Origin of the sequence: Hanstruepera neustonica, assembly GCF_002895005.1 — a bacterium.
Classification (GTDB): domain Bacteria; phylum Bacteroidota; class Bacteroidia; order Flavobacteriales; family Flavobacteriaceae; genus Hanstruepera; species Hanstruepera neustonica.
Genome location: NZ_POWF01000002.1, coordinates 230,687 through 288,357, shown reverse-complemented (window position 1 = coordinate 288,357; position 57,671 = coordinate 230,687). Strand labels below are relative to the sequence as shown.

Here is a 57,671-nt window from a genome sequence, read left to right as displayed (position 1 = left end):
CACCCGCAAACCAGTTGACACGATATTCAGAAAAATCTTCATAAGAATAGCCCAAAACAACAGTGTCAATTTGTTTATTTCTATTGGCAATTTCTCTGACTTTTAAATAACTGTAAAAATAACCAGAACCACTTTGGGCAATATTAAAAGCTTGAGGTATGATATCATCATCAATGGCATATTCTAAATGAGAATTTCCTACAACTAGGATGTTTTTGTTTTGATCAATGGTGTAATCAAAAAACTGTCGAGTAACGAAATGAGTAATTAGGACTAGGCTAACAACTAGCAGCATGACGATGCCAAATAAAATCACACTATTTTTAATGAATTTTTTCATTTAGAACTGAAAATAAATAAACTCCTGTTGCGAATTTCCAAATACAACTATTACCAAAATAATAACAATATATAAACTCCATCTTACTGGTTTAGAAATCCATGTCGTATTCAATTCCAGACCATGTTCTTTGTTGCGTTGTAACCACTCAACAACAACCAAAGCTATTATTAAACCTAAATAAATAAAATTGAGTCCTTGATAATTAGGTAATTCAAAAAAGGATCTTGAGAATAGACTTCCCAAATAGCTGAATGCATGACTGACATTTTCGGCTCTAAAGAAAATCCAAGCTATAACCGTTATAAAAAAGGTGATGCCAATTTGGGATATTTCTTTCATATTGGCAAATAGGTTTCCTTCTGCAACGGTATTCGTGTTAATTCTATTTTTGTTTAATAGCATCAGAGGTAAAAAATACAAAGCATTTAAAAATCCCCATACAATAAATGTCCAATTTGCTCCATGCCAAAAACCGCTGACTAAAAAAATGATAAATATATTTCTGATTTTTTTTGATGTAGAGCCTTTACTTCCTCCCAATGGAATATAAAGATAATCACGAAACCAAGTGGATAATGAAATGTGCCATCTTCTCCAAAATTCGGCTATATCTCTTGAAAAATAGGGGAATGCAAAGTTTTTCATGAGATTAAAACCAAATAACCGTGAAACACCTATGGCTATATCCGAGTATCCAGAAAAATCGCAATAAATCTGGAATGCAAACAAAATCCCTCCTAATAACAAAGTGCTTCCGTTATAGTCTTGGTAATTATCAAAAATCTCATTAACATACACGGCACAATTATCGGCAATCACAATTTTTTTGAATAATCCCCATAAAATTTGACGCATACCATCCGTTGCTATATGGTAATTGAAAACTCTTTTTTTACTGAATTGAGGTAACAAGTTGGAAGCCCTCTCAATCGGGCCAGCCACTAATTGTGGAAAAAAGCTGACAAACGCGAAAAAGGAAATGATGTTTTTTGTTGGTTCCAACTTGTTTCTGTAAACATCAATGGTGTAACTCAACGTTTGAAATGTATAGAAACTGATGCCGACTGGAAGAACAATGTTCAATCGATTCGCATGAAATGTTGATCCCATAAAGGTAAACGCTTGTTCAAAACTCTCGGCGAAAAAATTATAGTATTTAAATACGCCTAACAATCCCAAATTGACGCATAAGCTTAAAATGAGCAGTGATTTTCTTTTCAGACCTGATTTTGATTGACCCATTAAATTTCCAATGGTGTAATCTACAAGGGAGCTGAAAATAATTAATGATAAAAAACGCCAATCCCACCATCCGTAAAAAACGTAACTAGCTATGAGTAAAAATAAGTTCTGAAGTTTTAAGTTACGATTTGTAACAAACCAATAGAGTAGGAAAACAATAGGTAAGAATATTACAAAATCTATTGAATTGAATAGCATTATTCCATTGGGTTATTTTAGCAATATTATAAAAGTTTGCTTAAAATTCTAGCAGTAAATTCATTTAATTACCATTCGTTGATTCTGTTCGAATCAAGTTTTATGAAAATGAACAATAAGATTGTAAAGCCCCATAAACCTGAACCACCATAACTAAAAAAGGGAAGGGGAATACCAATAGTTGGTATTAAACCCATGACCATGCCAATGTTAATCATAAAATGAAAAAACAAAATGGAAGCAACGCTGTAGCCGTAAACACGACTAAATTGTGACTTTTGTAATTCAGCTAATCGCAATATTCTTAAAAGAAGTAATACAAATACAATAACTACCAAAGCACTGCCCAAAAAGCCCCATTCTTCACCTACAGTACTAAATATATAATCGGTGTGTTGTTCAGGTACAAATTTCCCAGTTGTTCGAGTGCCTTCTAAAAACCCTTTACCCTTAAAACCACCTGCGCTAATGGCTTTTTCCGATTCATAAAGATTGTACAAAATATCGCGACGCATTTGCTCTATTTTTTCAGGGTCTTTTTCAAGACGTAACCATAAACTTATACGATCCTGTTGATGAGGTTGCAGTATTTTTTGATAGAAAAAATTGACTCCGAATGTAATTATCATAGCCGCTAATAGCATGGCAATAGGTTGAATAATGGAAGGTCTTTTTTTTCGTAAAAAATGAAAAGTAAAAATCAAGACACTTGTTGAAGCAATGGTAATTAATGAGCCAAATTTAAGAGCTGCCATGGAAATAAGACCAAGGATAACGATAATTGATAAATAAATTCTGGGTAAACCTTCTCTGTAAAGAACAAAGAAGAAAGATCCGTAAACCAAGGTGCTTCCTGCGTCATTTTGAAGTAAAACCAAGATGGCAGGTAGCGCAATAATGATACAAAGTCTTATTTGATCTTTGAAGGATTTGATATCCGTATTCATATCACTAATGTATTTTGCAACTGCCAAGGCTGTTGCGGCCTTAGCAAACTCGCTAGGTTGTATGGTCATACCGCCTATACCATACCATGAGGTTGCACCATTGACATTCTTCCCAAAAAGAAACAGTCCAACCAAAGACAACAAGCCAATCAGGTAAATAATACTTGAAAATCGCTCATAAAACTTGGCTTCTATGGACAACAATAAAATTATTAGCAAAAAGGTGAGTAGTATAAAAATAAGTTGCTTACCGTAAGGTTGCGAAAAATCAAAGTAGTCTATACTTTCACCAATATGGGAAGCCGATAAAATGTTCATCCAGCCAAAACCAACTAGTAACAGGAAAAGAACAATCGTTATCCAATCAAATTTAAAATATCTATCGGTTTGTCTCATTTGGGGGGAATAGTTATTGACTGACTTTCTGTTTCTGAATTTTTGGGTAAGTCGATTATTTGGTACTGTGATTGCGCATTGATTTTAAATGGTTGACCGGAATAGGGTTTGGCATATTCATTTTCAAGACTATGTGTTAATATCCAATGTTCCAGATCTTTTCGACTAATTTCATCTTTTAAATATTTTTCAATCATTAAACTGGCAATTCTACCCGCGAACCTTGCTCCAAAATACCCATTTTCAACAAACACGGCCAATGCTATTTTAGGGTTGTCTTTTGGTGCAAAAGCGATAAATATAGAATGGTCAGTTAATTGGGTTCTAACACTATCAATAATGGTAAAGTTTTCGGCTGTTCCTGTTTTTCCACAAATTTCGATTCCTGGAACTTGTAAAAAATGGGCTGTTCCTTTATTGTAAACATCAAACAAACCTTGCACAACAGGTTCAAAATGAATTTGGTCAATGCTGGTTTCATGTTTAGTGGTGAATTTTTTATCAATTTCTTGACCTTCGATATTTTTTATAATATGTGGGGTGTAATAGTATCCTCTGTTAGCAATTGCGGCAGTCATATTAGCCAGATGCATTGGTGTTACTTGTACTTCACCTTGACCAATAGCATTGGAAATTATGGTAGTAGCACCCCAATTAAAATCGGGATACCACTTATCGTAATAAGCGCCATCAGGAATATTTCCTTTTTTACCAATAGGTAGATCGGTTCCCAGGTATTGACCAAGTCCAAAACTCTTTATATGGCCACTCCATATATCCATAGCATGGCTGGCATTATCATATTTATCTATAGTTTTTCTAAAGGCATTAGCAAAATAAGAGTTGCAAGATTTAGCAATACCTAAATTTAAACTTCGAGTGCCACCACCACAGTGACAACCCATGGTACCGCGTCGTCCATAACGATAAACACCTGAACAACTTATGGAAGTCTGGGTATTTAATACGCCTTCTTGTAATGCTGTTAATGCCACCAATGATTTAAACGGTGAACCTGGTTCATGAACCCGAAGTAAACTCTTATCAATTAAAGGTAGATTTATAGAATCATTGTACAATTTGGTGTAATTGCGCGAACGTTTTCTACCAACTAATAGATTGGGATTGTACGAAGGAGCAGAAACCAAGGCTAATATTTCACCTGAACTAGGCTCAATGGCAACAATTCCTCCACGTTTGTGCTGCATGAGTAATTCGCCATACTCTTGCAATTTGGAATCAATGGAAATGGTAATGTCTTTTCCTTGTTTCGGAAGAGTATCAAATTTACCCTCTTTGTAAGGCCCAATATCCCTATTAAAGCGGTCTTTTTGAATAAATTTTATGCCCTTTACACCTCTTAACTCTTCTTCATAAGACAATTCTACTCCTTGTTTTCCAATCAAATCGCCCATTTTGTAATAAGGAGATCTATCAATTTGACTCGGTGTAACTTCTGCAATAAAACCTAAAACATTGGCACCTACATCTGTTTGGTAATCTCTCAACAAACGTTTTTGAATATAAAAACCCTCATATTTTCGCATTTTTTCCTGCAAAACGGCATAATCTTCTTTAGAAAGATGTGGAATAAATACATAGGGTAATCTTGGTGAATAATGATAAGCTTTATTAAAGGTTTTAATGAATTGTTCTTTACTGATTTTTAATAATGAACAAAATTCAAGAGTGTCCAATGGTTTTACCTCTCTTGGAATGACCATGACATCATAGGAGGGCTGGTTTCCAACCAACAAGGTGCCATTTCTGTCGTAAACGAATCCACGCTTTGGGTAATCGTATACTTTTCTAATGGCGTTATCTTCATACAAACTTTGGGTATTGAAGGAGTAGATTTGAAGATAAAACAAACGCCCGAGGAATGTAAAGCCGACTATTATTATTAAGATAAACAGTAAAAATTGACGCATTATGTTTTTCTACTAAAAATTATAGATGTAACCAGACACAATAAAATAGTGAATATTCCTGAAAATAACGTTTTTTGAAGTATCAAAAGTATTTTCGATAAGTTAAATATCTCCAGAGAGAACAAGATAATATGGTGCGCCAAAACCAAAATGGTAAAATAAATAGTTTTAGCACCAAAGTCAACATTTTTAAACTTAATGGTTTGATGTTCATAAACCGATCCAAAACAGAATTTCAACACAACTGGTCTTATAAAAGCTATTGTGACAGAAGCGGCTGCATGGACACCACCCGAATCTGAAAACAAATCAACAGTCAATCCTAATAAGAAACTTAATAGTAAAAACAACAAACGGTTATTGCTTACTGGAAACAGGCAAATGAAAATTACGTAGAGGTATGGATTGATATTGCCTAAAAAATTAATATGGTTTAAAATCAATACCTGCACCAAAACGAGTACAATAAACCGAATGCTAAAAGAAAAAACTATATTATTCATTATTCAATAGCTCGTTTATTTCTTCTCTGTTGATATTTTCTATAACATAAACATATTCAATATCGGTCATGTCATTAAATAGTTTCACGTTTATGGTGTAAAAATTTTCGGCATCATCAAGCTTAAAACTTTCAATGGTACCAATTTGAATGCCCTTTGGAAAAATAATGGAACGTCCTGAAGTTATTATGGTGTCACCCTTTTTTAAAGGTGCTATTTTTTGAATTTCGGTCAATTGAACCATATTTGGAGACTTCGTATCCCAAACCAGCGAACCAAAATGATTAGTGTTTTTTAATTGGGCACTAATTTTAACATTGGTGTTTAGAATAGAAAGTACCGTTGCATATTTGTTGCTGGTGTTGTCAACAATTCCTAATATGCCCTTGGATGTAATAACTCCAAAATCTTGTTTTATGCTATCCTTTTCCCCTTTATTTAAGGTTAAGACATTGTTGTTTAATGCATAACTGTTTTTAATAATTCTAGCAGGGGTAAATTTATAATTGCCATAAAATCTCGTGCTATCAATAAAGGCACTTTTAAGATTACCATCAGCATTATATAAAATAGATTTCAGATAATTATTCTCTTCTTGAAGCAATTGGTTTTGCTCTCTTAAATTGAAAAAGGACTGAATATTGTTGACAGAATTATAAATTCCTCCAGTTAAAAAATTGGCAGAATTAATAAAGCGACTTCTATGATATGAATGGGATTGTATGGTAAAAACTATTGATAAAAAGAGCAAAAACAAATACAACAAAAACGTTTTGTTTCTTAAAAAGAAGTTGATTATTTGTTGCATGATTTAAAAGCTATTTAATCAATACGCTTTTGTATTTAGATAGATTTTTTAGTGTAATTCCCGTACCTCGAACAACAGCTCGTAAAGGGTCTTCAGCAATATAAACTGGTAAATCTGTTTTTTGAGATAATCGTTTATCCAATCCCCGTAACATGGAGCCTCCACCGGCTAAATAAATACCGGTATTATAAATGTCAGCCGCTAATTCGGGAGGCGTTTGCGATAAGGTTTCCATAACAGCATCTTCAATTCTAAGTATGGATTTATCAAGTGCCTTGGCAATTTCACGATAGGAAATGGAAACTTGTTTTGGTTTTCCAGTAAGTAAGTCACGCCCTTGAACGCTCATGTCTTCAGGAGGTAATTCCAAGTCTTCAGTTGCCGCCCCAATTTGGATTTTTATTTTTTCGGCAGTGCGTTCACCAACATATAAATTGTGCTGTGTTCGCATGTAGTAAATAATATCATTAGTAAACACATCACCGGCAATCTTAACGGATTTATCACAAACAATACCACCTAATGCAATTACGGCGATTTCTGTTGTACCACCACCAATATCAACAACCATGTTTCCCTTTGGTTGCATAATGTCAACACCAATACCAATAGCCGCCGCCATAGGTTCGTGAATCAAATAGACTTCCTTACCATTAACACGTTCAGCACTTTCCTTAACAGCACGCATTTCTACTTCAGTGATACCGGAAGGAATACAAATAACCATACGAAGTGATGGTGGAAATAATTTCTTCTTGAGAGCAGGAATATTTTTAATGAACATACTGATCATTTGCTCTGAAGCATCAAAATCGGCTATTACACCATCTTTCAATGGTCTAATGGTTTTGATGTTTTCGTGAGTTTTTCCCTGCATCATACTTGCTTCCTTACCAGCTGCAATAATTTTACCAGAAACTCTATCACGAGCAACAATAGAAGGGCTATCTACGACAACCTTATCATTATGAATTATCAATGTGTTGGCGGTTCCTAAATCTATTGCTATTTCCTCGGTTAGGAAGTCAAAAAATCCCATGTGCTATAAGTAAATTTTTGAGGTTAATTAAGTCTATCTCGTAAATGTAATAAAATTAATGTTTAAAATGACGTGTTCCAGTAAATACCATGGCAATATTATTATCGTTACAGTAATCAATACTTAATTGATCTTTAATAGAGCCTCCTGGTTGGATAACAGCCTTAATTCCTGCGTTATTGGCAATTTCTACACAATCTGGAAATGGAAAAAATGCATCACTAGCCATTACGGCTCCATTTAAATCAAAATTAAAGGATTGCGCTTTGTGAATAGCTTGGTTCAGTGCGTCAACACGACTAGTTTGTCCAGTTCCGCTGGCGCATAATTGTTTGTTTTTTGCCAAAACGATGGTATTAGATTTGGTGTGTTTGCAAATTTTAGATGCAAAAATCAAATCCTCTAACTCACTTTTTGTTGGTTTATTGTTTGTGGCATGAGATAAATTTTCAATACTGTCCGTAACGTTATCTCTATCTTGAACCAATATGCCGTTTAAACAACTTCTAACAGTGGTTTTTGGAAGTTCGATATCATTTAAAACTAAAATGATTCGGTTCTTTTTACCTTTTAAAATTTCTAGAGCATCATCCGAAAAAGAAGGCGCAATAACTACTTCGCAAAATAGAGAGTGAATTTCATTGGCTGTTGCTTCATCTATTTCGGTATTGGCAATTAAAATACCACCAAACGCCGAAACAGGATCGCCAGCTAAGGCATCAACATAAGCCTGGTGAATAGTTACGCGTTGAGCAAAACCACAGGCGTTGTTATGCTTTAATATAGCAAAGGCCGGTTCTTCACCTTTAAATTCATTCATGAGCGTGACGGCTGCATCGACATCCAGAAGATTGTTATAACTTAACTCTTTTCCATGCAGTTTGGTGAACATATCATCAAAGTTTCCAAAGAAAAATCCTCTTTGATGTGGGTTTTCACCATATCTCAATACTTGACCATTGGTTTCACTGATTTTTAAGCTGGCAATTTCGAGATTGGAGTTGAAATAATTGAAAATTGCAGAGTCGTAATGAGAGGAGACATTAAATGCTTTTGCTGCAAAACGTTTTCTATCGTCTTCTGAAGTTTCTCCTTTTTTAATTTGTAAAATCTCCAAAAATTCGGCATAATCTTCAACTGAAGAAACGCAAACAACATCAGCATAGTTTTTGGCTGCTGCTCTAATTAATGAAATACCACCAATATCTATTTTTTCGATTATATCTTGATTGCTGGCACCTGAAGCTACAGTTTTCTCAAATGGATAAAGGTCTACAATGACCAAGTCAATCTGCGGAATATCAAAATCAACCAATTCGGCTACATCGCTAACGTTATTTTGCCTATTTAAAATGCCACCAAATACTTTTGGGTGTAAGGTTTTAACACGGCCTCCCAAAATAGAAGGGTAGGAAGTGACCTCCTCAACAGGGACCACATTGATTCCTAAATCCTTGATAAATTTTTCAGTGCCACCAGTTGAATAAATAGTAACATTTAGATTGTTTAATTCACGAACGATAGGCTCTAGACCCTCTTTGCTAAATACAGAAATCAGTGCCGATTTAATGGTTTTGTTGTTGCTCATTATAGAAGTGTTGTTATATGACTGCAAAAGTAGTTAATTCAATCAAAAACCAATACCCAAAAAAGCTTCAAAAACGCATGTTTTTTTAACTAAAGAGCAAAGTTGTTAACAACTATAAAATAGACGCTACTTTTTTACAAACAAACTCTAAAAAACGCTCATCAGCTTCAGTGAATGGATCCGGTGTATTGGAGTCAATATCTATTTGACCAATGTTTTCACTATTTACAAAAATGGGAATTACAATTTCAGCTTTTACAGTAATGCTACATGCTATGTAATTGTCCTGTGCCGACACATCTGGCACTACAAAATTTTTATTACTGACAGCTACCTGACCGCAAATACCTTTCCCAAAAGGAATAATAGTATGGTCAGTCGGTGCACCAACGTATGGACCTAATTTTAATTCATTTTTATCGCCATTTTTAAAGTAGAATCCTACCCAATTATAATAAGCAACTTCTTTTTCCAAAAGTTGGCATATGGCGTATAACTTATCATTTACTGATGTTCCTTTGCTGGAAACTATTTGCGTTATTTTAGGTTTTAATTCTTGGAGCGTCATTGTTCAAAAGTTTTGGTAAAAGTATTTAAAATACTATGATATTGATATGCCATTTTATATAAATTTAACATCAAATAGTTTATTGCTCAATGAAGAAATTATTTGCGAAGTATCAGTCGGTTATAAAATTTATCCTAACATTTTTATTGGTTTATTTTGTACTGTCTTTTGCTTACAAATTTTATTTACAATGGTCTACCGGTGAAAGGTTTTATCCGGATTACTTCACTTATATAGTCGCACAACAAAGTGCAGACCTGCTTCATGATTTGGATTATAGGGTTCAAGTGATTCCGCATCCTGACGAGGCTTCATTGAAATTAATAATTAATGAAAAATACGTTGCTCGTATTATAGAAGGCTGTAATTCCGCGAGTGTTATTATTTTGTTCATTTCCTTTATCATCGCGTTTTCAGGAGATTTTAAAATAACGTTCTTATACATTCTTGCTGGAAGTGTGTTGATTTATATTGCCAATTTGTTTCGTGTGGTAATTTTGGCAGTAGGTCTTTATCACTACCCCTGGCGAAAGGATATTTTGCACACGGTTATTTTTCCGGGTATTATTTACGGGATGGTTTGTTTGCTTTGGGTGTTATGGGTCAATAGGTTTTCAAATATTAAGCGAGTCAAATGAGAACAAGCATAAAAATAGTGTGGTTGTTACTGCTGTTTGGATTATTAGTACTCATACGCGTTTTTGAAAACCATTTGTTCTACGATCCCTTTTTAATGTTTTTTAAAAATGATTACCTCTACATTGATTCGCCAAGGCGTGAAGTGTTTAAGCTAACGGCCTTCACAAGTTTACGCTATGTGATGAATACGGTTATTTCTTTGGGTATACTTTATGTGCTATTCAAGGATAAGAGTATTATTAGATTTTCAGCAATACTCTATGGTATAGCCTTTTTAATATTGATAATTCTATATCTCTACTTTGTTATTAATCCTAGGCAAGAAGATTATTATTTGTTTTTTAATATTCGTCGTTTTTTAATCCAACCCTTATTGTTGCTATTGCTGATTCCGGCATTTTATTATTATAAGCAACACGAGTAATGTTAAGCATTTTTTAAATGTAAGACCTGTTGCTGTTATTTTTTGTAAATTTGTATCGTGGTAAAGCAATACATACATAAAGTATTTTCTGTTTTAATGGCATTACTGGTGCTATTCTCTACAGTATCATTTACCGTAGAAAAACATTTTTGTGGTGATGTTTTGGTAGACATTTCAGTGTTTTCCGAGGTCCAAAAATGTGGTATGGAAATGGACGCTGCAGAACAGCCTTCGATGACTAAAAAAAGTTGTTGTAAAGACACCACTGATGTTATAAAAGGTCAGGACGAATTAACAGTCAAAACTTTTGATGATATTGAGTTTGAGCAACAGGTTTTTCTTGTAGCCTTTTCACATACATATTTTGATCTTTTTGAAGATTTAACTGAAAGAGAAATTCTTCATAAAGATTATTCTCCTCCCAACTTGGTTTATGACATTCAGGTGCGTGATCAAGTTTTCTTAATTTGATTTTTTTTGGACAGTCTCCGCTAAAACGGATAGGTAATTAATTGTTCAATCAATAAATCAAATAAAAATGACACATACATATACCGTTACAGGAATGACCTGTAATAATTGTAAGGCAAAAGTTGAAAGTGCTTTACAAAATTTATATTATGTTGATGAAGTTCATGTGGATTTAGAAGCTCAAGAAGCACGAATCATGATGTCACAACATATAGCAACTAAAACGTTGCAAGATGCTTTATCGGAAAAATATCAGATTTCAGAAAAAAAGGAGCGAAACGTCTTTGCATCAACCTCACAACAAATGGAGGAAAAATCAAACTTAAAACAATTGTTTCCTTTGTTTTTAATTTTTGGTTATATCATTATAACAGCCTTCTTGCTAAATAACAACCCAATGGATTGGAGTAATTTTATGCTTGATTTTATGGGCTTGTTTTATATAGTATTTAGCTTTTTTAAGCTATTGGATTTAAAAGGATTTCCAGAATCATTTAGAATGTATGACCCATTGGCTAAAGTCGTTCCTGCTTATGGTTGGGTTTATCCATTTATTGAAGTTGTTTTGGGACTCATGTTTCTGATGCGTTTTCAAATCACTTTGGCGCTTATTATCACTCTAGTAATTTTAGGGATTACCACGTTTGGAGTGACCAAAACGTTGTTGGACAAAAAGGTCATTCAGTGCGCCTGTTTAGGAACAGCATTAAAACTTCCAATGACCAAAGCCACCTTTATTGAGAATAGCATTATGATTGTCATGGCCATTATCATGCTTTTTAAAATCTACAGCGCATGAAAAGGATATTAATCATACTGTTATGGCTTCCTTTGTTCTCTTTTTCACAAACTGAAATCAGTGGTGAGATAGTGGAAGTTAATGCTGAAAATAAAGAAGTGCCCTTGCCAGGAGCCAATGTGTACTGGCTTAACTCAACGATAGGTGATGTAACCGATTTTGATGGAAAATTTACGATTCCATACCAAAGTGATTACAATAAACTGGTAATAAGTTATGTGGGTTATAAAACGGATACCTTGACTATAAGAGAACCAAAGCCAATTCGTCATATTTTACAAAGTACCAGCACCCTTGATGAGGTAACTGTTACCTCTAGAAAACAAGCTACTGCAAAATCCTATTTACAGGCTCAAAATATCATGACTGTTAGTAGTGATGAATTGTTAAAAGCAGCATGCTGCAACCTGTCAGAGAGTTTTGAAACCAATCCATCAATTGATGTAAATTTTGCCGATGCTGTTACAGGAACACGTCAAATAAAGATGTTGGGATTGACAAGTCCATATATCTTAATCGCTACCGAGAATATTCCAACGGTTCGAGGAGCGTCACAGGCTTATGGATTATCCTTTACACCAGGAACATGGGTGGAAAGTATTCAAATAACAAAAGGTATGGGAAGTGTGGTTAATGGTTATGAGAGCATTGCAGGGCAAATCAATGCTGAACTTCAAAAACCCACTAAAGATGATAGGCTTTTTGTAAACCTTTACGGAGCCAGTAATGAGCGCCTAGAGCTGAATACCCATTTAAATACTAAAATTAGTGATAGATGGAGTACAGGGCTATACTTGCATGGTAATACCCATCAAAAAAAACATGACGTCAATGATGATGGTTTCTTGGATATACCGCTTTATAATCAAATCAACGTCATGAATAGATGGCAATATACCGATGCAGAGAATGGGTTTGTAGGCTTTTTTAATGTCAGGTATTTGATTGATGAAAAGCAAACGGGTGAGTTAGATTTTAATCCAGAAACCGATAAGTTGACTGCCAATGCTTGGGGAAGCGAAATAGATACCAAGCGATTTGACTTTTCAGGCAAAATGGGTTATGTAAATCCGGAGTTACCATGGCAAAGTTTAGGCGTACAGTTTGCAGTAAGTAACCACCAACAGGATTCCTATTTTGGATTACGTGAATATAATATAGAGCACAACAGTATTTATTCCAACGTTATATACAACTCCATAATAAGCGATTCAAGACACAAGATTAAGACTGGTGTTAGTTTTACTTATGACTACTATGATGAGTTAGTGGTGTCCAATGACTTTGAACGTACAGAGAATTCAGTAGGTGCTTTTTTTGAGTATAATTTTGATAATTTAGAGAAATTAAATCTCACTGCAGGAATTCGGGTAGATAACCATAATAAACTCGGGTTTTTTATAACACCACGTTTTCACGTTCGCTATACACCTTGGGAAAAATCGGCATTTCGAGCGTCATTTGGCCGCGGAAAACGTTCTGCAAATATATTTGCAGAAAACCAAAGCCTATTTGCAACTTCAAGAAACATAAATATTTTTAATTCCAATGGCGGTGAAATTTATGGATTAGATCCAGAGATTGCCTGGAACTATGGAGTGTCCTATTTGCAAGGATTCAATCTTTTTGGAAGAAAGGCAGATGTAACGGTGGATTTTTATAGAACTGATTTCCAAAACCAAGTAGTGGTTGATTGGGAAAACCCTAGAGAAATTAATTTCTATAATTTGAAAAACGGAAGTTATGCCAATAGTTTTCAAACGGAATTAAACTACAATGCCTTTGAGCGTTTTGATTTGCGATTGGCGTATAAATTTTATGATGTCAAAACTAGATATCAATCGGGTGAAAACATCCGGCCTTTAACACCAAAGCATCGATTTTTTGCCAATGTGGGTTATGAAACCAATCTAAATGATAAAGGAGGTTTATGGAAGTTTGATGCAACTTTTAATTGGTTGGGTGAACAGCGTTTCGCTTCAACGTTGAGTAATCCAGTCGAATATCAATTACCTGAAAATTCTCCAACAGTAGGAACCCTTAATGTTCAAATAACCAAAGTGTTCTCTCCAAAATTTGAAGTATATTTAGGAGGAGAGAATATTACCAATGTTCGTCAGGATAATCCTATATTGGGTGCTGATGACCCTTTTGGAGCGAATTTTGATACCACGTTTGTATATGGTCCAATCTTTGGGAGTATGTATTATGCAGGATTACGATTTAGAATAAAATAACAATTTTTAAATAATTGAAAGATGAAAAAAATAGTAGTATTCGCCATGTTTTTAATGGCAACAATATCCTTCGCGCAGAACAAAAATGCTAAAGCTTCATTAGAAGTAGATGGCGTGTGTATGATGTGCAAAGACCGAATAGAGAAAGCTTGTATAAAGACCAAAGGGGTTAAAAGTGCCAATTGGAATGTAGAAACACACGAGCTCAAGTTAATTTATAATGAAGAAAAAACAACTTTGGACGATATTAAGAAGAATATCGTGGCAGTAGGACATGATCTAAAAGATATGAAAGCAACCGATGAGGCTTACAATAGTGTTCATGATTGCTGTAGATATCGTGATGACGATGTTAAGAAAGATCATGAATAAAATTTTTGTAGTTTTTAAGTTTGAAAGAAATTTTGACTTTTAGTTAAATTTTTCCCAACGGAATAATAATGAATTTAACTTATCACTACATTTAATATGTTCTTTTAAATTATAAAATTATGGGACAATTAAAGTCAAAAGGCAAGTCTGTTTTACCAAAACAAGCGGTAAAAAAGACTCCACAGGCTCCTGCTAAAAAGAAGTAGTCTGTTTTTGGGTTACAAAGGATAACCCTTTAGTTAAGGATAATAAAAGCAAATAGCCATCTTTTTGAGATGGCTATTATATTTTTCGGTAAGGTCTAAACTTAATCAATATTTATTGTGATTGTTTTGGAAATAAGACTGCCGTCAGATCCCATGCCCTCAATAAACAATAAGATATCTTCATATCTATAATTAGGTATTTTAAATTCAAATTCACCATTTTCATCATTAGATAAATTAGGAATCCAATTCAAAACACCATATTTGGAAAAAGATTCTTGTTGGCTGGCATTGTAAAAGGGTGATTGGTACTTTTCAGGTAATGAATAACCAAATTCAACAATTTTTGATGAAAATGAAGATTGTTTTTCTAAATATTTACCGGAGAAAGATTTTTTGGTGTATATATTAATATTTCCGCCTAATCCTCCCGCAACACCAACTGTACCTGGAGAAGGGGTTCGGGATATAAATATCTCATCGACGTCTTTCACCATCAAATTCATAAGAATGATCATTTGTGCCTCACCCATTAACTGATTATCAATGTAGATATTGGGCGACGCTGGTTTGCCACTAAAGCTATATCCAACACCTCTTCTGGCCGCAATTTCAATACCTCTAGGAGAATTATAAACATCAAAACCATTGGCGCTAATAATGTCTGTTACTAGGGTTACATCGTCATAAATGTTTTCAAGTTCAATTTTCTTGGTATTAAACCCACCATAAATAATTTGATTTTTTGATTGTCTTTTTTTTGACACTTCAAGCATTACCGTGTCTAAAGAAGTTGTATTCTCTAAAATAAAATTTTCATAGAATGCATTATTATCTAAAATATTTATTGGTTTTTTGGATTTTAAACCATGAGTATTAATACTGTCCTTTTGGTAAGCAGGATAAATATTCACATAAACATTTGCCTTTGATAAGTTCTCTTTTTTGTTCTTTAAGCTAAAATATATTTTAGTACTATCCAATAATAATAAATTTTCAAAACCGAAATAACCATCCTCTGAAATGCCCGAATTAAGCATCGTGTTGCTTTCTTTGTGCAAAAAGATTATTTCGGTATTCTTGTCTTTATCAGATACTTTTCCTTTGACTTGCATGCCACTTTCAAAATGAAAAAGTTCTTTTGGAGGTGAACTAAAAATCTTGTTCCATGAATATTTGCTCCATCCTTGAGTGAGTAATAACAAGTCTAAATCATAAGTGGTTTGTCTGTCGTTATTGCTAAAATAATAATCAGCGTTTTCAATATTTCCTTCAATGTAAGGCGAAAGAAGAAATTTGCTAATAATATTTTCGGAAGCTGTATATGCTTTGGTGGATGACGGAAGAACCGATATACTAATGTTTTTTTGAATGGTATCTTTAAGTTTTGTTCGTAATCTTATTTTGGTTGAATCACTGTTTGGATAGGTGTTGACAAGTTCCACATTTTCTATTGGGGTTTTAGAGCTGTTGAAAATAACTCTTTCAACCAAAGGTTTATTTTCATCGTTAAAAACGGTTATGATATTGATGCCAGATAATAAATCTTGTTTGGGAACATTAATAAGATAATCATATTTTCCATCCTGAAAATTCAAGTCGATTTTCTTCATTAAACCATCACGATGTATTGCTAGTGAATAGGTTTTGTCAAGTAATTCGGGTAATGTGCTCTTGTTTGTTTGAATACTGATAAATAAATTTGTAGCGTTCAGATTATTGATTTTAACCGCAATTCCTCTTGGTTGTGCTTTAGGAATTTCCGTGTTTATTTTTGTTCCATCTTCTAGTAAAGCCTCAACAAAATGGGTGTCATTATTTTTTAGCATTAGGCTAAATTTTCCCATGCCTAGTTCATTACTCTTAAACGTTGTAATTACTTGACCTTTAGAATCCAGTACTTTTCCACTTTCTATTATTGCACCTTCACCATTAGCATTAAGGATTTTAAATCCAATAGTATTATTTACATCGTTTAATAGATGTCCGCCTTCAGGCAAAAGCTGGAAGTCGTATTCATTTTCTAAAGACTCATTTTCTTGTTGAGCAAAATCATCTCCTAAAATTTCAATTTCCTGTAAGCTATGATAGCTTTCGCTGAAATTACGCATATAATTGGTGAAAACTTTCAAGAAATAGGTGCCAGGAGCATATTCAGATAGTTTGAATTCGCCATTTGTTATCCCATCAATAGCATACAGTAATTTTTTGTCAATCATCCTTCCGTCTACGTCATAAATAGCGGCGTAAACATTTGTAGTACTTAAATAAGGTAACTGGGTTTTAGTATTATATATATAAGACTTGAACCACAGTGTTTCATTGGCAAAATATTTTGATTTATTAGTTTGTGTATAAATGGTTTCAGGTTCTAACTCAAAATACTTTACATAGCGACCTTCTATTTGACTGTCGTTGGGTTTTTGCGCAAAACAAGTAGCATGAAATAAAATGAAGTAGGCCAGCAGGGCAAATGTCTTAAACATAATTAGATTGATTAATAGATAAAAAATAAAGATACTATTTTAGTCCATAAAAAAAAGTGCCCTAAGAAATTCTTCGAGCACTTTTTAAGTTTGCTATTAATGCGTTTATTACATCATGCCTGGCATACCGCCACCCATAGGAGGCATAGCAGGTGCATCTTCTTTAATATCAATTAAGGCACATTCTGTAGTTAGAATCATACCTGCAACCGAAGCGGCATTTTCCAATGCAATTCGTGTTACTTTTTTAGGATCGATAATACCAGCCTTCAGCATGTCTACATAGGTTTCAGATTTGGCATCAAAACCAAAGTCTTTTTTGCCCTCCATAACTTTAGAAATAACGACACTACCTTCACCGCCAGCATTAGAAACAATCGTTCTTAAAGGTGCCTCAATAGCACGAGCTACAATTTGAATACCTGTTACTTCGTCAAGGTTTTCTGTTGTTAATTTTTCAAGTACTTTTTTAGCTCTTACCAAAGCAACACCACCACCAGCAACAATACCTTCTTCTACGGCTGCTCTGGTAGCATGTAAGGCATCATCCACACGGTCTTTCTTTTCTTTCATTTCAACTTCAGAAGCGGCACCTACATATAATACTGCAACACCACCAGCCAATTTAGCCAGACGTTCTTGAAGTTTTTCTTTATCATAATCAGAAGTAGTTGTCTCAATTTGAGCCTTGATTTGGTTTACTCTGGCTTTAATATCAGAAGCTTTTCCCGAACCGTTAACTATGGTTGTATTATCTTTATCAATAGTAACCGTTTCAGCAGTTCCCAACATGCTTAAATCAGCATTTTCTAATGAGAAACCACGTTCTTCTGAAATAACTACACCACCAGTTAAAATAGCAATGTCTTCTAACATCGCTTTGCGTCTGTCACCAAAACCAGGTGCTTTTACAGCAGCTATTTTTAAACCACCACGTAGTTTGTTTACAACTAATGTAGCTAAAGCTTGACCTTCTACATCTTCGGCAATAATTAACAATGGACGACCAGATTGTGCTACTGGTTCTAGGATAGGAAGTATTTCCTGTAAGTTGGAAATCTTTTTGTCAAATAATAAAATGTACGGATTTTCTAAATCGGCAATCATTTTATCAGCGTCAGTCACAAAATAAGGAGATAAATATCCTCTGTCAAACTGCATACCCTCTACAACATCTACATAGGTATCTGTTCCTTTGGCTTCTTCAACAGTAATGACACCTTCTTTTCCAACTTTTCTAAAGGCTTTAGCGATTAAATCACCAATAGTGTCGTCATTGTTCGCTGAAATTGAAGCAACTTGTTTTATTTTTTCAGATGAATTGCCAACTTGTTTTGATTGCTTTTCAAGGTCTTTGGTAATGGCCTCAACCGCTTTGTCAATCCCGCGTTTTAAGTCCATTGGATTGGCGCCGGCAGCAACGTTACGTAAACCTTCTTTAACAATTGCTTGGGCTAAAACGGTGGCTGTTGTCGTACCGTCTCCCGCTAAATCATTCGTTTTTGAAGCTACTTCCTTTACCATTTGAGCGCCCATATTTTCAAGCTCATCTTCTAACTCTACTTCTTTGGCTACAGTAACACCATCTTTGGTTACTTGAGGAGCGCCAAAACTTTTACTGATAATAACATTTCTACCTTTTGGACCTAATGTTACTTTTACTGCATCGGCTAATGCATCTACACCACGTTTTAATCCGTCACGTGCGTCAATATCAAATTTTATATCTTTTGCCATTTTTCTAGTTTTTTAAATGATGATTAAACAATTGCAAGAATGTCACTCTCTCGCATAATTAAATAGTCTTTGCCTTCTAACTTTAACTCAGTTCCAGCATATTTTCCATAAAGCACATTATCACCAACTTTCACTGTCATTGGTTCGTCTTTGGTTCCTTTTCCAACGGCCATCACTTTACCTTGTTGCGGTTTTTCTTTGGCGTTGTCAGGAATGATAATTCCGGATGCTGTTTTAGTTTCAGCAGCAGCAGGCTCTATTAAAACGCGATCTGCTAATGGTTTAATGTTTAATGCCATTTTTTATATTGTTTTGATTAATTAAACTTGTTTTACGAATAGGTGTTAAGCTAAAAATGTGCCAATAGAAAGAGACTGACAAATTTTCACTTGCTTAAAAATGGGGTATAAAAAAAGCCAACAAAACTGTCGGCTTTTTAGTGTTTTCAATATAAAATTACTTCGCAGAATCATTAACTGCACCTGTATTTTCAGTTTGAGCTGGCGTTGTTGCAGGGACAACCGGTTGCTCTGTAGTATTGATATTGTCAATAGCTTTAGATTCGGCATTACCTGAACCTCTGTTAATTGCAACATTAGATAGTAAAATCAATACTAACATTAAGGTTGCTAATGTCCAAGTACTTTTGTCTAAAAAGTCTGTTGTTTTTTTAACACCACCTAGTTGCTGTGTGCCACCACCACCAAAAGATGACGATAAACCACCACCTTTAGGATTTTGTACCATGATTACTACCACTAATAAAAATGCTACAACAACTATTAAGGCTAAAAATATTGTAAACGTACTCATTGTTCTTTATTATTTTGTTCTTGTAATTGTTTTATTGCTTTAATTTGGTCTGCAAAGAAACCACTTTTTTCTGGATATTTCAAACTTAAAATTTTATAAGATTGAATAGCTTTTTTGTAGTTCTTTTGCTCAACATAAATACGCGCCAAAGTTTCTGTCATCAAAGCTTCGGGTTGTATCATTTGCTCCTCTGCTAAATTGACATTTTTGGTCTGTGTTTTTTCTGGTTTAAGCTTTGGGTTTTTACTTAAAAAATTGTCAATAAGATCAAACTTTTTGCTGCGCTCATCAGCTTGGATGGTATTTTCTTCTGTATTGGGAATGTTAGTTTTGTCTTGTTCTTCAGAACGATCAATAGGTTTAAATCGCGTTAGTTTAAGCCATTCGTTAAAGGAATGTCTTTCATTAATGTCGAATTGTAGGGGTGTGCCAATTTTTAGGATATCTTCAGGAGAATCTTCATTAATATTGGAAGTCTCAAAATTCTCTTCAATGGGTTCACTTTCATCCAATTGAAAATTGACAATTTTAGATTTTTTAACCTTTGGTTGAAATAATTCGGGATCCAAAATTTGCTCGGTATCCTTGATCTGTTGTTTTAAAGCAGCATCAATTACCACACTTTTATCAACTGAAACATCTTCTGCTGAAACTTCTAAATCCTTAATATGGTCTGTGTGTTTTTTGATGTATTCTGAAATTTCGTTTTGTACAAATTTATCGGATGTTATGTAATCAAATAAGATGCTTCTATCTGTTGTATAGGCTGCAGCTGTTTTTAAAGCATCATTATATTCAAAGCTTTCGGCATTTTTTAGAGCTTTTAAATAGATTGCTCGAGCTGATTGGAAATAAGGGTATTTTTCAATAATGGCCTCAAGTGTTCCGGTATGATTACTTGAAACAGCTTGTGGATTTTGAACAATATGTGAAAATTCAGCACGATTCATATTACCATTTGGCTAAAGAGGCATTAAAAATATCTTGGGTTATACGTGTAAAAAGCTCTTCATGTGCAGCGTCTTTGGTTGCTCCCGTCAATAAACTACTTCCAGTGTAGTCGTAGAAAAATGAAAAGTTTTGCTCAAAATCATCTTCTTCATTCTTTTTGTTGAAAAACCGTACTCTTACTGACATGGTCAATCGGTTTTGAGCAGCTGTATTGTTGGCTGTTGCCGTTGTTGGTGCGATTCTATATTCGGTTATTTCACCTTCATAAACTAAATCACCGTTGGATTTTACCAAATCTAAATTTGTTTGATTGAGCAGTAAATCTTGCAGAGCCAACGTGAAATCTCGGTCCAAACCTGGTTCTATCAACATAGAACTATTTTGGAAATAATTCACCTGAAAGGTTTTGACATCTGATGATATGGAAGCACCAGTAAATGAATAAATGCCACAACCAAAAAGTGTCAAACTGATGATGGGAATAAATATATATTTTAAGAATGTCTTCATGTATTACAAATCAAATTGTTTAATCTTTCTATACAGTGTACGTTCACTAATGCCCAATTCTTGAGCAGCCAATTTGCGCTTGCCATTGTGGCGTTCCAAAGATTTTTTAATGAGTTCTAATTCTTTGTCATGTAAAGATAAAGTTTCCTCTTCTTCTATTTCTTCAGCAAAATGGTATTTGTCTGGAATCTCTTCAGCTTCTTGATAATTGGGTTCGGAAGAGGACTTTTCAGGAATTGAAAGAACTTCAAGGTCTTCTACAGTAGCATCCTCTTCGTCGTCACCATAAATTTTTTGAATCAGTCCCTCATTTTGTTTTTGTACTTCGGAAACGTTACCACTTTTCATGAGTTCCATCGTGAGCTTTTTTAAATCATTTAAGTCACTTTTCATATCGAAAAGTACCTTGTACAAAATTTCTCGTTCACTACTGAAATCACTTTCTGATTTGGTCGTGCTAATGACAGCAGGTAGGTTGCTGGAACCACTTGGTAAATATTCCTGAAGCGTGGCAGCATTAATATTTCTATTTTGTTCCAAAACAGAAATTTGCTCGGCAACATTTCGTAATTGACGAATATTACCGCTCCAACGATGTTTTAATAATAGATGGACCGCATCATCCGTTAATTTGATGGTTGGCATTTTGTATTTAAGAGCGAAATCACTGGCAAATTTTCTAAAAAGTAAATGAATGTCTTCTTTACGGTCGCGTAATGGCGGCAAGTGAATTTCAACGGTACTTAAACGATAATATAAATCTTCACGGAACTTTTCCTTTTTTATGGCCTCAAACATATTGACGTTGGTTGCAGCCACAATGCGTACATTGGTTTTTTGAACTTTACTGGAGCCAACTTTTATAAACTCACCATTCTCGAGAACACGCAATAAACGTACTTGAGTTGTTAATGGTAATTCACCAACTTCATCCAGGAAAATGGTTCCGCCATCGGCTACTTCAAAATAGCCAGAACGCGTTTGCGTGGCTCCTGTAAAAGACCCCTTTTCGTGACCAAACAATTCACTATCAATGGTGCCTTCAGGAATCGCTCCACAGTTTACCGCAATGTATTTGCCATGCTTTCTATGCGAAAGCTGATGGATAATTTTTGGAATACTTTCTTTACCAACACCAGATTCACCGGTAACTAAAACCGAAATATCGGTTGGAGCTACCTGTATAGCTTTTTCAATGGCACGATTTAAACTTGGGTCGTTACCAATAATGCCAAAACGTTGTTTTATAGCTTGAACGGATTCCATAATTAATTGTTTTCAGAATAACCAACGGCTTCACCTAAAAGCGTGGCTGTGGTACAATCAGTTATTTGGACATTTACAAAATCGCCCACTTGATAATGTTCTTTTGGGAAAATCACCACCGTATTATAGGTATTTCTGCCAGACCAATGAGCGTCAGAACGCTTGGATTCTTTTTCAATCAAGACTTCTTCAATCTTGCCCAAGTGTTGCTGGGTTCTGTAATGTCCATGTTGGCGCTGCAATTCGATGATTTCCTGTAAACGACGTTTTTTTGTAGCTTCGGGAACATCATCTTCCATCTTGCGTTCGGCCAATGTGCCTGGTCTTTCGGAATAGGCAAACATAAATCCAAAATCATATTTTACATATTCCATAAGACTCAACGTATCCTGATGATCGGCTTCGGTTTCAGTGGGGAAACCTGCAATCATATCCTGACTAAAAGCAATATCAGGAATTAAGTTTTTAATATCGTCAATAAGTTTGAAGTATTCCTCACGCGTATGTTGACGATTCATTTCCTTTAAAATACGATTACTACCGCTTTGTACTGGTAAATGAATGTATTTACAGATGTTATTGTGTTTAGCCATAATTTCTATAACATCCATGGTCATATCTTGTGGGTTGGATGTAGAAAAACGTATACGCATTTTGGGTTGAGCCGTTGCGCACATATCTAATAGCTTGGCAAAATTAACAGCCGTCGCCTTTTGAAGATCGCTGGCTTTTTCAAAATCTTTTTTAAGTCCACCACCGTACCATAAATAACTATCTACATTTTGACCTAATAACGTGATTTCCTTGTAACCCTTATTCCATAAATCATTGACTTCCTCAATAATACTTTGAGGGTCTCTACTGCGTTCACGACCTCTAGTGAATGGTACCACACAAAAGGTACACATGTTATCACATCCTCTGGTAATGGAAACAAATGCCGTAACACCATTGGAATCTAATCTCACAGGTGAAATATCTCCGTAGGTTTCTTCTTTAGATAGAATGACATTTATTGCTTCACGGCCATCCTCAACTTCCGAAAGTAAATTGGGTAAATCCTTGTAGGCATCAGGTCCAACCACTAAATCAACAATTTTCTCTTCTTCTAAAAATTTGCTTTTTAAACGTTCAGCCATGCAGCCTAAAACCCCAACTTTCATTTTTGGGTTAATCTTTTTTACAGCATTGTATTTTTCCAAACGCTTGCGCACAGTTTGTTCGGCCTTATCTCGAATTGAACAGGTATTTACCAATACCAAATCGGCATCTTCAAGATTTTGGGTTGTATTAAACCCTTCATTTGAAAGAATAGAAGCTACTATTTCACTATCACTAAAATTCATTTGACAGCCATAACTTTCAATAAATAGCTTTCTGCTGTTTTCTTTTTTAGCTTCTAAATGTAGACTTTGTCCTTGTTTTGATTCGTCTATAACCTTCTCCATAGTCATTTTCAAAATTTACTGAAATCCATAATAATGATATATTGGATTGTCAATTTCTATGCCCAGAAATTACGGGCGGTTGCAAAGTTACGATTATTTTCAAAACAGTGACAAAGTGTCAGACAATAAAAATTAATTTATGAATGCTCCCAAATTATACTTACTTTGGTATGAAACACTAACAAACTTCAAAAAGTATGAACACAATTACTTCAATTTTAGAACGCGTCAAAACCGCTCCTTCTCTGGATTTTGGTGAAATTTTTAGCAATTCTATTGAGCTTTTCAAAAAAACTTGGGTACAAGGCTTTTTACTGCAATTATTCTCGGTACTAATTATGTTGCCATTTATAATATTAATTTATGTACCGTTTGTTATGGCTATGATTGCGCAAGTACAAACAGATGGTGGGAATCCAGATTCCATGGAAGCCTTTAATGCAGTTTTTGCTGGTTTCTCCTTGTTGTTTATTGTTTTGATTTTTGTTGGCATGTTGGTTTTGAGTGTTGTTACTCTCGCACTTCAATCCGGGTTTTATAGAATTATGAAAATGCTCGATCATGATGAGCAAGTTACAACTGCGGATTTTTTCCACTTTGTTAAGGGGAATCATTTGAGCAAGTTGTTTGTTTTGATGTTGGCCTCATTGGTTATTTCTACCATAGCAGCATTATTGTGTTTTATACCTATTATATATGTCATGGTTCCTATGTCGTTTTTCACCATGTTTTTTGCGTTCAATCCTGAACTTTCAGTTAGTGATATCATAAAAGGTAGTTTTGCGTTAGGGAATAAAAAGTGGTTATTGGTATTTGGATTAATAATAGTTTCTTCTTTATTGGCCGAAATAGTAGGTCTCTTACTTTGTGGAGTAGGTGTGTTCTTTACAGCTGCCTTTGTATATCACCCAACATACTTGGTTTACAAAAACGTCATAGGGTTTAATGATGACAAACCCGTGAATCATATTGTTGAATAATAATAAATATTATATTTTGAAACCTACATTTTATACATTTAAAATGTGGGTTTTTTATATATAACTGGTGTTAATTTTTAGGTTATGAAAACTGAAAATTAGGTACATAAACTTTTTTTCATATACATTTGTAGCCTTAAAAAATGATAAATGGCAAAGAATTTAGTAATTGTTGAGTCGCCAGCAAAAGCAAAAACAATCGAGAAATTTTTAGGGAAAGACTTTAAAGTGGAATCCAGTTTTGGTCACATTGCCGATTTGCCTTCAAAAGAATTGGGTGTAGATGTTGATGGTGATTTCAAACCGAAATATGAGGTTTCTAAAGACAAAAAAGCAGTAGTAAAAAAATTAAAAGAGCTTGCCAAAAAAGCTGAAATAGTCTGGTTAGCAAGTGATGAGGATCGTGAGGGAGAAGCTATTGCATGGCATTTGGCCGAATCTTTAAATTTGGACAAAGCGAAGACCAAACGTATTGTTTTTCATGAGATTACTAAAACAGCCATCCAAAAAGCCATTCAAAATCCCAGAGGGATAGATTATGATTTGGTCGATGCGCAGCAGGCAAGACGGGTTTTAGATAGAATAGTTGGATACGAGTTGTCTCCGGTACTTTGGAGAAAAGTAAAAGGCGGCCTATCTGCTGGACGCGTACAATCAGTATCCGTAAGATTAATTGTAGAGCGCGAACGCGAAATTCAGGATTTTGAGCCACAAGCCTCCTTTAGAATTGATGCTGAATTTTCAAATGAGGAAGGACAGACATTCAAGGCAAAACTTCCAAAGAACTTTAATACTAAAAAAGAAGCGGAAGATTTTCTAAAGGCTAATATTTCTGCAGATTTCAAAGTTGCGGAATTAGATAAAAAACCAGCTAAAAAATCACCAGCTGCACCGTTTACTACGTCAACATTACAACAAGAGGCTTCTCGTAAGTTGTATTTTTCCGTGAGTAAAACCATGACAATGGCGCAACGTCTTTACGAGGCTGGTTTGATTACTTACATGAGAACAGATAGTGTGAATTTATCTGACGAAGCCCGCAATGGCGCTAAAGCTGCTATAGAATCATCTTATGGTTCTGAATATAGTGAGCCTAGAAATTATAAAGGTAAGGCTAAAGGTGCTCAGGAAGCGCATGAGGCCATTAGACCTACGGATTTCTCAAGACAATCCGTAAATGTTGAAAGAGATCAAGCCCGACTATACGATTTAATATGGAAACGTGCTATTGCATCACAAATGACCGATGCTAAATTAGAGCGCACAAACGTCAAGATTTCGGCAAGTAAGCATGATGAGTTGTTTTCTGCAAATGGCGAGGTTATCACTTTTGATGGCTTTTTAAAAGTCTATCTGGAAGGAACAGATGATGAGGATGTTGAACAAGATGGTATGTTGCCTGCTATGCGAGTTAATGAAACCTTGTTGAACAATTATATTACGGCAACAGAGCGTTACACCAGACCACCAGCAAGATATACCGAAGCATCATTAGTTAAAAAATTGGAGGAATTGGGTATTGGTAGACCATCTACTTATGCGCCAACAATCTCAACTATTCAAAATAGGAACTATGTCGAGAAGGGTTCGGTTGATGGTGTAGAAAGAAATTATTCGCAAATAACGCTTGAAAATGGTCAGGTTCAGGAGAAACAATTGTCTGAAAAAGTTGGGTCCGATAAAGGTAAGCTGGTACCAACTGATATAGGCATGATTGTAACGGATTTCTTGGTCAATCATTTTGAACAAATATTAGATTACAATTTCACGGCCAAGGTCGAAGAAGATTTTGATGATATTGCTGATGGTAAAGTAGATTGGTCTAAAATGATGAAAGATTTTTACAAAGACTTTCATCCTCAAGTTGAAGATGTTCAGGAAAATGCGGATAGAGAATCTGGGGAACGCATTTTGGGAACAGATCCGAAAACTGGTCGCCAAGTCAGTGTTCGATTAGGTAAGTTTGGTCCCATGGTCCAAATTGGAACAGCCGACGAAGAAGAAAAACCCATGTTCGCTAGTTTGTCACCAGACCAACAATTGAACACCATAACCTACGAAGAGGCTATGGATTTATTCAAGCTGCCTAAAGCCTTAGGGACTTATGAAGGTGAGGAGGTTGAAGTCAATAATGGTCGTTTTGGACCTTATGTGAAGTTTGGGAAATCATTCGTGTCTTTACCTCAAGGTGTTGATCCATTAAGTGTTGAGTTGGATGATGCTATCATTTTGATTAAAGAAAAGCAAAAAGCTGATGCTCCTATATATATGTATCAAGGATTGCCTGTCCAAAAAGGTAAAGGGCGTTTTGGTCCATTCATTAAGTGGAATAACATGTTCATTAATGTGAACAAGCAATATGATTGGGATAATTTATCTGATAACGATATCATCACATTGATTGAGGATAAAATTCAAAAAGAAAAGGATAAATTAATCCATAATTGGGAAGATGCTGGAATTCGTGTTGAAAAAGCAAGATGGGGAAGGCATCATATTATAAAAGGTAAAACCAAAGTTGAATTGGCCAAGACAGTTGATGTTTCCGAAATGACTTTAGAGGAAGCTCAAGACATCTTGGATAAGAACGCACCCAAAAAGAAAAAAACTACTAAAAAGAAATAGCGGCACATGAATTTTAATTTTTTATCCCCAGTATCAGATTCGGTTGTAGCACATAACGAATTGTTGTCGTCGCAATCACTCGGTAAAAAAATTACTATTCACTCCAAACATAATGGCTTCCCAGATCTTGATGATGCGCAAATTGCAATCATAGGCGTTTTGGAAAACAGAAATGATGTCAATTATTTAGGTGAGGAATTTAGTCTTAATGAAATTCGCAAAGCACTTTATGAGCTTTACCCTGGGAACTGGCACACCCGAATAGTTGATTTGGGTGATATAAATAAAGGTGAAACAGTAGAGGATACCTATTTTGCCCTAAAGACTGCGGTTTCATTATTGGTTCAAAAAAATATTATACCTATAATATTAGGCGGTAGTCAAGATTTAACTTATCCAATATATAGGGCTTATGATTCCATACAGCCCATGGTCAATATTGTTAATGTTGATTCCAGGTTTGATTTAGGTGATTCCAACAAACCAATAAAAAACAACAGTTTTGTAGGTAAGATTATATTGGACCAGCCATACAATTTATTTAACTACGCTTCCATAGGCTATCAAACCTATTATAATTCGCAAGAGGAAATAGACCTCATGGATAAACTCTATTTTGAATCATATCGTTTGGGCGAGGTTTCCAAAAACATTACCATTGTTGAGCCGGTCATGAGAGATGCCAATATAGTGACCATAGATATGAATGCTATTAAAGCTTCGGAAGTCAGTTTAAAGCAAAAGTCATCTCCCAATGGATTAGATGGAAAGGAAATTTGTGCTATTGCCCGTTATGCAGGTATCAGTAATAAGGTATCTTCATTCGGCCTTTTTGAATACAAACCTTCTCAAGACGATGAAATTACAGCTGGATTAATTTCGCAAGCTTTGTGGTATTTTATTGAAGGTGTGAATTTTAGGGTTAAAGATGATGATTTTTTAAATGATGATAACTATCAAAAATTCACTACTTTAGCAGATTTACAAGAATTGGTGTTTTATAAGAGTAAGAAGACCGAGCGTTGGTGGATTGAAATACCTTTTTTAGAAGAAGTAAATAATAAATTAAAAAGGCATACGTTATTACCATGCATGCATCAAGATTATCTTGACGCCTGCAATAATAAGGTTCCAGAGCGCTGGTACAAAGCGTTTCAAAAGAATTGTGTGTAAATGCATTACCGTTCGTCGATGTTTTCATCGGTAAAATGCACTTTTTTTACGATGAAACGTAATTTTTTTTGATAAAAAGTTGTTTTTTACGAAATATATAAATATGTTTACGCTCTTAAATTTTTTAAGGCAATTATTAACCTCGAGTTTTCTATGGATATGAAGAAATTATTTTTATTAACCGCAGTTTTAGCTATACTGACAAGTTGTGGCTCTGGTGACAGGGGTCAGTTAGTAGGAGTTAAAGGAAAAAAATGGCATCCCGAGAAGCCATATGGTATGGAATTAGTACCAGGTGGGGCGTTTATTATGGGTAAGGCAGACGATGATCTGGCTGGTATTCATGATGCGCCTGCAAAGACCGTTACGGTGCGTTCATTTTATATGGATGCTACCGAAATTACCAATAGTGAATATAAACAGTTCGTCGAGTGGGTTCGTGACTCAACTATTAGAACACGTTTGGCTATTTTGGCTGATGAAGTTGGAATGACTCAAGCGGATGCAGGAACTATTGGTGATTACGCTTTTGTTGATCAAAACCCAGATGATATGTCTGTATATGAAAAATATATGTATGACAATTATGCTGGATTAGGACCTACAGGATACGAAGGCAGAAAATTAAATAAAGATATTGATATTGAGTTTGATACCGCAAATTATATTGATGAGTATTATGCTGAAGTTATGGACACCATGTACCTACCAATGGAAGAGTCTTATAACGGGCAACGTACTTGGGATGTAACCAAGTTCAAATTCCAATATAAATATATGGATATTGAAAAAGCTGCAAAAGCTAAAAACAAGGGTAAAAAGCGTTCAGAATTTATTATTACTGAAGAAGTTGAAGTTTATCCTGATACTACAGCTTGGATTCGTGACTTTGCTTATTCATATAATGAGCCAATGCACAATGACTATTTCTGGCATGCTGCTTATGATGAGTATCCAGTAGTTGGAGTGTCTTGGAAACAAGCTAAAGCATTTTGTGAGTGGAGATGGTTATACCATAATGCTTACAGAAAAGAAAAAAAGCAACACTTTGTACCTAAATACCGTTTGCCATCAGAGGCTGAATGGGAGTATGCGGCTAGAGGAGGTCTTCAGGCAGCAACCTATCCTTGGGGTGGTCCTTACACCAAAAATGACAGAGGGTGCTTTATGGCTAACTTTAAACCTTTAAGAGGTGATTATGCTGCAGATCAGGCACTATACACTGTAGAAGCCAAATCTTACGAGCCAAACGATTATAATCTATATAATATGGCTGGTAATGTTTCGGAGTGGGTGCATGCATCGTATGATCCGTCTTCTTATGAGTTTGTGTCATCTGTAAACCCAAGTGTGAACGATGTTAACAATGAGCGTAAAGTTGTTCGCGGAGGTTCATGGAAGGATGTGGCGTATTACATGCAGGTGAGTTCTAGAGACTACGAATATGCTGATTCGGCAAGAAGTTATATTGGCTTCAGAACTGTTCAGGATTATATGGGTACGGATGTAACCTTAAACGCAAAAAACTAAAAATTAAACTATAACTAAATTTTATTAAACTACCTAAGTATTATACTTAACTAAAAAACCAGAAATTATGGCAGGACAATCAAGAGCATTCAAGAAATTCATGGCAATGGCCTATGGATTAGGAGCATCAATCGTAATCGTTGGAGCACTTTTTAAAATCATTCACTTTGAAATAGGACCATTAACAGGTAATGTTATGTTGACAATAGGTCTTGTAACTGAAGCAATTATTTTTGCGCTTTCAGCTTTTGAACCTGTTGATGACGATTTAGATTGGTCATTAGTTTACCCTGAATTAGCAGGTGGAATGAGTACCAAAAAGAAAGAAGAGAAACCTAAAGATGCTGAAGGTTTATTATCTCAAAAATTAGATCAATTATTAAAAGACGCTAAAATTGACGCAGAATTAATGTCAAGTTTAGGAGAGAGCATCAAAAACTTTGAAGGTGCGGCTAAAGGTATCAGCCCAACAGTTGATTCAATCGCTGCTACTAAAAAGTACGGTGAAGAAATGTCATTAGCTGCTGCTCAAATGGAGTCTTTAAACAGTCTTTATAAAGTTCAAATGGAAGCTGCCAACAGACAAGCGGCCATTAACGAAGAAGCTGTAGAAAATGCTACAAAATTAAAAGAACAAATGCAATCATTGGCATCTAACTTATCATCATTAAATGGTGTGTATGGAGGAATGCTTTCTGCAATGAACAAGCGCTAATTAGTTTTTAAAAACTAAATATTTATTTAAACAATAATTATAACTTAAAAAACTAATTAGAAATGGCAGGAGGAAAATTATCTGCAAGACAGAAAATGATTAACTTGATGTATTTAGTGTTCATTGCGATGCTTGCATTAAATATGTCAAAAGAGGTGCTTTCTGCATTTGGTTTGATGAACGAAAAGTTAACAGAATCAAATGAAGCGGCAACTCAAAGAAATGAAGCATTTATGCAAGGATTGGCTGAAAAGGTTGAGGAACAACCAGCTAAATACCAACCTTTGAAAATGCAAGCGGATCAAATATCGACATTAGCTAACGATTTCAATTCTTACATTGTAGATTTGAAAGGTAAAATGACAGCTACTGTTGAAGATCCTAAAGATTATGAAATCATGGATAAAGGTGATTTCTTGGATGAATATTTTTTCATTGGTGAAAAATTAAAGCCAGAAGGTCAAAAATTTATTGATGAGATTTCAAAATTTAGAGATGGTGTAGTTGCTGTATTGGCTACTAATCCTGATATGGCAAGTATTGCCGAAGATGTTAAAAAGAAATTTGCTACCGATCCAGTAACCAATAGAGATGGTAACAAAATTGATTGGTTGGATTACCATTATAAAGGTTTCCCTTTGGTGGCTTCATTAACCAAAATGACACAATTGCAAGCTGATGTTAAAACTACGGAGTCGGAAGTATTGTCATCTATGCTAGCTGGTAAGTTAAAAGTGGAGGCATCGCTAACAAATTTTGACGCTATTGTGGTACCAGATAAAACAGCTTTCTTTTCTGGAGAAAACTTTACTGGTCGTATCATTTTAGGTAAGAATGATAAAACATTAAAGGCTAATAAAGTAATTATTAATGGTACAGAATTACCAGATTCATCTATGCAAGCAGGTCAGACTTTATTAAAGTTCCCTGCTGGAGCGGTTGGTGAACGTGAAATTGAAGGAGAATTCCAATTTAAGGAAGGTGACTCTATCATTTCTATACCAGTGAAGTCAACTTATGCCGTTGTACCAAAGCCAAATTCAGCAACAATTTCTGCTGACAAGATGAACGTAGTTTATCGTGGTGTAACAAACCCAATGACTATTTCTTTCGCAGGTATTTCAGATAACAATGTATCTGCTAGTGCACCTGGTTTAAGTAAAGGTTCTGGAGTTGGTAAATATAACATGAATCCTGGTTCTGGTAGAGAAGTTACAATTAATGTATCTGGTACATTGCCTGATGGACAAAAAGTTAGTGATAAGGCTACCTTTAGAATTAAAGATATTCCAAAACCAACAGGTACAGTAAGTGGTCAAGATGGAATCGTTAATTTACCAAGAAATAGTGTTGAGATTTCAACCATTGGTGCAAAATTAGAAGATTTTGATTTTGAATTACCAATACAAGTAACGTCTTTTAAAATTAAAGTACCTGGTCAACCATCAGTTTCAGTTAATGGAACCAAGCTAAACAGTCAAGCAAAAAATGCATTACGTAAGGCTAGACGTGGAGACCAAGTGTCGATATTTGATATTAAAGCTCAAATTCAAGGAAATTCATCTTATAAGTTAAAAGGTGTTTCTCCTGTAGTTGTTGAGATTACGAATTAAAACAAGGTTTAAGCATCTGAATGATAAGCCCTAATAACTAAAATTAAAACAGATGAGATTAAGAAGTTTATTATTAACCGTTATAAGTGTGTCCTTTGTGACTACTGCGTTCTCACAAGCCAATTTGTTGAGTGCGAAATCACCAGAAGAAATTGGTGTGCGAACTGAAGCACAAAAGGCATTAGACAATGACAAACCGTTAGAATATGGTTATGTTGATGATAGAGATATCATGTACTCTAAAATGACATGGGAACGTGTTGTTCTTGATGAGCGTGTTAATTTCCCATTATACTACCCTGTAGACACCAATAATATTGGTAAAAACAGACGTTCGTTGTTTGATGTACTTTGGAATAGTGTAAAAAAAGGTGATTTAGAGAACATTTATGATGATTCTTATTTTACTGCTAAACGTACTATAAAGGATTTACAAGCTAGTATGTCAAAAATAGATACGTTAGATATCGGTTATGAACAATATAATGCTGATGGTTATGTAGACCCAGAATATATTATTAAAACTGATATTACTTCTTATCACATTAGTGCTTATTTAATGAAAGGTTTATGGTATTTTGATAAGCGACAAGCAGAAATGAAGTATCGTTTAATCGGTATAGCACCTGCTGCTCCAGACGTAAACTTTTTAGATTCGGATGATGAAGCTAACAAAGAGCCAATTCCATTATTTTGGGTATTTTACCCAGATGCCAGAGATATCTTGCATGAAGCCAAAGCATTTAATAATGAAAATAGTGCCGTTCCATTCAGTTTTGATCATTTGTTAAATTCAAGACGCTTTAATGGCTACGTTTACAAAGAGGAAAATGTCTATGGAGACCGAAAGGTAACCGAATATATTTCTGAAAATGCTTTGATGCAATTGTTAGAGTCAGATAGAATTAAGGAGAAGATTAGAAACTTCGAATTAGATATGTGGGCTTATTAATTTAGGTCCTGCAATAAAAGGTTTAAACGCTCACTTTTCAGTGAGCGTTTTTTATTACGATATTTGCGAAAGATTTTAAAAAACTGAATATTGCAAAAAGTTGATTATATAGTTGTTGGTTGTGGTTTAGCAGGAATTGCATTTTGCGAACAATTACGAAAACATAATAAATCATTTTTAGTATTTGATGATCGTTCGCAACAGTCCTCTTTGGTTGCTGCTGGTATGTATAATCCAGTCATCCTAAAACGTTTTTCAGAAGTTTGGATGGCCGAGATGCAATTGCAACTCGCCAAACCATTTTACAAGGATTTAGAAAAACTACTTCACACTAAAATAGATTATGAGTTTGGGCTATTAAGACGGTTTTCTTCTATAGAAGAGCAAAATCTTTGGTTTTCGGCCATGGATAAGCCAAAATTAGAACCTTTTTTATCTGGAAATATTGTCAAAAATAGCAGTCCGGTCATAGACGCACCATTTGGTTTTGGAGAAGTTTTACAAGCTGGTAGAATTGATACCAATACATTAATCGATAATTATTTGAAGTATTTAGATGGCCAGAAACTTTTGAAATCACGACCATTCAATCATGACAGTCTAAAAATTCACGAAAGCTATGTTGAATATGAAAATATTCAAGCTTCTAATATGGTGTTTTGTGAAGGATTTGGAATGAAAAAAAATCCATATTTCAATCAACTACCCTTAAATGGGACCAAAGGAGAAGTGTTGACCATAGAAGCACCAGAATTAAAGATTAATTTTGCCATAAAGTCTTCGGTTTTTATAATTCCTGAAGGCAACAATCTCTATTCTGTTGGAGCCACTTATAATTGGGAAGATAAAACTAATTCAGTCACAGAAGAAGCAAAAATTGAGATGACTGATAAATTGAAGGTCTTTCTAAAGTGCGATTTTAAAGTCGTTGATCAAGTGGCTGGTATCAGACCGACTGTTAAGGATAGAAGACCTCTGGTCGGAACGCATTCAAATTACAGAAATATCCATGTCATGAATGGTTTGGGCACAAGAGGTGTGATGATTGCTCCTTATATATCAGAGGAATTATTTAATTATGTAGAGTTTGGAAAACCCCTAAATCCAGAAATTGATATTAATCGGTTTTCTTCTTAACCAAATTTTTATCGTAATTCATAAATAGGTTAATCCAAATATTTCGAGATAAGCGCATGATAATAGGCATGAAAACAATCAGCGTTCCAATAATTGAGATAAAAGCTATATTACGACTACTTCCCAAAAACACATAACTAATAACAAATGCTGCCACAGCAAAGGCTATACCCACAGCATAGCTTACGTACATAGAACCATAAAAGAACGAGGGTTCCATTCTATATTTGGTTCCACAATGTGAACATTTTTCGTTGATTTTTAGGACATCTGGAAGTACATACGGATTTTTATTCTCATACATGGATTCTTGGTGGCATTTAGGGCATGCTCCAGTTAAAATACTATATAGCTTGGTTCCTTTTTTAATCATCTTTAAAAGTTTACTTTTGCATTTTGGATTACACAAAATTAACCTTTTAAACAACATTAACTTGTAACTTTTGTAACATAATGCTTAACATCCACAATCTTTCAATATCATTTCAAGGTGAGTATTTGTTCGAAGAAATCACCTTTAAGCTAACTTCAGGAGATCGTATAGGGTTAATTGGAAAAAATGGCGCTGGGAAATCTACCATGCTTAAAATTCTATCAAAAGAATTGCAACCTGATTCCGGACAGATTGCTGCAGATAAAAATCTTAAGATTGGATTTCTAAAACAAGATATTGATTTTGAGTTTGGTCGAACAGTATTAGAAGAGTCCTACGAAGCCTTTACCGAAATAAAAGAACTGGAAGCTAAACTGGAAGATATCAATACGCAATTAGCGGAACGAACCGATTATGAAAGTGATGGATATCATCAGTTAATGGTTGATTTAAATGATTTACAGCATCAATATGAAATTTTAGGCGGTTATAATTATCAGGGCGAAACCGAAAAGATACTACAAGGATTGGGTTTTAAACGTGAGGATTTTAATAATCTAACTGATACTTTTTCTGGAGGTTGGCGCATGCGTATTGAGTTGGCAAAACTGTTACTTCAAAACAATGATTTATTGCTATTGGATGAGCCTACAAACCATTTGGATATCGAATCTATTATCTGGCTGGAGGGCTTCCTTAAAAATTATCCTGGTGCGGTTGTCATTGTATCTCACGATAAAATGTTCTTGGATAATGTTACTAATAGGACAATAGAAATTTCGTTGGGTCGTATTTATGATTACAATAAACCATATTCCAAATTTTTGGTATTGCGAAAAGAGATTAAAGAGCAGCAATTAGCAACTCAAAAAAATCAGGAGAAGCAAATCCAGCAAACAGAACGATTAATAGAAAAGTTCCGAGCAAAGGCATCCAAGGCCACTATGGCGCAGTCATTGATCAAAAAATTGGATCGAATGGAACGCGTGGAGGTTGATGAAGATGACAACAGTGTCATGTCATTAAATTTTCCTGTATCTGTTACGCCTGGAAAAGTTGTGGTTGAAGCTTTAAACGTGTCTAAAAATTATGATGATTTACAAGTCTTAAAAAATATCAATCTCACTATAGCTAGAGATACCAAGACGGCTTTTGTAGGGCAAAATGGTCAAGGTAAATCAACTTTAGCCAAAATTATTGTGGGTGAAATAAAACATCAAGGTGACTTAAATTTAGGACACAATGTACAAATTGCCTACTTCGCCCAAAATCAGGCAGAATATTTAGATGGTAGTAAAACAGTTTTAGATACCATGATTGATGCGGCCAATGAAAGCAATAGAAGCCGTGTCAGGGATATTTTGGGAGCCTTTTTATTTCGTGGTGATGAAGTTGAAAAATATGTTCGGGTGTTATCAGGTGGCGAGCGAAACAGATTAGCTTTGGCCAAATTACTGTTACAGCCATTTAACGTATTGGTCATGGATGAGCCCACAAACCATTTGGATATAAAGTCTAAAAATGTTTTGAAAGAAGCGCTGAAGAAATTTGAAGGAACTTTAATTTTAGTGTCTCACGATCGGGACTTCCTGCAAGGCTTAACCGATACGGTTTATGAGTTCAAAGACCAAAAAATAAAGGAGTATTTAGGAAATATAGATTTTTATTTGGAACAACGCAATGTCGAAAACCTTCGTGAGGTTGAAAAACGCGATATAGTCAAGCAGACCCCAAAATCGAGTAATAAGGATTCTTATGAATCTCAAAAGAAATTGAAGTCCCTTACCAATAAGTTAAGTAATATAGAAGCTAAAATAAATCAGCTGGAAAAAGATATTAAGTCCATTGATGTCGAATTGGCAACTAATTATGATCAGGTTGTTTCTGACCCAGCGTTCTTCGATAAATATCAGGCTAAAAAAGACCGTTTGGAGTCATTGATGGTAGATTGGGAATCCGTTCAGGATGCTATCGAATCGTACAATTAATAAGTAAATTCTTACATGAAATAGTATTTCAACGAATATTTTTGGTTTTAAGCGTTCTTTGTTCTAATATTGATTCAGATTAATCCCAAATCTATTGAATATGAAAACCTTAAAACTAACACTACTGTGTCTTTTCTTGACTGCATTTTCGTTTGCAGACGTTTCAAATAGCGAGAAAGAAGCTCTAATAGCATTATACAATTCAACCAATGGTGACGAATGGGTCAACACTTGGGATTTGAATGCATCAATCAACACTTGGTATGGTGTTACAACCGAAAATGATCAAGTTGTTGCATTGAATTTAGAATTTAATAATCTTCAAGGAAGTCTTCCTGAAGAGCTTGGAAATTTAGTTCATTTAAGATCTATGAATTTAGGTTTCAATAAAATTACAGGTAGTTTACCAAATTCCATTGGTGAATTAGAAAATCTGGTTTCGTTGGAATTATTTATGAATAGTATTGAAGGTGAGATTCCTGCTCAAATTGGAAACCTTCATAATCTTGAAGTATTAAAATTATACAGCAATAGTTTAACTGGTGATATTCCAGAGTCTATTGAAGGTTTAGCAAGTTTAAAGGAAATGTTACTTGGTAGCAATATGTTGTCCGGTACGATTCCAACTCAAATAAAATCCCTCACCAAATTAGAAAAATTAAGTTTAATCGATAATAAGATTTCTGGTGAGATTCCTGTTGAAATTGCTGCACTAACAGAACTGGAAGAATTGGTTTTAGCGAGTAATGAATTTACAGGCGATTTGCCCTTTGAGTTATCTTATTTTCCTAAATTATCTACATTTATGGTAAGTGATAACAAATTAAACCAAGAGTACATTAGCATGGTGAATGGTAACAATCCTAACTTTATGGATTTAAATAATGCAGATACCACAATCACCGACAATGATTGATTTTAAGTTTTTTAGTAATTGTTTAATAAAGAGGCCATATTTTATGGTCTCTTTTTTTTGTATTTTAAGTTCATGTTTGAACACTTTTATACCTGTCCATATTGTTGGGAAACGGTTTCCCTAATGTTGGATAGTTCGATTCCATCTCAACAATATATTGAAGATTGTGAGGTGTGCTGTAACCCTATTCAGTTTGCAATTGAATTTAGAGCAGGCGAACTCCATTCTTTTTCAGCAATTAGCATTGAACAATAAATTTCTTAAAAATACCCTTGTTTTATCTAAAAAGCATTGTATATTTGCAGTCCACATCGCGGGATAGAGCAGTAGGTAGCTCGTCGGGCTCATAACCCGAAGGTCACAGGTTCGAGTCCTGTTCCCGCTACTAAAGGCTCCTAGAATTTTCTAGGAGCTTTTTTGTTTTTAACATATGGTAGACAATTTTCATAACGAATTCTTTGGTATTGGTATTCAAAATGGTAAAACCCCAGAAAATTTAGGTGTGCTGTGGCGTTCAGCTCAAAACCTTGGAGCAAGTTTTATTTTTACTATTGGAAATCGCTATGCCAAACAAGCTTGTGATACCCACAATGCGGTTAAGGCCATGCCGTATTTTCATTATGAGACTTTTGATGATTTCTACAATCATTTACCCAAAGGGGCTATGCTGGTAGGTGTTGAGTTGAGTGATCATGCAGTGTCTTTAGAGACTTTTCATCATCCCAGACGTTGCGTGTATCTTCTCGGTGCTGAAGATCATGGTTTGTCGAAACAGGCCATAGAAAAATCCCACCATTTAGTAAAATTTAATTCGGAATTAAGTTTAAATGTATCGGTTGCTGGAAGTATTGTCATGTATGATAGAGGAATAAACAAACCAAGGTCGTAACTTTGTAAAAAATTTGACATGCACAAAGCTGGTTTTGTAAATATTATAGGGAATCCCAATGTGGGTAAGTCTACATTAATGAATGCTTTTGTTGGTGAAAAACTTTCCATTATTACATCAAAGGCACAAACTACAAGACACCGCATTCTCGGTATTGTCAATGGTGCCGATTTTCAGGTGATTTTTTCGGACACACCTGGTATCATTAAACCGGCTTATGAGTTACAAGAATCCATGATGGATTTTGTGAAATCGGCTTTTGACGATGCTGATGTATTAATCTATATGGTTGAAATCGGCGAAAAAGAATTAAAAGATGAAGCCTTTTTTAAAAAAATAACCAATTCCAAAATTCCTGTTTTACTATTACTCAATAAGATTGACACCTCCAATCAGGAACAATTAGAAACACAAGTAGCCTTATGGTCTGAAAAAGTACCCAATGCTGAAATATTTGCCATTTCTGCTTTAGAAGGATTTCAGGTTCAGGAAGTTTTCAATCGCATTATTGAATTGTTACCAGAGTCACCACCCTTTTATCCGAAAGATCAACTAACGGATAAGCCCGAACGCTTTTTTGTTAATGAAACCATTCGTGAGAAAATATTATTGCACTACAAGAAAGAAATTCCCTATGCTGTTGAAATAGACACCGAAGAATTTTTTGAAGAAGATGATATTATTAGAATGCGATCGGTTATCATGGTCGAAAGAGATACACAAAAAGGGATTATTATTGGACATAAGGGAAGTGCCTTAAAGCGTGTTGGGATAGAAGCTCGAAAAGATCTGGAAAAGTTCTTTGGAAAGCAGGTGCATTTGGAATTATATGTTAAGGTGAATAAAAATTGGCGCAGCAACCAACAGCAGCTGAAACGTTTTGGTTACAATCAGTAGCAATATCTAAACATTCCTTTATTTTTAAGTAACGCTAACTTTACAATTGGAGTTTACATTTGGATGAATTTAAATAATCATCCAATGAAAAAATTAATTAATCTATCCATTTTAACGTTTTTATTAACCATAGTTTCTTGTTCCAATGTAGAGGATAACGTGGTTGAAACCAATCAAGAAAATCAATTCCGATCGTCAACTGTCAATTTTCAACATAAGGCTACTGTTTATGTTGGCGGTGAGGGTGCTTCAGAGATTTCAGCATTTGATTCCAAAAACAACAAGCTTTTCGTAGTTAATGTAGCATCCACCCAAATTTCTGTTTACAACTTAACAGACCTTGATAATATTATAGAAGAGCCAGCCATTTCGTTGCCATCGGGAGCGCCAAATAGTGTGGCTGTTCATAACGGTAAATTGGCTGTTGCTGTTGAAGCAGACACCAAGCAAAATCCTGGTTCTGTATTGTTATTTGATACAGATTCTGGCGCTTTAATAGCGTCTTATACTGTGGGAGCCTTACCAGATATGGTTACCTTTTCACCAAACGGACAATTTATTGTATCGGCCAATGAAGGAGAACCAAATGATGAGTATACAGTGGATCCAGATGGTACAATAAGTATAATTGAAGTTGTTTCAGGTAATGTGACGACTTTAGGCTTTGATGCATTTGCAGCCCAACAAGAAAATTTAGAAGCTAACGGTTTCCGAGTATTTGGTCCGAATGCCTCTTTTACACAAGATATTGAGCCAGAATATGTGGCTATTTCAGATAATTCAAATTATGCTTGGGTGACTTTACAAGAGAATAATGGCGTGGCGAAAGTTAATTTACTTACCAAAACCATTGAAGCTATTTATCCACTTGGATTTAAAGATTTTAATATGCCAGGAAATGCTATAGATGTCAGCGACCGAGATGATGCCAAAGTATTAGCAAATTGGCCAGTTTTTGGTGTTTATATGCCTGATGCTATTGAATACATCAAAGTCAATGGAACAGATTACATTATCACTGCCAATGAAGGTGATTCGAGAGATTATGATGGTTTTAGTGAGGAAGCGCGTATTAAGGATGACAATATCATATTAGATCCAGTAGCATTTCCAGATGCTGAATTTTTGAAAGAAGATGAAAATTTAGGGCGTTTAAAGATTACTACCTCCTTGGGTGATACCGATAATGATGGCGATTATGATGAGCTATACAGCTATGGTGGACGGTCATTTACCGTTTGGAATGGCAATGGTCAAATGGTTTATGATAGTGCTAATGATATTTCGCAACAAACATTGAACTTGACACCAGATACGTTTAATGATGATGATGGAAGAAGTGATGATAAAGGTGCGGAACCAGAAGCTGTTGAGGTGTTAAAGGTCAAGGGTAATAAATATGTATTATTTGTTGGTTTAGAAAGAACCGATCAAGTTTTGGTTTATGATATCACGAATCCAATGGCTCCAGAGTTTATGACAATCTTATCGACACCTGGCGATGAAGCTCCGGAGGGATTGTTGGCTGTTCCGTCAAAAGATAGTCCAAATGGTAAAGATTTATTGATTGTTTCCAATGAAGATAGTGGTACAGTAACGATATACGAAAACAGAAATTAGTCTGATAAGTTTTTATTTTTAAGTTAGTTAGGAAGGAAAGTTCAACTGTATTTAGTTGGACTTTTCTTCTATAATGCTATTCATAAAATCATACAGGTCGTGCATTTCTTCCTTACTGGAATCTTTACCTATGCGCCCAGCAAAATAAAGCACAAACCATAACACAACTAATAAAAACATCACACCTAATTGAACACTATAGGAGTTGTCTAAAGACCAATTGGAGTAGGCCCAAATGGCAAAAGCAATAAACAAACCAGCTACCAAAAAGTGCAAAAACATGAACATGGTCCAAACGGTTGGATTTGGGCCGAAAACCCCATAAAGGATAGATGTTTTTTCGCCATCTTCATTAATTTCCAAATGCAATTGCGGAGACCAAAACTGTTGTTTGTCTTTGGGAAGTTTTAAAAAGACATGGTCGTCAATAACCGAGACAATAAATTTATTTTGGGTAGTTTTAGCCAGTTTAAACTGTTCTAAATAAAATATGTTTCTTTTATTTAATAACTTTTTAAATCGTGGTCTTAATACAATGTCTTGTTTGTTGATGGACATTTTTATTGGACTTAATTTTGATATCGACTAAAGTAACCTTTTTTGTTGTCACTAAAATATAACGAAATCATAAGGTTATCATTATATTTGCAGCAAATTTTACAAGCAATGGTCAATATTGTAGCCATAGTAGGAAGGCCAAATGTGGGCAAATCAACTTTTTTTAACCGCTTAATTCAACGACGCGAAGCTATTGTTGATGCTGTAAGTGGTGTGACAAGAGACCGTCATTATGGGAAAAGTGATTGGAATGGGAGAGAGTTTTCCTTAATAGACACAGGAGGTTATGTCAAGGGTAGTGATGATATTTTTGAGGCTGAAATTGATAAACAGGTTGAAATAGCCATTGAAGAAGCCGATGCTATAATATTTATGGTTGATGTTGAAACTGGCGTTACTGGAATGGATGAAGATGTGGCTAGACTATTACGAAAAGTCAAAAAACCTGTTTTTTTAGCTGTTAATAAAGTGGATAATGCCAAACGCGCTGAAGATGCTGTTGAATTTTATTCATTGGGATTAGGTGATTATTTTACAATTGCTAGTATAAATGGTAGTGGTACAGGTGATCTTTTGGATGCACTTGTTGCTGCTTTGCCGGAAAAAGAAGAAACGCAGGAAGAAGAATTACCGCGATTTGCAGTTGTTGGAAGACCCAATGCTGGAAAATCATCATTCATTAATGCGTTAATAGGTGAGGATAGATACATAGTTACTGATATTGCGGGAACCACTCGTGATGCCATAGATACCAAATACAATCGGTTTGGATTTGAATTTAATTTGGTTGATACAGCAGGAATCAGAAAAAAATCAAAAGTCAAGGAGGATTTAGAATTCTATTCCGTGATGCGCAGTGTTCGTGCCATTGAGCATTGTGATGTTTGTTTGTTGGTTTTGGATGCAACTAGAGGGTTTGATGGTCAAGTACAAAACATTTTTTGGTTGGCAGAACGTAACCGAAAAGGTATCGTGATTTTGGTGAATAAATGGGATTTGGTTGAGAAGGACAATAAAACTATTAAAGAGTTTGAAAAGTATATAAAATCCCAAATTGAACCATTTACCGATGTGCCAATTGTTTTCATTTCAGTTTTAAACAAGCAACGTATTTTTAAAGCTATTGAAACGGCTGTTGAGGTTTATAATAACCGAACCAAAAAGATTAAGACTAGTAAGCTTAATGAAATTTTGCTTCCCATCATTGAAAGCTATCCGCCACCAGCCTACAAAGGGAAGTTTGTAAAAATTAAATATATTATGCAACTGCCAACACCACAGCCGCAGTTTGCGTTTTTCTGTAATTTACCGCAATATGTTCGAGACCCGTATAAGAGATTCTTGGAAAACAAACTTCGGGAACATTTTGACTTTCATGGTGTTCCGGTAAGTGTCTACATGCGCAAAAAATAACAGAACTTTATCTTTTTTTTAAGAAAATTCATACGAAATTCGAATTACTTTCGTTTTTTGAAAAAAATCTAATCATCCATCAATCAAAAAACATGAAGTACCTATTTCTTGTAATTACTTTTTTTTGCCTTACTTTTTCATTTTCGCAATCTGAAGATTTTAGAATCATTGGAAGTATAAAATCAATTGACGAAAATGTGCCTTTGGAATCAGCAACGGTTCATGTAGAGCGAGTGAAGGATAGTACTGTAATCACTTACACTATTACGAATAAAGAAGGAAGATTTGAATTGGAGGATAAATCCAATGACGAATCTGTAAACCTATTTGTATCCTATGTAGGTTATAAGACCTATTTCAAAAAAGTTGATTTAAAAAGTGAGGTCATTGATTTGGGTGAAATTGAAATGGAAGTTTCCAATGCTTTGGATGAAGTAGTCATTAAATCGGCTGCACCAATAACCATTAAAAAAGACACATTGGAATTTAATGTGAAGTCATTTAAAACCAAGAAAGACGCAACCGTTGAAGATTTGCTCAAACAATTGCCTGGTGTAGAGGTGGATGATGAGGGTAAAATTCGGGTTAATGGTAAAGAAGTTAACAAGATATTGGTGAATGGGAAGCCCTTTTTTGGTGACGATCCAACAATCACTACTAAAAACCTTACCAAAGACATCATTGAAAAAATACAGGTAGTTGATACCAAAACTAAATCGGAAGCCTTTACGGGTGAAACGGTTGATGGTGAGAACAAAACAATAAACCTAACCATAAAAGAAGAAAACAATAAAGGTGTTTTTGGTCGGGTTGCTGCTGGAGGTGGAACGGATGAACGGTACGAAATGGCGGGAATGCTAAATTATTTTGACAACGACCAAAGAATTAGTGTTTTGGCAGGAGGGAATAATATTAATTCGCCTGGTTTTAGTTTTGGTGAGATCAGAAAAATGTTTGGTGGTGGATATAGTATGTCTATGTCCAGCAACGGATCGTTTACCATTGATGGACGTTCGTTTGGAGGCGGTGAAGGTATTGTGAAATCTCAAAATGTAGGTGCTAATTATGCTGATGAATTAAGCGAAACAACCGATATTTCGGCTGATTATTTTCACTCTGGTAGTAGTTCTGAAAATAAGACAGCTACTCAAAGAGAAAATATATTGCCTGACTCTAGATATTATACTAACTCCCTATCGAGTAGCTACAATGATAGTGATAGTCATAGTGCCAATATTGGATTTGATATTGAAGTAGATTCTACTTTTTTAATAAATATAGATCCGTCATTTAGATATTCCATTAGTAAGAATACCTATGACAGATATGAGGAATCCTTAAATGACGACAAAGTATTGACCAACGAATCGAATACCAATTCATTTGTAGAAAATTACGCTAAAAATTTTAGAAATCGAATCAGTACTACTAAACGTTTTGGAGATAAAGGTGCATTTGTTAGGGTCAATTTAACAAATGAGATAACAGCTAGGAATTCTGATGATTATTTAACCTCTCAAACGAATGTTTATGGAGAAGATCCTAATGATATAAATAACCCGGATTACGTACTTATTGACCAGGTTATTAGAGATCAATTTACGGAGGGAGAAGGAAAAGTCAATAATTTTAGTTCAGATATTAGATACCGATTGCCAATTATTAAAAAAGAGTTTTTTATAAACTTTGATTATGAATATAATCGTGATAAAAGCACCAATAGAAGAAGTACTTTCGATAACGATGGCACTGGTAATTTTAACGATTTTAATACAGATTTGAGTACTGATTTCGAGTACTTAAATGAGAGTATGGCTCCTGGAATTAGTTTGAGCTACCGAAAGGAAAAATGGTCAGCAAGAGCAGGTTTTGATTATATTTTTAGAACACTTGAAAATATTGATTTATTAAGGCCGGAATTAAATATTAAACGTCGTTTTGAGGCCATGGAGTCTTGGGCGAGTTTTAATTATCGATTTAATCCTAAAGCGTCTTTATGGACAAGTTATCGTTTAAATAATAATCCACCACAATTGGAGCAATTGCAGCCATTTGCCAACGTAACGGACCCTTTGAATACCGTAGTGGGTAATCCTAATCTGGAACCTACTAATAGTCATTGGATAAGTTTAGGAGTTAATGCCTTTGATTGGCAAAAACGCACAGGATTTTACAGTTATTTCAGTGCTAATTTTATTAATAATCAAGTCGTTTCTAAAACGACAATTGATGAAAATTTTGTAAGAGAAACTACCTATGCCAATGTTAATGGTAATTATAGGATCAACGGAAATTTAGACTATAGTAAAGATGTTAAAATAGATAGCTTAAGAACTATTAAGTTGGGTGTTGGAGCATTTGGTGAATTAAGTAAGAATATCAATTTTAATAATGATGTTCAATATGCCAGTAGAGTGCGATCTATATCACCTAGTGCCAGCTTAACTTTTACATGGAAAGACATACTAGAAATCAGACCTAGATACCGCATTTCATTTACAAAAAATCAATATGATATTGATGATTTTGAAGATAGGGAATTTGCTTTTCATGATTTGAACATCAAAACAGCTTTATTCCTACCTAAAAATTTTGAATGGCGTAATGACATACTCTACAATTATAACCCTAATATTGGTGCAGGTTTTCAGAAAAGTGCCTGGTTTTGGAATTCAACGTTGGCCTATTCCGTGTTGAAAGATAATGGCACAGTTACTTTAAAGGTGTATGATTTATTAAATCAAAACACCAATGCTCGAAGAACGGCTACACAAAATTATATCCAAGATTCTCAAAGTACGGTATTGGAACAATATTTTATGTTGAGTTTTAGCTGGAAATTTAACAGCCTTGGTAAAAAAGGAGAATCAGGTGGAGATGACGTGTTCTTTTTTGATTAAGAATTTAAGGTTACCAACCGCCTGAAGCGCCGCCTCCGCCGAAGCCACCTCCGCCGAAGCCGCCTCCAAAACCACCGCCTCCAAAACCACCGCTGGAACCACCACCAAATAAGCCGCCTCCAGAGCTGCGGCCATAACTGCCACGTCCCATATTGCTCAAAATTATGGCATCCAATATACTCATGCCTTCGTGTTTTTTACCACCAGAGCCACCATTGTTACCACCTCGTCGGTTTTTAGAAATGGCAATCAAAATGATGATAAAAACAATGAATAGAAAGAAGAATAAACCAATTGGGAAATCATTTGAGGAAGATTGCCTTGTGCCTTGATATTCACCAGTCATGACCTCAAAAATGGCATCTGCTCCACGATTTAATCCACCTGCATAGTCATTATTTTTAAAATAGGGTATAATATCTCGCTCAATAATCCGCTTTGACATAGCATCAGTTAATAGATGCTCAACACCATAACCCGTATTAATAGCAATTTTACGATCATCTTTAGCTAATAGAATTAAAATACCGTTGTCTTCCTTTTCTTGACCAATGCCCCACTTTTGGCCCCATTGTGCACCAAGATAATTGATGTTCTCACCATCGGTTGAAGAAATTATGGCTATCACTATTTGGGTAGAGGTGGTGTCCGAATATCTGATTAATTTTTCCTCAAGTCTATTTCTTTCTGATGATGGCAGTAAATTGATGTAATCATAGACACTGGTTTGCTCAGCTGGTTTTTCAGGTATTTTGAATTGAGCAAAAGAGTTTCTATTACTAATCAGTAAAATACTGATTAGGATGACAATTTTGAAAAATATATTACTTGTTTTTATCAACCTTTTGAAATAGTATTTGGAAGTTCGTTGGTATCTCCATGTTCCCAAGGGAAATAGGTTTCTAGTTCTTTACCAGCTTTTAAAACACCGTCAACAAGTCCTTGTTTAAAATGTCCTTTTTTAAAGTGGGAGAGCATGGCATCTCTTGTAGCATCCCAAAAATCACTGGCAACCATATCATTGATACCTTGGTCTCCATAAATAACAAATGTTTTGTCTTCCACAGCTACATAAATCAACACGCCATTTTGCTGTTTGGTATTGTCCATTTTAAGCATGTGGAACACCTCTTTGGCACGTTCAAAAACATCTAATGTTGTAGATGCTTCAATGTGAACGCGAATTTCACCAGATGTGTTTTTTTCGGCTATTCGTATAGCCTCAATGATTTCTTGTTCCTCTTGTGCAGTTAGAAAATCCTCAATTTTAGACATACCTGATTATTCAAAATCAAAATCTACGTCAGGTGCATTTTCGCTACCAGGATCGGCTTTATATCGTGGCATGTCATCAAAACCGAACAAACCAGCTAACAATTTCCCTGGGAATTTTGAAATATGTTTGTCGTAAATATTCACACTTTCATTATAACGATCTCTCGCCACATTTATACGATTTTCAGTACCTTCTAATTGGGTTTGAAGTTCCAGAAAGTTTTGATTGGCTTTGATGTCTGGATAGCGTTCAACAGATACTAATAATTTAGATAATGCTCCACTTAACCCTGTTTGTGCCTGTTGGAATTGGGCCATATTTTCAGCAGTTAAATTACTGGCATCAATGGTTGTAGAAGTCGCTTTGGCACGTGCTTCAATAACTTCTCGTAATGTGGTACGCTCGAAATCGGCAGCACCTTGTACCGTTTTGACTAAATTACCTATTAAATCGTTTCTACGCTGATAAGAACTTTCTACATCAGCCCATGCTGTTTCGGCATCAGCTTGATATTCTACTGCGGTATTGTTAAATCCTACTGCCCATGAATAAAGTGAAAAAGCAATAACGGCAATAATGATTACAGGAATAAGCCATTTTTTCATAATATCTAAAATTTTAATGTTAGTGTAAAATAGTGTTTTATCTATTTGTTGTAAAAACAAATATTTTGTTACAGTTGCTCCTTGATTTTAATAAGCTGGGCTTTGACATCTTCTAACTTAATAATAATATCGAACGTGCTTAATGTTTGTTGCTTTTCTTCTTTTAAATGGATTTTAGCTCCTTCCAAAGTAAAGCCACGCTCTTTAACTAAATGATAAATAAGCTTTAAGTTTTTAATATCATCTGGTGTGAATTTTCGATTGCCTTTGGCATTTTTTTTGGGTTTGAGAACATCAAATTCCTTTTCCCAAAATCGAATCAATGATGTATTAACGTCAAATGCCTTGGCAACTTCGCCAATTCCATAATAACGTTTTTCAGGTAATTCAATATGCATTAGTCTAAAGATTGGTTTTCTAAAGTTGCTTTTTCCAGTAGCTCATTAAATTCTTGAGGCGATAAACTACCATAGTAGAAATTAATCGGGTTAATGCGCTGCTCGTCCTTGAAAATTTCATAGTGTAAATGCGGTGCTTCAGAACGTCCAGAACTTCCGACGAAGCCAATGAGGTCACCACGTTTTACTTTTTGGTTTTTTCTTACGTTATATTTGTATAAATGTGCATAAAGGCTCACGTAACCATAACCATGATCAATTCTTATGTGCTTGCCATAACCTGAGGAGTTGCTATCAGCACGAGTAACAACACCATCTCCAGATGCATATACTGGTGTACCTCTAGGAGCTGTAAAGTCCATTCCCCAGTGCATTTTTCTTATTTTAGTAAAAGGATCATTACGCATTCCATAACCTGAAGCCATTCGCGTTAAATCTTCGTTTCTAACGGGTTGAATGGCAGGAATGGCAGCTAGTAATTTTTCCTTTTCTTCAGCAAGTTTAGCTATTTCATCAAGTGATTTTGATTGTACAACGATTTGTTTTTGAAGGATATCCAAGCGTTTACTACTCTCTATAATTAGCTTTGAATTGTCAAAGCCCTCAAGATATTTGTAGCGATTTACCCCTCCAAAACCTGCTTTGCGCTGCTCATCTGGTATGGGATTGGCTTCAAAATAAAGACGGTAGATATTATTATCTCTATTGGCGATATCTTCTAAAACCAATTGGGCCTCGTCCATCTTTCTGTTCAATAATTCATATTGCAACTGCATATTGGCTAATTCACGTTTTAACGCTTTTTCTTTAGGTGATTCCAAATATTGGCTCGTAATGAAAACAGTAAGAAAACCAAACAAAGCAGACCCTAATAGAAATACAGATATATATTTAAGAGTACGACCCTTTCTTTTCTCAATTTTTCGGTAAGAAAGCGTTTCGGAATCGTAATAATATTTTACCTTACTCATTGGCTAAATTTACTATTTTTGCAGTTAATTATAAGGAATAATTAGTTTTTATAGCACGTAAACTAACAAATATAAAAATAGTTTAGCACATTACTGAATTTTAACATAAGCCTGAAACACAAATTCATATATGAAATCCCAAGATATCCGCTCTAAATTTTTAAAGTTTTTTGAAGACAAGCAACATGCCATCGTACCTTCAGCACCTATGGTCTTAAAGGATGATCCAACGTTGATGTTTGTTAACTCAGGAATGGCACCTTTTAAAGAGTATTTTTTGGGAAATGCCGAGCCTAAAAGCAAGCGTATAGCTGATACGCAAAAATGTTTGCGTGTTTCTGGTAAGCATAATGATTTAGAAGAAGTTGGTTATGATACTTACCATCATACCTTGTTTGAGATGTTGGGTAACTGGAGTTTTGGTGATTACTTTAAAAAAGAGGCTATTGCCTGGGCTTGGGAGTTGTTGACAGAAGTATACAAGATTGATAAAAATATATTATATGTAACAGTTTTTGAGGGTGACAAAGGTGATGATTTACCTATGGACCAAGAGGCTTATGATTTTTGGAAAGAACACATTTCCGAAGATAGAATCCTGATGGGTAATAAAAAGGATAACTTCTGGGAAATGGGTGATCAAGGACCATGCGGACCCTGTAGTGAGATACATGTAGATATTCGCTCTGATGAAGAAAAATCGAAAGTTTCTGGAAAGGATTTAGTTAATATGGATCATCCACAAGTGGTTGAAATTTGGAATTTGGTTTTTATGCAATACAATCGAAAAGCCAATGGATCACTTGAAAGCTTGCCAAGTAAGCACATAGATACAGGTATGGGCTTTGAGCGTTTGTGTATGGTGCTTCAAGGTGTGAAAAGTAATTATGATACCGATGTTTTCACGCCTATCATTCGAGAAATTGAAACCATAGCAGGAAAGGATTATGGTAAAAACGAGAAGGTAGATGTGGCCATTCGAGTAATTTCTGACCACGTACGAGCCGTGGCATTCTCTATTGCTGATGGACAATTACCAAGTAATACTGGTGCTGGTTATGTCATTCGTAGAATTTTACGTCGTGCCATTCGTTATAGTTTTACTTTTTTAGATCAAAAAGACCCATTTATTTACAGATTAGTTGATGTATTGAGCAAGAAGATGGGAGAGGCCTTTCCAGAGTTAAAAAAGGAGAAACATTTGATTGAGAATGTGATTAAAGAAGAGGAAGCCTCATTTTTACGAACACTGGATCAGGGTCTGGTGTTGTTGGATGGTATTGTTTCTAATACAAAAGGGGATACTGTTTCCGGAGAGCGAGCTTTTGAATTATATGACACCTATGGCTTTCCAATAGACTTGACCGCTTTGATCCTTTCTGAAAAGGGATTGAAATTGGATGAACAAGGTTTTCAGGAACAATTGGAGAAACAGAAAAACCGTTCGCGAGCGGCAAGTGAAATGAGTACGGAGGACTGGACGGTTTTAATTGATGATGCCGAGCAGGAATTTATTGGGTACGATAATCTTGAAGCTAATGTAAAAATCACAAGATATCGTAAGGTGACATCAAAAAAAGATGGTGATATGTACCAGTTGGTGTTTAATTTAACGCCATTTTATGCCGAAGGTGGTGGGCAAGTTGGTGACAAAGGATATTTGGAAGATATCAATGGTGATGTGGTCTATGTTTTGGATACTAAAAAGGAAAATAATGTCATCATACATTTTGTCAAAAATCTACCCGAGCATTTATCTGAAACCCACAAAGCCGTTGTGGATGCCAATCAGCGTTATCGAACTGAATGTAACCATACAGCCACACATTTGTTACATCAAGCATTACGTGATATTTTAGGAACACATGTGGAACAAAAAGGAAGTGCGGTACATGCCAAACACTTACGATTTGATTTTTCTCACTTTTCTAAAGTAACTTCAGAGGAATTACAAGAAGTTGAAAACTTTGTCAATGCTAGAATAGCAGGAAAATTGCCTTTGAAGGAACAACGAAACGTACCCATGGAACAAGCCATTTCTGAAGGTGCTATGGCACTATTTGGTGAAAAATATGGCGATACGGTACGTACGGTAAGATTTGGGCAGTCAATAGAATTGTGTGGAGGTACCCATGTTAAAAATACAGGTGATATTTGGTATTTTAAAATAGTTTCAGAAAGTGCTGTGGCCGCTGGAATAAGAAGAATTGAGGCCATTACTAATGACGCCATGAAAGATTATTTTGAAGAAGGCTACCAAGTTTTATCAGAAATTAAAAGCCTATTGAATAATGCCAAGGAACCAGTTAAAGCAATTGAAAATTTACAAGAAGAGAACAGTAGTTTAAAAAAGCAGATTGAACAACTTCTTAAAGATAAGGCTAAAAACATAAAAGGCGAGTTGAAAAATGAAATTACCAATATAAATGGTATTCAGTTTTTGACCAAGCAAGTAGATTTAGATGCAGCAGGTATTAAGGATCTATGCTTTGAATTGGGAAGTCAGTATGATAATTTGTTCTTGCTTTTTGGTGCTGAAAATGATGGAAAAGCCTTATTGACCTGTTATATTTCAAAAGAATTGGTAGCTGAAAAAGGCTTGAATGCAGGGCAAATAGTTAGGGAGTTAGGAAAGTATATTCAAGGTGGAGGTGGTGGACAGCCATTTTTTGCGACTGCTGGTGGAAAAAATCCTAGCGGTATAAAAGAAGCTTTAGGGGCTGTAAAAAACTATATAGCATAAAACTATCTTTCTGAAGACTATTCAGAATCTCATGTTATGAAACTACAAACCCAAATACCGTTGCAATCAGAGCCCTATAATCAGATTGATTATCACTCCAAAATAGTATTATTGGGATCTTGTTTTGCTGAAAATATTGGGGAGAAGTTCAACTACTATAAATTTCAACATCTTCAAAACCCGTTTGGAATTTTATTCCATCCGTTGGCCATTGAACAATTAATTACCAATGCTATCAATGAAAACGAATATCAAGAGCAGGATATTTTTTTTCATAATGAACAATGGCATTGTTTTGATGCGCATTCTAAATTGAGTGATGCCTCAAAAGGAAGTTTTTTAAATACTCTAAATAATCAAATTTTACTTACTTCAAGTTTTATAAAATCGTGTTCACATGTCATAATTACATTGGGGACAGCTTGGGTTTATAGACATATTGAATCGGATTCTTTAGTGGCAAACTGTCATAAAGTGCCACAAAAACAGTTTGAAAAAGAACTATTGACGGTTGATCAGATAACAGAGTCGTTAGAGGCTATTAGGGTTATGTTAAAAAGTGTCAATCCGAAGGTTTCGATTATTTTTACGGTTTCGCCGGTGAGGCATTTAAAAGATGGTTTTATTGCTAATTCACAAAGTAAAGCACATTTAATATCTGCCATTCATAATGTGGTGGAACCCAGAAATCAGAGTTATTATTTTCCTTCCTATGAAATCATGTTGGATGAACTGCGCGATTATCGATTCTATAAGGATGATATGATACATCCCAATAACTTGGCCATAGAATATATATGGAAGAAGTTTCAAGATGTTTGGATTTCAAAAGAAGCTAATAGTACACTTAAAGAGATTGAGGCTATTCAAAAAGGATTAGACCATAAGCCATTTAATCCGAATTCTGAATCCTACCAAGAGTTTCTTGAAGAATTAAAAACAAAGCAACAAAAGGTACAAGAGGTATATTCTCATATCATATTTTAGAAAAATACGTAATTCATCGTATTGTTTTCACTTTCATTTTATCTCATTTTTGAACCATTATTAACAATAAATATTATCAACAATGAGAACTTTAAAACAAATTATGTTACTGGTTATAGTAACGTCTATGGTAACATTAACATCGTGTAAGAGTGATGATGATGGAGGAAACCCATTCAATGTTGGCGCTAGTTCAGGAACTATTGAGGCCAAAATAGACGGAAACCAATTCACTTCGTTAGCAATAACGTCATTTGCAAATATGGCTTCAGGAGGAGGTCAGACAACTCTGGTAATTCAGGGAAATACCCAGTCCCAGGCAATTAACATTGTTATCAATGGCTATGAAGGTGTCGGTAGTTATGAAATTTCGGATAATAATGTATTTATCACAGCTTCATACATAGAGCCTAACATCAGTAATCCTTCAGAAACTCAAACATGGACTGCACCATATCAAGATTCAGGAGTAATCGGAGAAATAAGTATTTCTGAAGAGACTGATACTAAAGTAAAAGGAACGTTTAGTTTTGATTGTAAGAATAGTAATGATGATACCATAAAAAGTGTTACTGAAGGGTCATTTGACTTAACACTTCAATCATCATAGTATTTGATTTTTAAGTCAATGTCCGAAAATCTTAACAAGTAAATTGATAAATCTTGTTGTTGAGATTTGTTGATTAGGCGTGATGACAAGAGTGTTATTACGCTTAATCTTTTTTAAAAGCCGTTTATCGAAAATTTAATTTGGAAACCACTTTTAGTTGTAAATTTATTATGCTATTAATCAATATATAAAGAAACATCAATTTATTAGATCGGGTAAAAGCGATTTAAGATTGGTGTTTTTTTTGTTTAATACCTTTCCTGAAAATGTATTTTACTGTTATACTTTTTATATTTATAGTTCTCCTTACCATTGTGTCTATTTTTAAAACATTGGAAGTTTTTCAAGAGTCCATAAAAATGAACAAAGAAATCAAAATTATAAGGAGCAAATTATATACGGAACTAGAAATTCAAAGGTCTCTTAAACCTAGAATAAAGTTGTTGGATGGACTTAATGCAATCATGCTCAAACGTGTAACAGTTATAATTAAGGAGCTGATAGATTTGCAAAACAGCATTATATCCTATAGAATGATGGATAATTAATTTTTATTTATTATTGAGATGTTAAAAAACACCTATATGAAGCAAGTAATTTATTGTCTGTTAGTTTTCTTTACATCACTTTCTTTTTCACAAAACCAAGCGCAAGTTTTGAATGATTCAGCCTTAAAGGTTTACAAAAAAGACCACCAAAAGGCTATGTTGATATTGGAAGAAGGATTGACTTTTGCCGAGAGAAATAATGATAACAAAGAAAAAGGGCGGTTAAAGAATAGTATGGGAATTGTTTATAGGGATTTAGGTGAGTTTGAGAAATCAAAATCACTTTCTCTGGAATCCTTGAAATATACCAATGATTCCATCATTAATGCCTCTGCATATAACAATATTGGTGTTGTTAACAGGAGTTTGGGGCTTTACGATGAAGCTGTAGAATATCTTATAAAGGCTTTAGAAATCTATGATGTTAAGAACATGCTGAAAGAATCGGCGACAACCAATAATAATATTGGAATTGTTTACAGTTTCAATAATCTGTATGAGAAAGCAATTGAATATCATTTAAAGGCCAAATTAGATTTTGAAAAACTAGATGATAAAAAAGGTATTTCAGAAGTATATAATAATATTGCCATCATTTATGCCAATGAAGGAGATTTAAAAAAGGCATTGGAATACTTTCAATACTCTTTGGAAATAGAAGAAAATTTAGAAGATAAGAAAGGCATAGCTGAATCGGCTAATAATGTGGGGGCTGTGTATTATTATATGTCACAAATAGACTCGGCACTGGTCTATTTTGAGAAGTCTGCTCAACTGGAAAAAGAAATAGGGAATTATGCAGGTTTAGGTGCTAGTTACAATAATATGGCCCAGGTTTTACTAGAAAACAATAGGCTGTCACAAGCAAAAATGTATATTGATAGTGCTTATGCTACAGCAAAAGAATACAAGGTTGCTACGGATATTGAAATGGCTCTTGAGAATTATTCTACGTATTATCAGGCGAATAATGAGCCACAAAAAGCATTGGAATACTATAAAAATTTTACAGCATTTAAAGATAGTATTCATAATCAATCAACAAAAAGCAAGATAGCCGAATTGGAGATTGAATACCAAACGGAAAAAAAAGAGAAGGAAATTCTTGCTCAAAGAGCTGATTTGGCTGAAAAAGAACTGAATTTAAATAGAAAAAACACACAAGTCATAGGTCTGATCATATTGACTGTGCTCTTGACGATATTGGGTTATTTATTTTACAGCCAGCAAAAACTCAAAAACAAACAACTACAACGAGAAGGTGAACTAAAAGAGGCTTTGGTAAAAATTGAAACCCAAAACAGGCTTCAAGAGCAGAGATTGAGAATATCAAGGGATTTACATGATAATATTGGAGCTCAATTGACTTTTATTATATCGTCTCTGGATAATCTTAAATACGGTTTTGATTTACCTAAAAAATTAAATGATAAGTTAAACGCTATTGGCAATTTTACAACATCGACCATTTACGAATTACGCGATACTATTTGGGCCATGAATAAAAGTGAAATCACTTTGGAAGATCTACAAACCAGAATTTCAAACTTTATTGACAAAGCCCATTTAGCATCTGAAGGCATTTCGTTCCAATTCATAAAAAATGAAAATGTAGACAGTAATCTGAAGTTCAGTTCGGTTAAGGGTATGAATATTTACCGAATTATTCAAGAAGCTGTCAATAATGCTTTAAAATATGCTTCAGCGAATAAAATTGAAGTAAAAGTTGAAAATGAAGATGATGAATTACAAGTTGAAATAACCGATAATGGCAAGGGTTTTAATGAACAGGAGGTAGAATTAGGTAACGGATTGAGCAATATGAAAAAGCGTGCGCTTGAAATAGGCGCAAGGTTTCATTTAAGTTCCAAAAAAGGTGAAGGTACTACCATAACAATTGATCATATTGCCAATTCGTAATTGATTTTATGACAAAAGGATACTGAAACACCAGATTAATTTCTTTTTATGAATGTTAAAATAGCTATAGTTGATGACAATTCTTTTCTGATAAACACAGTGAAGGAAAAGCTGTCTTTTTTTGAAGATTTAAATTTCAAATTTTCTGCAAAAGATGGTTCAGATTTATTGAGCAAGCTTGAAGAAAACCACAATTTAGATTTAATCCTCATGGATATCGAAATGCCAGTTTTAAATGGCATAGAAAGTACGCAAATTGTCAAGCAAAAATATCCGCACATAAAAATCATCATGCTAACAGTTTTTGACAATGATGAAAATATTTTTAATGCTATCAAAGCAGGAGCCGATGGTTATTTACTTAAGGAAATTAACGCTAAGGACTTACACGATGGTATTTTAGAAACCTTAAACGGTGGAGCCGCTATGAATCCTTCTATTGCGATGAAAACTTTAAAGCTGCTGCGAAATCCCATAGATATTGAAAGTAAAAAAGATCAAGACGACATCAAACTAACTCCACGGGAGGTGGAAGTCTTGGAACAATTGAGTAAAGGTTTGAGTTATAACTTAATTGCTGAAAACTTAATTTTGTCTTCAGGGACTGTGAGAAAACACATCGAAAACATCTACAAAAAGTTACAGGTTCACAATAAACTGGAAGCCGTTCAAAAAGCCAAAAAGAATAATCTGATTTAATGGTTAATTAACTTTTAAATAACATCGTTATTATGGTTATGGTATACTTTTGAAGTGCTATTAATCAAGGAGGACTTAAGCATTGGTAAGACTTCAACGTCGAAGTTTCCAATGCTTTGTTTTTTTTATGTATTTTAGGGTATGAGAAAAATATTGTTGGGTGTTATCATAACACTTATTACCCTATTGATAGTCAAGAACTGTAACGATAAAGTAAGTGATCAAGTCATATTGAAAGAAAGCTCGTCATTGATTCAGGAACAGATTAATAATGTCAGTAAGCTAATAGTTACCGAAGGCCATTTTAGTGAGGTGTTTAATTATAAAAACTCCAAAGAGATTTTTGGGGAATATATTACTTCAGAAAAAAAAGCATTGGTTGTTGTTAATGCTGATGTTTATGTGGCTTATGATTTGAGTAAGATTGCTTTTAAAATTGATGAAGCTACTAAAACATTAACCATAATCGATATCCCAAAAGAAGAAATTAAAATAAGTCCAGACTTGGAGTATTATGATATTCAGGCCGATTTTTTTAACCCCTTTGAGGCTAATGATTACAATAGCATCAAAGAAACTGTCAAGGCATCTTTATTAAAAAAACTAGAAAAATCAGAATTAAAGCAAAATGCTAAAAATAGATTGATTAGTGAATTGTCCAAGTTCTATATTCTGACAAATTCATTGGGTTGGACATTAAAGTATCATGAAAC

52 protein-coding genes and 1 tRNA gene (2 of these 53 running past the window's edge) are annotated in these 57,671 nt (G+C 34.8%); 29 read left to right on the top strand and 24 right to left on the bottom strand.

Annotated elements, in window-relative coordinates:
• The 9 genes from C1T31_RS06070 to C1T31_RS06030 form a co-directional block, all read right to left on the bottom strand.
• Positions 1-340, bottom strand: the start of a protein-coding gene (locus C1T31_RS06070) for a hypothetical protein (RefSeq protein WP_103051586.1). Its footprint begins 557 nt before the window's first position; the window shows 340 of its 897 coding nt (coding positions 1-340); its start codon is at positions 338-340; the stop codon falls past the left edge of the window.
• On the bottom strand, positions 341-1,783 hold the full coding sequence (locus C1T31_RS06065) for an MBOAT family O-acyltransferase (protein WP_103051585.1): 1,443 nt from the start codon (positions 1,781-1,783) through the stop codon (positions 341-343).
• A gap of 68 nt (positions 1,784-1,851) precedes the next feature.
• Complete coding sequence (gene rodA, locus C1T31_RS06060; RefSeq protein WP_103051584.1) at positions 1,852-3,126, bottom strand: rod shape-determining protein RodA; 1,275 nt, start codon at positions 3,124-3,126, stop codon at positions 1,852-1,854.
• The gene (locus C1T31_RS06055) at positions 3,123-5,057 is read right to left on the bottom strand and encodes a peptidoglycan D,D-transpeptidase FtsI family protein (RefSeq protein ID WP_103051583.1); all 1,935 of its coding nucleotides are present in this window, start codon (positions 5,055-5,057) and stop codon (positions 3,123-3,125) included. Before C1T31_RS06055 ends, rodA begins: the two co-directional genes overlap by 4 nt.
• On the bottom strand, positions 5,057-5,560 hold the full coding sequence (locus C1T31_RS06050; protein WP_103051582.1) for a rod shape-determining protein MreD: 504 nt from the start codon (positions 5,558-5,560) through the stop codon (positions 5,057-5,059). The genes C1T31_RS06055 and C1T31_RS06050 overlap by 1 nt, the downstream gene beginning before the upstream one ends.
• Positions 5,553-6,368 (bottom strand): rod shape-determining protein MreC, encoded by an 816-nt coding sequence (gene mreC, locus C1T31_RS06045; RefSeq protein WP_103051581.1) that lies wholly within the window; start codon positions 6,366-6,368, stop codon positions 5,553-5,555. The genes C1T31_RS06050 and mreC overlap by 8 nt, the downstream gene beginning before the upstream one ends.
• 10 nt (positions 6,369-6,378) lie before the next feature.
• Positions 6,379-7,407 (bottom strand): rod shape-determining protein, encoded by a 1,029-nt coding sequence (locus C1T31_RS06040; protein ID WP_103051580.1) that lies wholly within the window; start codon positions 7,405-7,407, stop codon positions 6,379-6,381.
• A gap of 55 nt (positions 7,408-7,462) precedes the next feature.
• A complete protein-coding gene (gene purH, locus C1T31_RS06035; RefSeq protein ID WP_103051579.1) occupies positions 7,463-8,995 on the bottom strand; it encodes a bifunctional phosphoribosylaminoimidazolecarboxamide formyltransferase/IMP cyclohydrolase in 1,533 nt (510 codons plus the stop codon).
• Between the two features lie 112 nt (positions 8,996-9,107).
• On the bottom strand, positions 9,108-9,563 hold the full coding sequence (locus C1T31_RS06030) for a GAF domain-containing protein (protein ID WP_103051578.1): 456 nt from the start codon (positions 9,561-9,563) through the stop codon (positions 9,108-9,110).
• A gap of 89 nt (positions 9,564-9,652) precedes the next feature.
• Between C1T31_RS06030 and xrtF the strand changes: the two genes are divergently transcribed.
• The 6 genes from xrtF (at position 9,653) to C1T31_RS06000 (ending at position 14,505) form a co-directional block, all read left to right on the top strand.
• Positions 9,653-10,201 (top strand): exosortase family protein XrtF, encoded by a 549-nt coding sequence (gene xrtF / locus C1T31_RS06025; RefSeq protein ID WP_103051577.1) that lies wholly within the window; start codon positions 9,653-9,655, stop codon positions 10,199-10,201.
• Positions 10,198-10,626 carry an exosortase F system-associated membrane protein gene (locus C1T31_RS06020; RefSeq protein ID WP_103051576.1) on the top strand — a complete coding sequence of 143 codons (429 nt, stop codon included), beginning with the start codon at positions 10,198-10,200 and terminating at the stop codon, positions 10,624-10,626. Before xrtF ends, C1T31_RS06020 begins: the two co-directional genes overlap by 4 nt.
• Positions 10,627-10,683: 57 nt before the next feature.
• Positions 10,684-11,097: an HYC_CC_PP family protein gene (locus tag C1T31_RS06015; RefSeq protein ID WP_243398899.1), complete on the top strand. Its 414-nt coding sequence runs from the start codon at positions 10,684-10,686 to the stop codon at positions 11,095-11,097.
• A gap of 67 nt (positions 11,098-11,164) precedes the next feature.
• Positions 11,165-11,896: a heavy metal translocating P-type ATPase gene (locus C1T31_RS06010; RefSeq protein WP_103051574.1), complete on the top strand. Its 732-nt coding sequence runs from the start codon at positions 11,165-11,167 to the stop codon at positions 11,894-11,896.
• Positions 11,893-14,133, top strand: coding sequence for a TonB-dependent receptor plug domain-containing protein (locus C1T31_RS06005; RefSeq protein ID WP_103051573.1), 2,241 nt, complete (start codon positions 11,893-11,895; stop codon positions 14,131-14,133). The genes C1T31_RS06010 and C1T31_RS06005 overlap by 4 nt, the downstream gene beginning before the upstream one ends.
• 21 nt (positions 14,134-14,154) lie before the next feature.
• A complete protein-coding gene (locus tag C1T31_RS06000; protein WP_103051572.1) occupies positions 14,155-14,505 on the top strand; it encodes a heavy-metal-associated domain-containing protein in 351 nt (116 codons plus the stop codon).
• Positions 14,506-14,812: 307 nt separating this feature from the next.
• On the opposite strand, the gene C1T31_RS05995 is transcribed toward C1T31_RS06000, so the two are convergent.
• The 8 genes from C1T31_RS05995 to miaB form a co-directional block, all read right to left on the bottom strand.
• Positions 14,813-17,197 carry a hypothetical protein gene (locus C1T31_RS05995; protein WP_103051571.1) on the bottom strand — a complete coding sequence of 795 codons (2,385 nt, stop codon included), beginning with the start codon at positions 17,195-17,197 and terminating at the stop codon, positions 14,813-14,815.
• 108 nt (positions 17,198-17,305) lie between these two features.
• Complete coding sequence (gene groL / locus C1T31_RS05990; RefSeq protein ID WP_103051570.1) at positions 17,306-18,934, bottom strand: chaperonin GroEL; 1,629 nt, start codon at positions 18,932-18,934, stop codon at positions 17,306-17,308.
• A 23-nt stretch (positions 18,935-18,957) separates the two neighbouring features.
• Positions 18,958-19,233: a co-chaperone GroES gene (locus C1T31_RS05985; RefSeq protein WP_103051569.1), complete on the bottom strand. Its 276-nt coding sequence runs from the start codon at positions 19,231-19,233 to the stop codon at positions 18,958-18,960.
• 157 nt (positions 19,234-19,390) lie between these two features.
• Positions 19,391-19,747, bottom strand: coding sequence for a preprotein translocase subunit SecG (gene secG, locus C1T31_RS05980; protein WP_103051568.1), 357 nt, complete (start codon positions 19,745-19,747; stop codon positions 19,391-19,393).
• Positions 19,744-20,697 (bottom strand): hypothetical protein, encoded by a 954-nt coding sequence (locus C1T31_RS05975; protein WP_103051567.1) that lies wholly within the window; start codon positions 20,695-20,697, stop codon positions 19,744-19,746. The genes secG and C1T31_RS05975 overlap by 4 nt, the downstream gene beginning before the upstream one ends.
• Position 20,698: 1 nt before the next feature.
• Positions 20,699-21,208 (bottom strand): LptE family protein, encoded by a 510-nt coding sequence (locus tag C1T31_RS05970; RefSeq protein WP_103051566.1) that lies wholly within the window; start codon positions 21,206-21,208, stop codon positions 20,699-20,701.
• Between the two features lie 3 nt (positions 21,209-21,211).
• Positions 21,212-22,474: a sigma-54 interaction domain-containing protein gene (locus C1T31_RS05965; RefSeq protein ID WP_103051565.1), complete on the bottom strand. Its 1,263-nt coding sequence runs from the start codon at positions 22,472-22,474 to the stop codon at positions 21,212-21,214.
• A 2-nt stretch (positions 22,475-22,476) separates the two neighbouring features.
• Complete coding sequence (gene miaB, locus C1T31_RS05960; protein WP_103051763.1) at positions 22,477-23,922, bottom strand: tRNA (N6-isopentenyl adenosine(37)-C2)-methylthiotransferase MiaB; 1,446 nt, start codon at positions 23,920-23,922, stop codon at positions 22,477-22,479.
• A 197-nt stretch (positions 23,923-24,119) separates the two neighbouring features.
• On the opposite strand from miaB, the gene C1T31_RS05955 reads away from it, so the two are divergent.
• From C1T31_RS05955 to C1T31_RS05920, 8 genes are all read left to right on the top strand, one after another.
• The gene (locus C1T31_RS05955; protein ID WP_103051564.1) at positions 24,120-24,902 is read left to right on the top strand and encodes a hypothetical protein; all 783 of its coding nucleotides are present in this window, start codon (positions 24,120-24,122) and stop codon (positions 24,900-24,902) included.
• A 150-nt stretch (positions 24,903-25,052) separates the two neighbouring features.
• Positions 25,053-27,527, top strand: coding sequence for a type I DNA topoisomerase (topA, locus tag C1T31_RS05950; RefSeq protein WP_103051563.1), 2,475 nt, complete (start codon positions 25,053-25,055; stop codon positions 27,525-27,527).
• A gap of 6 nt (positions 27,528-27,533) precedes the next feature.
• Positions 27,534-28,700: a formimidoylglutamase gene (locus tag C1T31_RS05945; protein WP_103051562.1), complete on the top strand. Its 1,167-nt coding sequence runs from the start codon at positions 27,534-27,536 to the stop codon at positions 28,698-28,700.
• A gap of 159 nt (positions 28,701-28,859) precedes the next feature.
• A complete protein-coding gene (gene porK, locus C1T31_RS05940; RefSeq protein ID WP_103051762.1) occupies positions 28,860-30,230 on the top strand; it encodes a T9SS ring complex lipoprotein PorK/GldK in 1,371 nt (456 codons plus the stop codon).
• A 67-nt stretch (positions 30,231-30,297) separates the two neighbouring features.
• Positions 30,298-30,945, top strand: a complete 648-nt coding sequence (porL, locus tag C1T31_RS05935) for a type IX secretion system motor protein PorL/GldL (protein WP_243398898.1) — start codon at positions 30,298-30,300, stop codon at positions 30,943-30,945.
• 62 nt (positions 30,946-31,007) lie between these two features.
• Entirely contained in the window at positions 31,008-32,558 is a 1,551-nt protein-coding gene (porM, locus tag C1T31_RS05930; protein ID WP_103051561.1) for a type IX secretion system motor protein PorM/GldM, read from the top strand.
• 52 nt (positions 32,559-32,610) lie between these two features.
• Entirely contained in the window at positions 32,611-33,510 is a 900-nt protein-coding gene (gene porN / locus C1T31_RS05925; RefSeq protein ID WP_103051560.1) for a type IX secretion system ring subunit PorN/GldN, read from the top strand.
• A gap of 90 nt (positions 33,511-33,600) precedes the next feature.
• Positions 33,601-34,647: an NAD(P)/FAD-dependent oxidoreductase gene (locus C1T31_RS05920; protein ID WP_103051559.1), complete on the top strand. Its 1,047-nt coding sequence runs from the start codon at positions 33,601-33,603 to the stop codon at positions 34,645-34,647.
• Here C1T31_RS05920 and C1T31_RS05915 read toward each other — a convergent pair.
• On the bottom strand, positions 34,628-35,020 hold the full coding sequence (locus C1T31_RS05915; protein ID WP_103051558.1) for a DUF983 domain-containing protein: 393 nt from the start codon (positions 35,018-35,020) through the stop codon (positions 34,628-34,630). The genes C1T31_RS05920 and C1T31_RS05915 overlap by 20 nt on opposite strands.
• An 80-nt stretch (positions 35,021-35,100) precedes the next feature.
• On the opposite strand from C1T31_RS05915, the gene C1T31_RS05910 reads away from it, so the two are divergent.
• The 7 genes from C1T31_RS05910 to C1T31_RS05880 all read left to right on the top strand — a co-directional run bounded on the left by C1T31_RS05910 (position 35,101) and on the right by C1T31_RS05880 (position 41,330).
• Positions 35,101-37,008: an ABC-F family ATP-binding cassette domain-containing protein gene (locus tag C1T31_RS05910; protein ID WP_103051557.1), complete on the top strand. Its 1,908-nt coding sequence runs from the start codon at positions 35,101-35,103 to the stop codon at positions 37,006-37,008.
• Positions 37,009-37,108: 100 nt separating this feature from the next.
• The gene (locus C1T31_RS05905; RefSeq protein ID WP_103051760.1) at positions 37,109-37,924 is read left to right on the top strand and encodes a leucine-rich repeat domain-containing protein; all 816 of its coding nucleotides are present in this window, start codon (positions 37,109-37,111) and stop codon (positions 37,922-37,924) included.
• A gap of 72 nt (positions 37,925-37,996) precedes the next feature.
• On the top strand, positions 37,997-38,179 hold the full coding sequence (locus C1T31_RS05900; protein WP_103051556.1) for a CPXCG motif-containing cysteine-rich protein: 183 nt from the start codon (positions 37,997-37,999) through the stop codon (positions 38,177-38,179).
• A gap of 57 nt (positions 38,180-38,236) precedes the next feature.
• Positions 38,237-38,309: transfer RNA gene (locus C1T31_RS05895), tRNA-Met, on the top strand.
• Positions 38,310-38,354: 45 nt separating this feature from the next.
• Positions 38,355-38,813, top strand: a complete 459-nt coding sequence (locus tag C1T31_RS05890; protein ID WP_103051555.1) for an RNA methyltransferase — start codon at positions 38,355-38,357, stop codon at positions 38,811-38,813.
• A gap of 18 nt (positions 38,814-38,831) precedes the next feature.
• On the top strand, positions 38,832-39,710 hold the full coding sequence (era, locus tag C1T31_RS05885; protein ID WP_103051554.1) for a GTPase Era: 879 nt from the start codon (positions 38,832-38,834) through the stop codon (positions 39,708-39,710).
• A gap of 84 nt (positions 39,711-39,794) precedes the next feature.
• Positions 39,795-41,330 carry a choice-of-anchor I family protein gene (locus C1T31_RS05880; protein WP_103051759.1) on the top strand — a complete coding sequence of 512 codons (1,536 nt, stop codon included), beginning with the start codon at positions 39,795-39,797 and terminating at the stop codon, positions 41,328-41,330.
• A gap of 51 nt (positions 41,331-41,381) precedes the next feature.
• Here the strand turns inward: C1T31_RS05880 and C1T31_RS05875 are convergent, their stop codons facing one another.
• The gene (locus C1T31_RS05875; RefSeq protein ID WP_103051553.1) at positions 41,382-41,888 is read right to left on the bottom strand and encodes a GTP-binding protein; all 507 of its coding nucleotides are present in this window, start codon (positions 41,886-41,888) and stop codon (positions 41,382-41,384) included.
• A gap of 108 nt (positions 41,889-41,996) precedes the next feature.
• Here C1T31_RS05875 and der point away from each other — a divergent pair, with 108 nt between their 5' ends.
• Complete coding sequence (der, locus tag C1T31_RS05870; RefSeq protein WP_103051552.1) at positions 41,997-43,301, top strand: ribosome biogenesis GTPase Der; 1,305 nt, start codon at positions 41,997-41,999, stop codon at positions 43,299-43,301.
• Positions 43,302-43,393: 92 nt separating this feature from the next.
• Entirely contained in the window at positions 43,394-46,201 is a 2,808-nt protein-coding gene (locus C1T31_RS05865) for an outer membrane beta-barrel protein (RefSeq protein ID WP_103051551.1), read from the top strand.
• Positions 46,202-46,211: 10 nt separating this feature from the next.
• Here C1T31_RS05865 and C1T31_RS05860 read toward each other — a convergent pair whose 3' ends face one another.
• The 5 genes from C1T31_RS05860 to C1T31_RS05840 form a co-directional block, all read right to left on the bottom strand.
• Positions 46,212-47,042 (bottom strand): TPM domain-containing protein, encoded by an 831-nt coding sequence (locus C1T31_RS05860; RefSeq protein ID WP_394338503.1) that lies wholly within the window; start codon positions 47,040-47,042, stop codon positions 46,212-46,214.
• Positions 47,039-47,476, bottom strand: coding sequence for a TPM domain-containing protein (locus tag C1T31_RS05855; protein ID WP_103051550.1), 438 nt, complete (start codon positions 47,474-47,476; stop codon positions 47,039-47,041). The genes C1T31_RS05860 and C1T31_RS05855 overlap by 4 nt, the downstream gene beginning before the upstream one ends.
• 6 nt (positions 47,477-47,482) lie before the next feature.
• Positions 47,483-48,082 carry a LemA family protein gene (locus tag C1T31_RS05850; RefSeq protein WP_103051549.1) on the bottom strand — a complete coding sequence of 200 codons (600 nt, stop codon included), beginning with the start codon at positions 48,080-48,082 and terminating at the stop codon, positions 47,483-47,485.
• A gap of 68 nt (positions 48,083-48,150) precedes the next feature.
• A complete protein-coding gene (locus C1T31_RS05845; protein ID WP_103051548.1) occupies positions 48,151-48,480 on the bottom strand; it encodes a MerR family transcriptional regulator in 330 nt (109 codons plus the stop codon).
• Positions 48,480-49,451: a M23 family metallopeptidase gene (locus tag C1T31_RS05840; protein WP_103051547.1), complete on the bottom strand. Its 972-nt coding sequence runs from the start codon at positions 49,449-49,451 to the stop codon at positions 48,480-48,482. Before C1T31_RS05840 ends, C1T31_RS05845 begins: the two co-directional genes overlap by 1 nt.
• 130 nt (positions 49,452-49,581) lie before the next feature.
• On the opposite strand from C1T31_RS05840, the gene alaS reads away from it, so the two are divergent.
• The 6 genes from alaS to C1T31_RS05805 form a co-directional block, all read left to right on the top strand.
• Positions 49,582-52,194 (top strand): alanine--tRNA ligase, encoded by a 2,613-nt coding sequence (gene alaS, locus C1T31_RS05835; RefSeq protein WP_103051546.1) that lies wholly within the window; start codon positions 49,582-49,584, stop codon positions 52,192-52,194.
• Positions 52,195-52,230: 36 nt separating this feature from the next.
• A complete protein-coding gene (locus C1T31_RS05830; protein ID WP_103051545.1) occupies positions 52,231-53,181 on the top strand; it encodes a GSCFA domain-containing protein in 951 nt (316 codons plus the stop codon).
• An 82-nt stretch (positions 53,182-53,263) separates the two neighbouring features.
• The gene (locus tag C1T31_RS05825; RefSeq protein ID WP_103051544.1) at positions 53,264-53,791 is read left to right on the top strand and encodes a DUF6252 family protein; all 528 of its coding nucleotides are present in this window, start codon (positions 53,264-53,266) and stop codon (positions 53,789-53,791) included.
• A 584-nt stretch (positions 53,792-54,375) separates the two neighbouring features.
• Positions 54,376-56,259, top strand: coding sequence for a tetratricopeptide repeat-containing sensor histidine kinase (locus C1T31_RS05815; protein ID WP_165780074.1), 1,884 nt, complete (start codon positions 54,376-54,378; stop codon positions 56,257-56,259).
• Positions 56,260-56,307: 48 nt separating this feature from the next.
• A complete protein-coding gene (locus C1T31_RS05810) occupies positions 56,308-56,958 on the top strand; it encodes a response regulator (RefSeq protein ID WP_103051541.1) in 651 nt (216 codons plus the stop codon).
• Between the two features lie 141 nt (positions 56,959-57,099).
• Positions 57,100-57,671, top strand: partial view of a DUF4230 domain-containing protein gene (locus tag C1T31_RS05805; protein WP_103051540.1) — the 5' portion only. 43 nt of this gene lie beyond the right edge of the window; 572 of the gene's 615 nt are visible here — the first part of the coding sequence; the start codon lies at positions 57,100-57,102; its stop codon lies off the right edge, out of view.

Coding starts and splice junctions, on each gene's coding strand:
- C1T31_RS06065 (WP_103051585.1), bottom strand. CDS start 1,783: ATGCTATTCAATTCAATAGATTTTGTAATATTCTTACCTATTGTTTTC.
- rodA (WP_103051584.1), bottom strand. CDS start 3,126: ATGAGACAAACCGATAGATATTTTAAATTTGATTGGATAACGATTGTT.
- C1T31_RS06055 (WP_103051583.1), bottom strand. CDS start 5,057: ATGCGTCAATTTTTACTGTTTATCTTAATAATAATAGTCGGCTTTACA.
- C1T31_RS06050 (WP_103051582.1), bottom strand. CDS start 5,560: ATGAATAATATAGTTTTTTCTTTTAGCATTCGGTTTATTGTACTCGTT.
- mreC (WP_103051581.1), bottom strand. CDS start 6,368: ATGCAACAAATAATCAACTTCTTTTTAAGAAACAAAACGTTTTTGTTG.
- C1T31_RS06040 (WP_103051580.1), bottom strand. CDS start 7,407: ATGGGATTTTTTGACTTCCTAACCGAGGAAATAGCAATAGATTTAGGA.
- purH (WP_103051579.1), bottom strand. CDS start 8,995: ATGAGCAACAACAAAACCATTAAATCGGCACTGATTTCTGTATTTAGC.
- C1T31_RS06030 (WP_103051578.1), bottom strand. CDS start 9,563: ATGACGCTCCAAGAATTAAAACCTAAAATAACGCAAATAGTTTCCAGC.
- xrtF (WP_103051577.1), top strand. CDS start 9,653: ATGAAGAAATTATTTGCGAAGTATCAGTCGGTTATAAAATTTATCCTA.
- C1T31_RS06020 (WP_103051576.1), top strand. CDS start 10,198: ATGAGAACAAGCATAAAAATAGTGTGGTTGTTACTGCTGTTTGGATTA.
- C1T31_RS06010 (WP_103051574.1), top strand. CDS start 11,165: ATGACACATACATATACCGTTACAGGAATGACCTGTAATAATTGTAAG.
- C1T31_RS06005 (WP_103051573.1), top strand. CDS start 11,893: ATGAAAAGGATATTAATCATACTGTTATGGCTTCCTTTGTTCTCTTTT.
- C1T31_RS06000 (WP_103051572.1), top strand. CDS start 14,155: ATGAAAAAAATAGTAGTATTCGCCATGTTTTTAATGGCAACAATATCC.
- C1T31_RS05995 (WP_103051571.1), bottom strand. CDS start 17,197: ATGTTTAAGACATTTGCCCTGCTGGCCTACTTCATTTTATTTCATGCT.
- groL (WP_103051570.1), bottom strand. CDS start 18,934: ATGGCAAAAGATATAAAATTTGATATTGACGCACGTGACGGATTAAAA.
- C1T31_RS05985 (WP_103051569.1), bottom strand. CDS start 19,233: ATGGCATTAAACATTAAACCATTAGCAGATCGCGTTTTAATAGAGCCT.
- secG (WP_103051568.1), bottom strand. CDS start 19,747: ATGAGTACGTTTACAATATTTTTAGCCTTAATAGTTGTTGTAGCATTT.
- C1T31_RS05975 (WP_103051567.1), bottom strand. CDS start 20,697: ATGAATCGTGCTGAATTTTCACATATTGTTCAAAATCCACAAGCTGTT.
- C1T31_RS05970 (WP_103051566.1), bottom strand. CDS start 21,208: ATGAAGACATTCTTAAAATATATATTTATTCCCATCATCAGTTTGACA.
- C1T31_RS05965 (WP_103051565.1), bottom strand. CDS start 22,474: ATGGAATCCGTTCAAGCTATAAAACAACGTTTTGGCATTATTGGTAAC.
- miaB (WP_103051763.1), bottom strand. CDS start 23,922: ATGGAGAAGGTTATAGACGAATCAAAACAAGGACAAAGTCTACATTTA.
- C1T31_RS05955 (WP_103051564.1), top strand. CDS start 24,120: ATGAACACAATTACTTCAATTTTAGAACGCGTCAAAACCGCTCCTTCT.
- topA (WP_103051563.1), top strand. CDS start 25,053: ATGGCAAAGAATTTAGTAATTGTTGAGTCGCCAGCAAAAGCAAAAACA.
- C1T31_RS05945 (WP_103051562.1), top strand. CDS start 27,534: ATGAATTTTAATTTTTTATCCCCAGTATCAGATTCGGTTGTAGCACAT.
- porK (WP_103051762.1), top strand. CDS start 28,860: ATGAAGAAATTATTTTTATTAACCGCAGTTTTAGCTATACTGACAAGT.
- porL (WP_243398898.1), top strand. CDS start 30,298: ATGGCAGGACAATCAAGAGCATTCAAGAAATTCATGGCAATGGCCTAT.
- porM (WP_103051561.1), top strand. CDS start 31,008: ATGGCAGGAGGAAAATTATCTGCAAGACAGAAAATGATTAACTTGATG.
- porN (WP_103051560.1), top strand. CDS start 32,611: ATGAGATTAAGAAGTTTATTATTAACCGTTATAAGTGTGTCCTTTGTG.
- C1T31_RS05915 (WP_103051558.1), bottom strand. CDS start 35,020: ATGATTAAAAAAGGAACCAAGCTATATAGTATTTTAACTGGAGCATGC.
- C1T31_RS05910 (WP_103051557.1), top strand. CDS start 35,101: ATGCTTAACATCCACAATCTTTCAATATCATTTCAAGGTGAGTATTTG.
- C1T31_RS05905 (WP_103051760.1), top strand. CDS start 37,109: ATGAAAACCTTAAAACTAACACTACTGTGTCTTTTCTTGACTGCATTT.
- C1T31_RS05900 (WP_103051556.1), top strand. CDS start 37,997: ATGTTTGAACACTTTTATACCTGTCCATATTGTTGGGAAACGGTTTCC.
- C1T31_RS05890 (WP_103051555.1), top strand. CDS start 38,355: ATGGTAGACAATTTTCATAACGAATTCTTTGGTATTGGTATTCAAAAT.
- era (WP_103051554.1), top strand. CDS start 38,832: ATGCACAAAGCTGGTTTTGTAAATATTATAGGGAATCCCAATGTGGGT.
- C1T31_RS05880 (WP_103051759.1), top strand. CDS start 39,795: ATGAAAAAATTAATTAATCTATCCATTTTAACGTTTTTATTAACCATA.
- C1T31_RS05875 (WP_103051553.1), bottom strand. CDS start 41,888: ATGTCCATCAACAAACAAGACATTGTATTAAGACCACGATTTAAAAAG.
- der (WP_103051552.1), top strand. CDS start 41,997: ATGGTCAATATTGTAGCCATAGTAGGAAGGCCAAATGTGGGCAAATCA.
- C1T31_RS05865 (WP_103051551.1), top strand. CDS start 43,394: ATGAAGTACCTATTTCTTGTAATTACTTTTTTTTGCCTTACTTTTTCA.
- C1T31_RS05855 (WP_103051550.1), bottom strand. CDS start 47,476: ATGTCTAAAATTGAGGATTTTCTAACTGCACAAGAGGAACAAGAAATC.
- C1T31_RS05850 (WP_103051549.1), bottom strand. CDS start 48,082: ATGAAAAAATGGCTTATTCCTGTAATCATTATTGCCGTTATTGCTTTT.
- C1T31_RS05845 (WP_103051548.1), bottom strand. CDS start 48,480: ATGCATATTGAATTACCTGAAAAACGTTATTATGGAATTGGCGAAGTT.
- C1T31_RS05840 (WP_103051547.1), bottom strand. CDS start 49,451: ATGAGTAAGGTAAAATATTATTACGATTCCGAAACGCTTTCTTACCGA.
- alaS (WP_103051546.1), top strand. CDS start 49,582: ATGAAATCCCAAGATATCCGCTCTAAATTTTTAAAGTTTTTTGAAGAC.
- C1T31_RS05830 (WP_103051545.1), top strand. CDS start 52,231: ATGAAACTACAAACCCAAATACCGTTGCAATCAGAGCCCTATAATCAG.
- C1T31_RS05825 (WP_103051544.1), top strand. CDS start 53,264: ATGAGAACTTTAAAACAAATTATGTTACTGGTTATAGTAACGTCTATG.
- C1T31_RS05815 (WP_165780074.1), top strand. CDS start 54,376: ATGAAGCAAGTAATTTATTGTCTGTTAGTTTTCTTTACATCACTTTCT.
- C1T31_RS05810 (WP_103051541.1), top strand. CDS start 56,308: ATGAATGTTAAAATAGCTATAGTTGATGACAATTCTTTTCTGATAAAC.